Genomic DNA, 57,671 nt, shown 5'->3' with positions numbered 1-57,671 from the left:
ATCAAACGGTCGAAGATAAGGGGATAAAGTTGGATGTGATGGTTGCTGTTAATGATTCACACAATGCCCTCGTCTATTTTTCGGTTCAAGATAAAACGGGCAAGAGAGTCGATGAATCAACCGATATTTATAATTATAGTTTAGAGGGACCTTTTGCTTTTAACTGCCAAATGCTTTCTTATGACGAGAAAAGTCATACCGCTGTATTTCAGCTAATGGGAACAGGCGGCGTAAATATGTCCAATAAAATGACCACGCTGGCAATCAGTTCTTTTTTAAGCAATAAAATAGAGCATGCTTGGTATGATACTCAGATTAATCTGGCCGATGCTGTCGATAGGAATGCAGCAAGTGAACCTGTTTCGAATTATTATTATAGCGGCGGTTCAGGAAAAGCGGAAGATTTATATGTGCTAACCCCCGATCAGATGCAAATTGCGTTAGGAGAGAGGATTGATTTTGTTACCGTCAGTAATATCGGATTTGTGGATGGAAAATTGCATATTCAAACAAAATGGAATGAAAGTGTGGATGACCATGGACAGCTTAAATTAGTGGATGCGAACGGAAATGAAGTGGAAGTAAATAACTACTATTTTAATACGGATTTGGATACCCAAAACGGCGATCGGCACTCAAAACATATTGAATATGTTTTTGACATAGCGGATATAGATCACTTGAAAAACTATCATCTATGGGCGTCTTTCACAGAAGATGGGGATTATACGCAGGGCAGCTGGAACGTAAATTTTAGACTTGCAGATTCTGAAAATGTGGTAATAGATTCGAAAAAGGAGATTGCCGATACCATAGAGATTTCAACCCTTGGCATTTACTTTACCGGATACAGGGTAAAAACGGAGGAGACCGCGGTGGTCGTTACCATGAAAGATGGAGAACAGTTGAGTTGCAGAGGTTGGAATACCTCTGTGGAGGAAGACGAATCCGGCTCCGTTCAGACTAATGCAGGAGCCCTGTTTGAACATCCGGTTGAACTGAAAGAGATTCAATCCATCTCATTAAATGGAACCCTTATATACAACCATCCAATTATTTGAAATACTCTTTAATAAATTGCTGAGATATGATACTATAATAGTAATAACCATATTTTGTAAATATAATTGGAGGAAAAGATATGGAATTTTACTTTAAAGCTATTGGATCAGATACACATCTTTTTCGTGAAGATGGTTTTTTTGATGAGGATCTAGGGAAATTAACGAAGACTTTTACAGGGAAATTACGTACCAATAAGTTGTTTGGGGAAACCTTTGAGTTGGAAGACATTTCAGGAGTATTTTCGAAAGGTGAACGCTATTCCATTAAAAGCAGTAAAGGGCTAAAAGGTGTTATGGAGAAAAAAGCATTTAGTGGCAGATATGTTTTTAAATAATATTCGCAGCGTTGATTTGCCTCTTGAAGAGTTATATAAATCAGAGTATAATTAATAATAGTAACAACTAAATATGGACAGGGGAGCTTGTGCGCAGGCTGAGAGGAAGTAATCCAACTTCGACCCTTTAACCTGATTTGGATAATGCCAACGTAGGGAGGAGCCGAAAGCTAAAGCGATTTGTTTTTAACGGGAAGTACCTATGGTATTTCCCGTTTTTTCATTACGCGGAAAAATCAAAAACCGATTAAGCATGATTTTTTAGTAATTAAGCCTCCTCCGAGAACAAAAGGAGAGAGAATGACGCATACCACACAAAGAGATGCCGCAAGGCGAGGAATCATCACAAAAGAATTAAAAACCGTTGCCGAATACGAGCAGATGCAGCCGGAGGAGCTGCTGGCTCTAGTGGCGAAAGGTCAGGTAGTCATACCGGCTAATAAGAACCACACCTGTTTGAAGCCTTATGGAATCGGCAATCAGCTGAAAACAAAAATTAATGTCAATCTAGGAACCTCAAAAGATTGTTTAGACATGGAAGTAGAACTTGCGAAAGTAATGGAGTCCGTCCGAATGGGAGCAGAATCTATTATGGATTTAAGTTCCTTTGGGGATACGAGAGCTTTTCGAAGAAAGCTGACGGCGGAGTGCCCGGCAATCATTGGAACCGTACCGATTTATGATGCCGTTGTGTATTACAATAAGGCCCTTCAGGAGATTACCGCGCAGGAATGGATTGATATCGTACGGATGCACGCAGAAGACGGGGTGGATTTTATGACCATCCATTGCGGAATCAATCAAATGACGGCAAGCCGGTTTAAAGCGGCGAAACGGCACACCAATATCGTATCTCGCGGCGGCTCTATTATTTTTGCGTGGATGGAGCTCACCGGAAATGAAAATCCGTTTTATGAACAGTACGATGAGATCTTAGAAATTTGCCAGCAGTATGATGTAACCTTAAGTTTGGGCGATGCGTGCCGGCCGGGAAGCTTGGAGGATGCAGGAGATATTCCGCAAATAGAGGAGCTTGTCACATTAGGGGAGCTGACGAAACGTGCTTGGGAAAAAAATGTACAGGTCATTATTGAGGGGCCGGGGCATATGCCGCTGAATCAAATTCAGGCCAATATGGAGATTCAGCAGACCATTTGTAAAGGGGCGCCTTTCTATGTTCTCGGGCCTTTGGTAACGGATGTGGCACCCGGTTATGACCATATTACGGCGGCCATCGGGGGAGCTGTTGCGGCGATGTATGGAGCCTCCTTTTTATGCTATGTAACGCCTGCGGAGCATTTAAGGCTGCCGACCCTTGAGGATGTAAAAGAAGGAATAATGGCTTCCAAGATCGCGGCTCATGCGGCAGATGTTGCAAAAGGAATCAAAGGTGCGAAGGATTGGGATTATAAAATGAGTGAAGCACGCCGTGAACTGGATTGGGAGAAGCAGTTCGAGCTGGCGATGGATGGAGAGAAAGCAAGAAGATACCGGGAAGAATCCTTGCCGGAGAAAGAAGATACTTGCACCATGTGCGGCAAAATGTGCGCCATGAGAAACGTCAATAAGATTCTTCGCGGCGAGTATGTCGACATCATGGATTAAACCGTTAAAGAGTTAGCAGATTTGATAAAATAAGGAGAAAGAGTATGTTTAGAAATATGATTGAAAATGTGAAGAATACAACCCCATTAGTGCACTGTATCACCAATTATGTAACGGTAAACGATTGTGCCAATATCTTATTGGCTTGCGGCGGCTCACCGATTATGGCGGATGAACCGGCGGAGGTGGAAGAAATCACGTCCATTTGCGGCGGACTTGCGATCAATATCGGCACGCTGAACCGACAGACTATTACATCCATGTTTATGGCTGGAAAGAAATCCAATGAAGTGGGACATCCGGTCATCCTTGATCCGGTGGGTGCGGGCGCTTCGGCCCTTCGAACCAATACAGCACTCGATCTAATGAAAGAAGTGAAATTCACGGTCCTGCGCGGAAATATCTCCGAAATAAAGACATTGGCTTACGGAAGCGGAACGACGAAAGGGGTAGATGCGGATGAATTGGATGCGGTCAGCGAGAAAAATCTAGAAATATCCGTTGAATTTGCCAAAAACTTTTCAAAAGAAACCGGAGCGGTTATAGCGATTACAGGGGCCATCGATATCGTGGCAGACAAGGAAAAGGCGTACGTGATCCGAAACGGACACCCGATGATGGCCAAAATCACAGGAAGCGGCTGTATGCTTACCGCTATGATCGGGGCATACTTAACGGCGAATCCGGATCATCCATTGGAAGCAACGGCTGCAGCTGTGACTGCCATGGGACTTTGCGGGGAAAAAGCGTATAACAAGCTGCAGGAAGCAAATTCAGGGAATTCCTCCTATAGAAATTATTTGATTGATGAAATCTTCAAATTAGATGGAGAGGAATTGAACAGAGGTGCGCGCTATGACATGTGGTAAAGAAGATGACATCAAAGGCGGTCATGAGTCAGGAACGCCTCTTGATGCAGCAGCTTTAAGAAAAGCATTGCTCGTTTATGCAGTGACCGACAGAGCCTGGCTTGGGGGCAAGAGCTTGTCCGAGCAAGTGGAGGATGCCTTAAAAGGAGGGGCATCCTTCATCCAATTGAGAGAGAAGGAACTGGATGAATCGGCCTTCCTAAAAGAGGCTTTCGAAATCAAGAAATTGGCGCAGCAATATAAGGTGCCTTTTGTAATCAACGACAATGTGGAAATTGCCATTCAATGCGGAGCAGACGGCGTTCATGTGGGACAGAGCGATATGCGGGCAGCGGCGGTACGAAAGCGCTTGGGGGAAAACAAAATTTTAGGCGTGTCGGTGAGCACGGTAGAAGAAGCCATTCAGGCAGTAAAGGATGGTGCCGATTATCTTGGCGTTGGAGCAGTGTTTTCTACGTTGACCAAATCGGATGCCGATCAGGTTTCCTATAATCAGTTGAAAGAAATCTGCAACGCCGTAACGATTCCTGTAGTTGCTATAGGCGGAATTACGAGAGAAAATATCGATCAGCTTTATGGCAGCGGCATACAAGGTGTGGCGTTGGTCTCTGCTATTTTTGGCGCAGAGAATATTCAACAGGCAACAAATCAATTGGTTGTTTTAGCAAAACAGTTGAGCGTATAAAGACGATGTGCGTAAAGGAGAAGAAAAAGAATGAAAACAGTACTGACAATAGCCGGTTCGGATTGCAGCGGCGGAGCCGGGATCCAAGCGGATATTAAAACTATTACAGCGCACAAAATGTATGCGATGAGTGCCGTTACGGCATTGACTGCGCAAAATACGCTGGGAGTTTACGGCGTGCAGGAAAGCACTCCTGACTTTTTAGCGTTACAATTAGATTGCATTTTCAGTGATATCAGGCCCGATGCGGTTAAAATAGGAATGGTTTCCAATGGAGAACTCATCACGGTAATTGCGGAAAAGTTGGTAGCATATCAAGCCGAAAATATTGTGGTAGATCCGGTGATGGTTTCGACAAGCGGAAGTAAGCTGCTAAGCGATGATGCGATCGATATTTTCACGAAAAAGTTGTTTCCGTTAGCAAGGATTATCACGCCCAATATTCCCGAGGCGGAAGCTCTTTGCGGATTTTGCATTCTACACCAAGAGGATATGCTGGCAGCAGCGGAAAAAATATCTGATGGTTTGAATCCTGAGTGCACGAGGAACCAAGCGGACGCAACCCCGAAAAATCAAGCGCGGCAGCCGGGGAATGCGGCCATATTCATAAAAGGCGGGCATTTGAAACAGACAGCGGATGATCTGCTGTACTGGAAAGAGCAGGGGCATTGGTTTCGAAGTGAACGAGTGGATAATCCCAACACACACGGCACCGGATGCAGTTTGTCTTCTGCTATTGCGTGCAATTTAGCGGCAGGCTGCGGGCTTGAAGAAAGTGTAAAACTCGCCAAGCACTACATCAAAGGGGCCTTGGCAGCCGGATTAAACTTAGGAAGCGGGAACGGTCCGCTAAATCATATGTATAATCTTCAAATCTGTGATACAATAAAATAAATAGCATAAAACGAAACAGGAGCAACAATGAATATTAAAGGAGCTATATTTGACATGGATGGAACGCTGTTGGAATCCATGCATATTTGGGAAACAGTAGGAAGCGATTATTTAAAAAACTGCGGAATCGAGCCGGCAGCAGATTTAAGAGAACAGATAAAGACCTTAAGTCTTCGTGACTGTGCGGAGTATTTTTACTTGCAATACGGGTTGGATGTACCGATTGAAGAAATCATGAGCGGGATAAATGAAACGATCGCAGACTTCTATGCAAAAGAGGTTTGGTTAAAGCCAGGGGCCTTGCAGTTGTTGGAAAAATTAGCACAGCGAGGAGTGGTCATGTGCATTGCTACCGCTACCGACCGTGAATTGGTTGAGGCGGCTTTGAAAACAACCAATATCCGTCACTTTTTTAAAGAAATCCTGACTTGTACAGAGGTTGGTGCAGGAAAGGAAAGCCCTGCAATATTTGAAAAAGCATTAACGGTTATGGGCGTACCCAAATCGGAAACCGTCGTTTTTGAGGATGCGCTTCATGCCATTCAGACAGCCAAAAAAGCAGGGTTTAAAGTCATCGCTGTAGGGGATCCCTTTTCAGAGCCAGATCGGGAAGAAATAATACAAATTGCAGATTATTATTACGATACGTTAGAAGAAATGCGATGCGAATCAATTTTATAAACAGGTAGGATATTTATCAGAATCCTTTAATTTTTATATTAAATATATAAAGGAATAGGCAAAATTCATATGGATAGGAAGAAAAAATACAGCAGACTAATTGTAACGGCAGGAGTGATTCTAGTAATTGTAGGAACAGTACCCTTTGCAATCAATGAATATATCCTAAAAACTACCCAGGCTGCTATTGTAAAAGAAATAGGTTCAGCCAAAGAAGTCAGCTTTGTTAAAGAGGAGTACGCCGATCTCAAAGAGTTGAATGCGGACTGTATTCTTGTGCTGGGGGCAGGCTTAAAAGCGGATGGCACACCGAATCATATGCTGGAAGACCGGCTTGAAGTAGGGCGGGCTTTATATGAAGCAGGATCGGCGCCTAAGTTGTTATTAACCGGAGATCATGGGCAAGAGGATTACGATGAAGTGAATGCGATGAAAACCTATATGCTGAATCATGGGGTACCGGAGGCGGATATCTTTTTAGATCATGCGGGCTTTTCCACGTACGATTCGATGTATCGGGCAAAGGATATTTTTGAAGTAAAGACAGTGATTGTGGTAACGCAGAAATATCATCAATACAGGGCGCTCTATTTAGCCGAAAAGTTAGGGTATAAAGCCTACGGCGTATGCTCTGACCAGCGAACGTATGCGGGACAGCAAATCAGGGATATTCGTGAAATAATAGCAAGAAATAAAGATTTTGTTAAGATCATGATAAAGCCGGACCCGACCTATTTAGGAGAGGCTATTCCGATCAGCGGAAATGCACTTGAAAGCTGGGATTAATTGCAGAAGGAAGGAACGTAAAGAGTGGCAGAATATGAAAGAATCATGCAGCCTTTTGAGCCTGTTTATAATAAAAATTCAAGGATATTGATTTTGGGTAGTTTGCCTTCCGTTAAATCGAGGGAAAACGGATTTTATTACGGACATCCGCAAAACCGGTTTTGGCGGATGCTGGCAGGTGTGTATGAGGCGGAAATTCCTCAAACAGTTTCACAGAAAAAAGAATTTTTGTATCAATGCAACATTGCACTTTGGGATGTGATTGAGAGCTGTGAGATAAAAGGGTCGAGTGACAGCAGTATTCGAGAGGTGGTTGTGGCAGATATCCATGCGGTTTTAGGGCAAGCTCCTATAGAAAGGATCTTCGCAAACGGTAAAACAGCACAGCGGCTTTACAATAAATATGCGAAAGAAAAGACCGGGCGCGAAATTATCGAATTGCCTTCGACCAGTCCGGCTAATGCGGCGTATTCGTTAGAAAAATTGATTCAAAAATGGGCGATTATTAGAGGATAAAGAAAAGATTAGTAGGGGAACTATATGGAGATTGTTTGGAAGAAAGAGGTCAGGGGAATTCTCTCAATTTTGATGATCGGTTGCCTGTTTATGGGTTTTGTGGATGCCTTCTGGCAGCCGGGGTATGCAATGAAATCGTTCTTTAAGATCATTGCATTTTTAATCTTGCCATTCTGTTATAGCTATGTCAATAAAAACGTTCCATTGAAATCATTGTTTGCGGTTAAACGGAAGGGTATGATTCATGCAGTACTAATGGCGGCTGGCGTATACGTTTTTATTCTTGCCTGCTATTTTACCATCGGAAATTTTTTTGATTTTTCACAAGTAACGGGGGCCTTAAATAAAAACGTTGGGGTAAATAAAGAAAATTTTGTATTCATTGCAATCTATATTTCCTTTGTTAATTCACTGCTGGAAGAGTTCTTCTTCAGAGGCTTTGTTTTCATGAATTTAAGGAAGTTGGCAAGCCGTAAATTTGCTTATCTGGTAAGTTCCCTTGCCTTTGCGATATACCATGTGGCGATGATGGCAGACTGGTTTTCCATAGGGCTTTTTTTATTGTTACTGGCGGCCCTTATTGCGGCCGGCTTCCTATTTAATCGGCTCAATGAGAAACAGGGAAATATCTATACGTCGTGGTTTGTACATATGTTTGCCAACTTTTCGATTAACACCGTGGGCTTTATCTTATTTGGTATCCTTTGATGTTACACTATTGGCAACGATAGCATACGAAAGCGGATACGGGATTGAAATCTGCGATAAAAGAGAGCATAATAAGAAGTATGTAGAAAAAAGGGGGATAAAATGATGAAAATTTTATGCAGAAAAGTAACCGGTATACGTTTAATCGGGATACTGTTCATAATGGTTATTACGGCGATGCCTGCATTTGCAGAAACGGCATACTCGGATGTACCGGCAGACAGCTGGGCGGTTCAATCGATAAAAGATGCGGGTACATATGGGTTAATGCAGGGACAGGCACAGGACAGTTTTGGATATGGGAAGACGATTACAAAAGCTGAATTTGCAACCATTCTTTGCAACATGTTGAAATGGCAGGCTGTCAATCCGGAACAGGCATCCTTTTCGGATGTATCAAAGGATCAGTGGTATTACTCCTATGTAGAGACCGCATTAGCAAATAATGCAATGGATAAAACCGGCAGCTTTTTACCGGATTCACCTATTACAAGAGAAGAAATGGCGGTCATGTTTGTAAAGGCTTTAGGGCTTTCTGATGCGGCGAAAACGGCAGAGTCTTCTGCTGTACCGTTTACGGATGTAACCACAAACAAAGGGTATATAAGTATCGCTTATGATATAGGAATGATTAATGGGATTTCCGACAATTCCTTTGCACCTGGCAATACAGCAAAACGCGAGGAGGCAGCAGCGATGCTGACGAGAGTGTATGCAAAGTATTATGGGAAAACAGATTTCTTGCATGGGTTTTATGCGATTTCTTCTTATTCCCAAAAGGACTTAACCAGCCAAATGGATGCGGTTACGTTCGGATGGAGTGCGATGGAAAATGATGATAAAGGCGTATGGCTGAATACAGGAAGCGACGGCGGCAATCAGTTTAAGATTCCGTCCGGTTACGAGGATATTCTTTCTTATGTATCGGGAAATGGCACGAAAGCACACTTAGGCGTATATATGGACACTTCCGCAGGAGTGAAAGAGTTGCTTTTAAGTGCAGATAAACGCAAGGTCGCGGTAGATGCAATAATGGCAGAACTTACAAAAACGTATGATGCGGTTGGGAAAAATCCGTACAGCGGAGTGACGATCGATTTTGAAGGGCTAAAGGGGTCCGACGTAAAGCAGGGTTTTAACGCATTTTTGACGGAACTTTCAACACAGCTGAAGGCTCAGAACAAAACCCTTTATGTAACCGTGCAACCTGCTCTTTCCACAGGAGCGTATTATGACGGATTTGATTATAGAACCATCGGGCAGCTGGCAGATAAAGTGATCTTAATGGCCCATGATTATAACCCGACTTCTTTAGAGGGTTATACCGGAACAGAATGGTACAAAAACACGGCGGTTACGCCGATAGGAAGTGTATATTATTCGTTGAAAGCCATCACAGACAGTACGACAGGGGTGGCGGATAAAAATAAAATTGTGCTTGCGGTAAGCTTTGCAACCGTGGGCTGGGAACTTTCCGACGACGGTAAATTGCTTTCTGTTTCTCCGCTTCATGCCGATACGGAAGCGGTCTATAAGTGGATGAATACCGCAGGAGCGGAAAAGGGATTTTCAACCGTTTATAGAAATCCATATTTGAAATACACTACCCCAGAGGGTAGAAATGTATTTCTATGGTATGAAAATGAGCAGAGCATGTTTGAAAAAGCAGCGCTTGCCAGAATGTTTGGAATCAATGAGATTTCAATCTGGCGGTTAGGACTCATACCTGATTACAGCGGATATAATGCGATAGACAGTTTAAAATAGTCTAAAATGCCATGTATAGAAAAAATACAGATTCTATATATGGCATTTTTTTAATGTAAGGGGTAGTAAAGCTGAAACCGATTTTAGCGGATACGGCTTATTTGTTTCGTTTTTATTAAAAAATTATTTACTATTGATTTTAATAAAATTATAGTTTATATTTAATATTATTAAAGGAGGGACCTGTATGGCAATAGAAATTGTACCGGAATGGATGACAAATCTCGATGATGAAGACATTTCTTTTATTAAAAAGTTTGTAATGGCATCGGGATCATTAAAAGAGATCGCGAATCAATATGGAGTTACTTATCCTACTGTTCGGCTGCGGCTGGATAAACTCATTCAAAAAATACAGATTAATGAAAATGGGGTCAACGAACCCTATATCGCATTAATAAAACGTCTGGCGGTAAATGAAAAATTAGATTTCGATACGGCTAAGGTTTTAATCAGTGAATATAAGAAAGTTCAAAGGGGGGATACACATGTTTAGGACGACGATCGCTCTCATCGCTGTATTACTTATTATAGTAGGAATAGTTTTCTTGCAGATATTTCTTTCAAAAAAGAAGAATAAATGGCTTGGACTGATATTGCCGCTTCTTTGCTTGGGCTATTCTTTTTTGATGCTTCTGGGCATTATGGTGTATGATAGCATGGGTGCGGGAGAAATTTTGGCTTTATTTTCAGTAACCTTTATTACAGCAAATATTCCCACTATTGTTCTGCTGGCTATATATGCTGCATGCAGAGAAAAATTTAAAAAGGATAAAGAAATAGAAAAGATGAATATTCAAGATTTATAACCGCTTATGATAAATTGTAGGCTAGCGGTTATAAAGATATGAACTATAACGATACGAGTGTGATAGTGAGGGTTTATGATGAGTCAATCAAAACAGGATAGATTTTCTAACGAAAAATATTATCAAACGGTTACTTGCGGGGAAATGAAAGAAATAGAACGGAAAGCCGATGCATCGGGTCTCAGCTATTATAAAATGATGGAAAATGCAGGGAAAGCCGCTGTTCAGGTTATACTTGAGACACTAAGTAAAAAACTCGACATTCAGGGGCCTCCATATCCAGCAGATGCCGTGATCTTTTGCGGCAAAGGGAACAACGGGGGAGACGGGTACGTGGCGGCAAGAGAATTGGCAGCAGCAGGGGTGAATGTAACGGTTGTCATGGCCGATGGCGAGCCAAGGACGGAAGATGCCATAAAAAATGCAAACATTGTTCTGAGACGAGGGACGCCGGTCATTGATGCAAGGGCATACTTTGACGCGATTCCTGAAATCGTGGAAGCGGCGGATTTTATAGTGGATGCGATCTATGGCACAGGTTTTCATGGTCAGTTATCCGAAACAGTGCGGGCATGCACTGCGTTGATAAATGAAAAAAGCCGAAAAAATAGTCCGGACCGTAAAAAGCTGGTGTTTGCGCTGGATATCCCCACAGGATTAAATGGGGATGCCGGAGAGCCGGACCCAGACACGATTACGGCGGACTATACTATTGTTTTTCATCGGACAAAGCCAGTACATGAATTGGATGAAGTGGCCCCTTACTGCGGTGAAATTGTTGCAGTCGGAATCGGCATCGATTAAAAGTTCTCCTTATTGAAATCCATGCCACCGTTTGGCGGCGTCATTTGCCCCCTACCGGGGGCACCTTGCCCGCCGCCTTTGCCGCCTCCCTGACCTCCCAGTGCGGAAAGTGTGATACCAGAAGCATCCATTAAGCCGGAATTATCGGCAGCTTGACCATCGGCAGTAGATGGAATGGTTCCGTTAAGCTGGCCTTGTATACTTTCTGCCCTCAATGTCAGCAGCTTGTAAAACATCGGCGTTGCAGTTTGGAATTCTTCGTAAGTGCAGAAAGCGGTTGCATCTTTTTCTACATATGGACTGATTGCTTCTACGATATGGTCATATTTATTTTCAAATTCATTGCTGTTGACGTAATCAACGAGATCTTGCAAGTATTCATGGTATTTCACAAGATAGTCTTTATTAGACAGTAGGGCATTAACCAGTGGCCGGTCTTCCATGGATACGCCGCTGACCGGTGTATCGATAGGGAAATTGACTGTTGAAGATGCGGTCCCTCCAAAACCGCCGAAAGCCAGATTGTAATCCCAAGGGAGGACTGAAACAACCCCGTCCTTTTCGCTCAAGAAGTAATTCTGCTTCATATCTGAAATATAGCTGTCTAGATTCACGGTAAAGGTATGAGCAGCCAGATATCGAATGAGCTGATCCACATCCCAATAGGTTTCCATATCCGTTCCTTCATTAAGCGCCTTAATCGACGCGATAACGTTGGAATAATCTTCTTCATCGGTTTTCTTAAAGACTGCATTGCTGAATATAGCGGTATAGCTTTCCCAATTGTCATCCGAGTAAACTAAATCTCCGCCTGTGCTGCCACCTCCACCGCCATGCATCCCCATCGCGCCACCAGAGGTATTGTTTCTGTGCATGCCCATCCCACCGCCAGAGGTATTATTGTTCCTTGGCATGCTCATCGCACCCTCAGAAGCTGCATCTGCTCCTTCCGGCCGCTCGTTGCCGGGAGGACCCATCATGGAAACGTCGGGAGGTATACCCATTGCACCTTTAGAGGTATTTATTGATTCTTGCCCTTTACCTCCGTTGCGATCCATACTTTTTACACTGTATAGATTGTTATCTTGTGTCCCGTATACCCTTGAAACAAAACTGTCACTATATGTTTCCACTGCAACATATAGGCCCCACGGTTTTCCGTTTACAGTGATATTGGCAAAGGTTGTTAAAGGCGCATGGACATCTGCAGTGCGCATTAGATCGTAAGCAATATAATCCTTCAAATACGTATAGTCTGCCTGGAGATTATTCACTGCCAGACTGTCAAGACCGTAGCAGGTTTGATCGACATATTTATCAAACTTAATCTTGAAACTAAAGCGGTCACTGTCGCTGGAAGCTACTTGTGTCAAACTGGAGTTTCCTTTGGGACGTATTCCGACTTGGGATAAGCTTTTTCCGGCAATCGTCATGTCGCAGGATATGAATTCTTCGGCAGTGGCATTATCGAGCATATTCTGCCACTCATCCTCATCTGCGGTAATATCAATAGAAATAACATCTTGATCGAAAATTTTTGAAACATATTCCGGTTCCGCAGCAGAGACAGAGAGTTTCCCTGTATGGACTAGCCATGTCCCGATCCCGGCAGCTGCCACAAGAGCCGTAATGAGAAGCCACGCGATAAAGGGGGTATATTTACTTGTAATCATAATCGTTTCTCCTATACACTTTTAAACGCGTTTTGGCTAGCTAGGACATATATTCGCCGTTATAACTTACCAAGGTTGTTCGGGCTACCCCTTCAATCTGGTTAATTTCATTTACAAAATTGGATTCGGACTCTTTTAATCGCACTTCAATGGATAGTTCACTTGCGTGTTCATAAACCGTTTTAGACTTCAACATACTTTTCTTTGTTCCTTGCTTTACAATTTTCAATATTTCACTTTCTGCTTCTTCGCCGGCACAATGTACGAGCAGCATGTAAGGCTTGTCATTCACCTTTTTGTTGGCGAAGATGAAAAGGATAACGCCGATGATTGCAGAGCCAATGATAGCCAGCGGAATGAGGCCTGCGCCCACGACGATCCCGACAGCGATCGCCCAAAACAGGAATGCGATGTCCAGCGGGTCTTTTACAGCGGTACGAAAACGAACGATGGATAAAGCGCCGACCATACCTAACGAAAGGACGATATTGGTCGTGATGGCTAATATAACAAGGGTTGTAATAAGAGACATCGCTATTAGCGAAACACCAAAAGCAGAGCTGTACATGACGCCGGAAAAGGTTTTCTTATAGATTGCAAAGATAAATAAACCGATCAGAAAGGCAGTAATCATTGCAATGATTGTATTGACGGCAGAAAAAGAAGTTGCGCTTTCTAAGAAACTATTTTTAAAAATATCGTTAAATGTCATAATTTTATCTCCTTTTTACATTTCGTTGATGTGCTTTTTATGATGAAACATTATCATTAGTACAATCTTGAAAATGCATACTTTGAAAATGAAGAGGCTTGCCTGTTTTTAATTCGTACGAGATCGTGAAGATAGGACGGCAAGAAAGAATCATATTTGACTTCCAGTACTCTGCCGACCGGCAGGGGATAAGCTGCTGTATTCGGTTCTAAGAAATCATGGACGAAAGAGCCGCGCCGAAGATTACTGTCAATCGTTATCCGAACATTGCCGACCGGATGAACGAAAGCTTCCCTCCTGTAAATGACGATACTTTTAGGGCGCAGCAGCTGCGTAGACATCTTGATGTACAATTCAAGCAGCAGCGGGTGGTCGGTATCTTTCAGCCAATCCCAATCACCGTTCAATATAGACTGGCATTGTTCTTTCGTTATGTTGGCATTTTCTTTGTGACAAAGATGGTTATTTTTACATTTCTTCTCCAAACGCATAAAACTGGTATTGTTATTGTAGTACCGGATTCTGAATTTGCTCCGGTGCTGCACTCCGTCTAATTTCTCTTGAAGAGCAATATTATTTAATGTGTCAAAATATAGACTTTTGACCGTATATCCCCCTTTCTCGTCTGCAAAAGAGTCAAGGGCCGTAACTAATAAAAGCCGTTGCTTGAGCTCTTCACTGTCAATGATATTAATTGGATGCTTTAACTCATGCCGATAAAACGTTTTCACTGTAATTCCCTTCCTTATTAAAATGTTGTCTGATAAAACTCTCATTGACCCTATGATTTCTCATGAAGTGAAAGAAACCGAAAGGATTTCACGATTTTCTTAGTATAACAACCAAACGTGGATATTGTGAGATAGAAATATGAAAAAATGGTGAAGATAGAATAGGAACTTTTTTGTTTAGAAATGAAAAAAGAGGTTATATATAAAAGTATTCTTTTGCTGTGCAAGTTTGAATTATGGTTTATTTTATGATAATATAGTCATAGGAGAATTCTACAAATCCAAGATTTGTGAATTCTTCTTGTAAGTCTGCTTACAATTTGCTTTATAAATTGGGCAGGCTATTGTCTGTAAAGATCAAGAGAAAGTCGAGGAAATAAATGAACATTTTAATTTCAAATGATGATGGGATACATGCAAGAGGCATTATGGAGCTTACAAGGTCCTTATCACAGGCAGCAAATGTGTATGTATGCGCACCCCATGTAGAAAGAAGCGCAGCAGGCCACAGCATTACGGTGAGGGCAGGACTGGAAGTGAATAAGGTACCCTATGAGTATGCAAAGCTTGCTTATGAGATAAATGGAACCCCGGCAGATTGTGTGAAATTAGGGATTCTCCTTTTAAAGGACAAAGGCATTCCTGTAGATATGGTTTTTTCAGGTATTAACCACGGAGGAAATATGGGAACCGATACGCACTATTCAGGAACCGTGTCTGCAGCGATTGAGGGCTGTATTTGCGGAATTCCTTCGGTAGCTGTCTCTGTAAACCATCACAAACCTCAGTATTTTGAAACTGCTGGTGAAATTGCCATAAGGGCATTACAGAAAGCGACAGGTAAATTGGATGCCAAGACTGTACTGAATATTAACGTTCCGGATATACCGAAGCAACATCTGAAGGGAATACGGATCACCAGACTCGGACCGAGAGAATATGATGGCTGGTTTCGCAAAGAATCGGTTCAAGGAGAAGAGCGAAGTGTTACTCAATACTGGTACAGCGGTAAACCGGTCATATACAATGATTTGCCGGAAGACTATGATGTGATTGCCGTTCAGGATGGCTATGCATCTATTACACCGCTTCAATTTGATTTTACCAATCATCAATTGATTGAAGAAGTAAAGAAATGGGGGATATTATAATGAACGTTTTAAGAATAAGAAAAGAAGATTCCGTTTTAGTGGCTATTGATTTCCAGGAAAAATTGATGCCGGTCATGCATGATGCCAAAAAACTGGAACAGACGATGGGCAAACTGATTAAAGGCTGCCGCCATATAGGTGTACCGGTTCTTGTGACGCAGCAATATACCAAAGGCTTAGGTGCTACGATTGAAAAATTATCCGATGCATTAACCCAAGCACTGGATGAAAACAGCGAAAAAGCTGTTTTTGAACCAATTGAAAAGACAAGCTTTAGCGCAATGGGTGAGCCTGAATTTGTAAAAGCCTTAGAAGCGAGCGGGAAAAAGACGGTTATTATGACCGGGATAGAAGCTCATATTTGTGTACAGCAGACTACATTGGATTTGCTGGAAGCAGGGTATCAGGTATTTTTAGTGGAAGATGCAGTGGAGTCAAGAAGCAAAGCAGACAAGAAGACGGCACTCCGAAGAATGGCTCAGTCCGGTGCAATCGAAACGACTTATGAGGCGGTGCTTTTTGAGTTGGTCGGAGGCGCAAAACAGCCTGGATTTAAGCAGATTTCAGCGATCGTGAAATAAATAGGAGCGAATAATCAAGTACATTTTACACAGGATAAAGATACCCGCCAACATGCAAAAGACGGAATAAAAAAGATGAAGAAAGAGAATTGCAATGGGCATATTTAAAAATGAAATAAGCATAGAAAACAGAGACATTTTAAATGAATATTTAACGTCATTTGAATATAGGACTTCGGGTTTATCCTTTTCTTCCTTATATATGTGGAGAAATGAAAATGAATTTACGTGGGAGATTTTCGGTGATTACATGGTTGTATCGGGGATCAGTCATCTGGAACTGGATACACCTGAATATTTTATATTTCCGCCTCTTACAAGAAACGGAACGTATGAGCCGGCAGGGGTGAAAGAGGCTATCGATGCGGCAAGAAAACGGTTTCAAGAAAAAAATCAGAAGTTTAGCTTGCGGTTGATTCCTGCACACATGCTGAACATATTGGAGACCGCTTTTCCGAATGACTTGGAATTTACCGCAGACAGACCCAACTATGATTATCTCTATCTAAAAAAGGATCTGGCTGAATTAAAGGGAAGGGCCTACCACAGCAAGAAGAATCACTTAAATTACTTTTTAAACCACTATCAGTATGAGTATGTAGCGCTCACACCCGATATGCTTGGCATTGTCAGTGCTTTCCTGAAAGAATTCAATGCGCGTAAAAATGTCTCGGAGCATGAAAAACATTGGCTCAAGATGGAAGAGTCTGCGATGCATGATGTGGTTCGAAACATAGATAAGCTGGACTATCTCGCAGGGGCGATTATCATCGATGGCAAAGTGGAAGCATTTACAATCGGGGGGAGATCAGGGCAGCATACGGTGACTGTTCACGTGGAAAAGGCGAATAGCAATATCAGAGGACTCTATCAAGCCATCAACAATGAATTCTGCAAGTACTTGGATGACTCCGTGGAGTATGTAAACCGTGAAGAAGACATGGGCATCGAAAACCTTCGGAAGGCAAAATTGTCGTACAAGCCTATTGAAGTCGTGGAAAAGTATATCGCCGTGTTTAAATAATACGGCAAGGATGGTTCATAGGAAAGATGCTCCCTTATTAACAATTAAAACAGGCAGTACAACATTTTTGATCTAATTTGTGAAAACAATCACATTAAATCATAAAAAATATACTATATTTAAAGTCAAATTGATATTAATGGTAAAAAATTGTGAAAAAAATCACAATTGATAAAGATTTTCTATTGCAATTCAAAAAATGTGTGCTATTATTATAATGTTGGTACCGTATAGCTTGGGCAACTTGCCGAACTTATTAGGGAGGATCGGCATTGACAGTATATGGTACATCTTTACATCTTATTGAGATGAAGATATTTGCAAGTGGTTTTAAGGAGGACAAATTACATGAGAGAAGTAGTAATAGTAAGTGCAGCTAGAACACCGTTAGGAAACTTTGGCGGTTCATTAAAGGACATCAAGACATCAACTTTAGGTGCTATCGCAGTGAAGGAAGCTGTTAAGAGAGCTGGAATCGATGCAGCACAGATCGATGAAGTAATCATGGGTTGTGTATTACAGGGCGGACTAGGACAGAACATCGCTAGACAGATTTCCGTTGAAGCGGGTATTCCTATTGAAGTACCTTCCATGACAATCAACAAAGTTTGCGGTTCAGGGCTTAGAGCAGTTGCTTTAGCAGCACAGATGATCAAGGCTGGAGATGCTGACATCATCGTTGCTGGTGGTGCTGAAAATATGTCCAAGACAGCTTATGCAGTTCCTTCCGCTAGATGGGGAGCTAGAATGGGCAACGCTAGCATGGTCGACATGATGGTATATGATGGTCTTACTGATGCATTTAACAACTACCACATGGGTATCACAGCAGAAAACATCTGTGATCAATGGGGTCTTACAAGAGAAGAATTAGATGCATTTGCAGCAGCTTCACAGCAGAAGGCAGAAGCAGCTATCAAAGCTGGTAAATTCAAGGATGAAATCATTGCTGTAGAAATTCCTCAGAGAAAGGGTGATCCTATCGTATTCGATACAGATGAATTCCCTAAGTTCGGAACTACTGCAGAAGGTCTTGCTAAGTTAAAGCCTGCATTCAAGAAAGACGGTATGGTAACAGCTGCTAACGCTTCCGGTATCAATGATGCTGGTGCTGCTGTAATCGTTATGTCCAAGGAAAAGGCTGATGAACTAGGAATTAAGCCTCTTTGCACAATTAAGTCTTATGCGTCCGCTGGTGTAGATCCTACAATCATGGGTATCGGACCGGTTCCTTCATCAAAGAAGGCGCTTGAAAAGGCTGGATTAACAATTGATCAAATCGATTTAATCGAAGCAAACGAAGCTTTCGCAGCACAGTCTGTAGCTGTAGGCAAGGATCTTGGAATCGACCCTGCAAAGCTTAACGTAAACGGTGGAGCTATCGCGATCGGACATCCAATCGGAGCTTCCGGAACAAGAATTCTTATCTCTTTAATCCACGAAATGATTAAGAGAGATGCGAAGACTGGTCTTGCTACACTTTGTATCGGTGGCGGACAGGGTACGGCATTAATCGTAGAAAGATAATAATCGCGTATAGCGTTTCTAAAAAAGCAGTCATGCATATGACTGCTTTTTTTACTGCACGGATTACATGGGAAGTGTCCCGTTTTGCATAAATATAAATAGCTTTTTATTACGGAAAGTTTTCTGACATCGTAGCGGAGCTAATTCCGGGCAAGGTGTTGACATTTAAAATAATCCATGCTATCATATATTTTCAGTACTTTAATTTGATAAAGTGGAAAACGGAAACAGGGATAAAACGATAACATGATGGAGGGAAACAAAGATGAAAAAATTAGTAGCTATTTTACTGGTAGTATGTAGCGTATTTGTTATTTCGGGTTGTGGATCGGCAGAGAAAACGGATAAAAACGCGAACGATTTGACTGGTTGGGACTACATACAGGACAAAGGTGAACTGGTTGTGGGACTGGATGATACCTTTGCACCAATGGGCTTCCGTGACGAATCCAATCAGCTTGTAGGATTTGACATAGATCTGGCGAATGCGGTTGGCGAAAAGCTTGGAGTCAAAATTGCTTTCCAGCCGATTGACTGGGATGCCAAGGAAATGGAGTTAACTTCAAAGAGAATCGACTGTATATGGAACGGAATGTCCGCTACTGAAGAGAGACAGAAAAATATGGCGCTTACCAAGAAGTATTTAAATAATAGAATTGTTATATTTGCGAAAGATGACAGTGTGAAGATCAATTCCGTAGAAGATTTAGCAAAATATAATATCGGAACACAGGCTGATTCCTCCGCTTTGGAAGTGATGCAAGCAAATGAAGCTTATGACAGCTTTGCTGATAAAGTATCCGAATACAAAACTTATGATGAAGCGATTATGGACATGAATGCAGGAAGAATCGACTGCATCGTAGTGGATGAAGTGTTAGGCGAATACAAAAATTCAAAGATGGATAAAAAAATGGTACTTAGCGATTACACCTTCGGCGATGACTATTATGCAATTGGATGCAGACAAGGTGAAAACGATGTAGCAGATAAAATTAACGAAGCGATCGAACAGCTGATCGAGGACGGAACCGCTACTGAAATCAGCAATAAGTGGTTTGGACGTGACATCGTTATTTTGGAAGGCTATGATAACAATTAAGGAGCATTAAGTGAGTAATTTTATTTCACAAATGGCAGAAACCTTAGACTATGTGGGCGTGCTGATGCCGTCTTTATTGCAAGGAGCTTTGATTACGGTCAAGCTCTTTGTTTTTACGTTAATCTTTGCTCTGCCGTTAGGACTGCCTTTTGCATTGGGCAGCAACTGTAAGATTCCGCCTTTAAGGTGGATATCGAGAATATACATATGGATTTTCAGAGGAACGCCTCTGATGCTCCAGTTGTTCTTCTTTTATTTTTATATCCCGATAGCCTTAGATATAAGGCTAGATGCGTTTACAACGGCTGCCATTACTTTTGTACTGAATTATGCAGCTTATCTGGCGGAAATTTACCGTGGAGGGATTGAAAGTATTGACAGGGGCCAATATGAGGCAGCACAATCACTGGGTTTAGGCAAAGGACAGACCATGTTCGGCATTATTCTGCCTCAAACTATTAAAAGAGTGTTGCCGGCGGTTTCCAATGAAGCGATTACCCTGATTAAAGATACCGCGTTGGTATCGGTGCTGGCAGTAGGAGAACTTCTAAAAGCAGCCAGAGGCGCCGTTAACAGAGATCAGGATACGTTGGCGTATGCTTTAGCGGCAGCAATCTATCTGCTCTTTACATTCTTATTAACGATGCTGTCCAACTATTTGGAAAGACGTTATTCAAAGTATGAGGCGAAGGAGTAGCAAAATGGAAACTATTTTAGAAATGAAAGAAATTGTAAAGCAATTTGCAACTTGCTTGGCGTTGGATCACGTGAACTTTTCCATAAAAAAAGGAGAGACTGTAGCTATTATAGGGGCTTCCGGCTCCGGTAAAAGTACGCTGCTTCGCTGCATTAATTGCTTGGAACGGATTACAAGCGGGAGCATTACACTGAATGGAGAGACTTTTGTCAGCAGTAAGAATGGCGTGGCGCAATACTTGCCGGATTCAAAGTTAAGAAATATTTGTGCTGAAACAGGAATGGTTTTTCAACATTTTAATTTATTTCCTCACATGACTTGTATGGAAAACATCTGTTATGCACCAATAAAGGTAAAAAAGAAAAGCCGTGGAGAGGCAGAAGAAAAAGCAAAAAAATTATTAGACCTAGTGGGACTTGGGTACAAAGCGGATGATTACCCGACCCAGTTGTCCGGCGGTCAGAAGCAGCGAATTGCCATTGCAAGAGGCTTGGCCATGGAGCCGAAAGTAATGTTGTTTGACGAACCGACCAGTGCGCTCGACCCGGAAATCACAGGGGAAGTACTAAACGTTATGCGTAAACTGTCTGAAGATCATGTGACGATGGTTATCGTCACCCATGAAATGAATTTTGCCAAGGAAGTGGCAGATCGGATTATCTATATGGATAAGGGAATCATCGTGGAAGAAGGAACTGCCGAAGACATTTTCCAAAATCCGCAGACGGATCGATTGAAGGAATTCCTAAGCGCTATTTTAGGATAGGTGAATCAAGAAATGATAAAGGCTATCTCAGAAGTTTATTATTTGGATAGCCAGTACCTCCGGATTGGTTTGCAAAATGAGTCTTTTCAGAAATTTATCTCACAGCTTTCAGATAGAAAAGCAAACTCGCTGCGCTCAAACAGTGCTTTTCTTCGTACTTCATACTCACTGAAAGCTTTGCTTGCTAAATTTGAAAAGGCAGTCATTTTGCAAAATATCCATCGATACTGGCCACCCAAATATATCCAAACTTTTCTGAGATAGCCTTTTATTTATTTATTCCTATTGCCCCAATGTCATCAAATGATTGATGACCTCATTGGCGGTATCAAATTTGGACATCATTGGGAGCTCCTTTGTTCCATTCTTGGTAATGAGGGTAACGATATTTGTTTCAACGCCGAAGCCTGCGCCTGCAACCTTCAAATTGTTGGCGACAATCATATCTACCTTTTTCTTTTCCAACTTGGCCGTTGAATTTTCAAGCATATTTTCCGTTTCCATCGAGAAACCGCATACCAGCTGATGGGAACGTTTGATAGAACCTACATGCTGTAGTATATCCTCGGTTCGTTTCAAGGGAATCGCCATGTCGCCTTCTTTTTTCTTTACCTTGTTGTCGTGGGTAACACTGGGGGTATAATCCGCTACGGCGGCCGCCTTAAAGATCATATCTGCAGACTCACAGTTTGCACTCACCGCATCAAACATTTCCTTAGCAGATCTGATTGGAATGACATGGACGAACATCGGCGGTACGATGGAGGTTTGTCCGGATACAAGGGTTACCTCCGCTCCTCGCAGCATGCATGCCTTTGCCAGTGCATAGCCCATTTTACCGGTGGAATGGTTGGTAATATATCGTACCGGGTCAATGGCTTCTTGGGTAGGACCTGCGGTAACAATTACTTTTTTTCCAAGTAAATCCTTTTCCATCGCAATATGTTTTAACACATATTCAAAAAGAACCTCCGGTTCCGGCATTTTTCCTTCTCCAACATCATTGCAGGCTAAAAGACCTGTAGCCGGTTGAATGACTTCAAATCCGTAGCCTTCCAGTTTTTTTAGATTATCCTGCGTGATTGGATTTTGGTACATATTCGTATTCATCGCAGGGGAAACCAGCTTGACAGCTTTGGAAGCCAGTACGGTGGTGGTCAACATATCATCTGCGATACCGTTTGCCATCTTGGCAATGACATTGGCGCTGGCAGGAGCCACCAAAATCAAATCGGCTTTCTTTGCAATCGATATATGGGTCACGTCAAATTGAAAATCTCTATCAAATGTATCCACGAGGCATTTATTACCTGTAAGGGTTTCAAAGGTTAACGGCGCAATGAACTCCGTTGCATTTTTCGTCATGATTACATGAACGTCACAGTTCTGTTTTTTTAATGCACTTGCCAAATACGCAATTTTATAGGCAGCAATGCTGCCGGTTACGCCTAATACGACGCATTTACCTGATAACATAATCGGGTCACCTTTCTGAAAAGATATATAATATATAACATTTTAAAGATTTATGATGTTAAAAGCAAGGATTTCGCTAAATTTAAGCGGTAATTATCTGCGCTTGAAGAGATAATATTTCAAAAAAGTAGCTTTATGGTAATAAACCTCCCATTTTATGTTAAACATAAATGAAGGCAGGGTTTATTGAAACATCAAAGCTGTAAAAGATAAACTTTTATTAAAGGTAGCTTTGTGTTATAATAGTTGCTATAATTTGTGCGTATATGCAAATTATACTAGGGGAGATATCAAATTTTAGGAGGAAGAATAATGGCTGATATGGATAAGAATATTCAATCTGAAGCAATAGAAACGCAGGCTGCTTCCAATTTTATTCATAATATAATAGAAAAGGATTTAGAAAATCAACGATATGGGGACAAGGTGTATACCAGATTTCCGCCGGAACCGAACGGCTATCTGCACATCGGACATGCAAAATCGATTTGCCTGAACTTTTCCACTGCTGAAAAATATGGCGGGCAGTGCAATCTAAGATACGATGATACGAATCCTGTAAAGGAAGACGTAGAATACGTAGATTCCATCGAAGAAGATGTAAAATGGCTCGGTTGGACCTGGAGCAAACGGTTATTTGCATCCGATTATTTTGATAAAATGTATGACTGTGCAGTGACCTTGATCAAAAAAGGAAAGGCGTACGTTTGTGATCTAAATGCGGAGCAGATGAAGGAATATCGAGGCACGCTAAAAGAGCCGGGAAAAGAAAGTCCATATAGAAATAGAACCATAGAAGAGAATTTGCAGCTTTTTGAAGAGATGAAAGCCGGAAAATATGCAGACGGTGAAAAAGTACTCCGAGCAAAAATCGATATGGCTTCTCCGAATATCAATATGAGAGATCCTGTTATTTATAGAACTGCACATACATCTCATCACAATACAGGGGATGCATGGTGCATTTATCCGATGTATGATTATGCACATCCGATTGAAGATGCGATTGAAGGAATCACCCACTCCATCTGTACCCTTGAATTTGAAGATCATCGACCTTTATATGATTGGGTATTGAGTGAATTAGATTGGCCGACGCCTCCGCAGCAAATAGAGTTTGCCAGACTAAACCTGACGAATACTGTGATGAGCAAACGTTATTTGAAGGCGCTTGTTGACAATGGAGAGGTGGAAAGCTGGGACGATCCAAGAATGCCAACCATCGCAGGATTACGCAGAAGAGGCTATACGCCTGAAGCGATCCGGGATTTTTGTGACCGCATCGGCGTATCAAAGGCGAACAGTCTGGTGGACATTGCTTTATTGGAGCATTGTATTCGTGAAGACTTGAAAAGCAAGGTTCAAAGCCGGAATGTTGTAGAAAACCCTATTAAAATTGTGATTACAAATTATCCGGAAGAGCAGACCGAAGAAGTAGAGGTCGAAAACAATAAAGAAGTTCCGGAGATGGGCAATCGAATGATTCCTTTCTCCAATGAGCTGTATGTCGATGGGGAAGACTTCATGGAAGTTCCTGAAAAGAAGTATTTCAGACTGTTCCCGGGCAACGAGGTTCGATTTAAAGGCGCATACTTTATTAAGTGTGATGAAGTGATTAAAAATGAAGACGGCACGATTAAGGAGCTGCATTGCACCTACGATCCTGAGACAAGAAGCGGAAGCGGCTTTGAAGGGCGTAAAGTAAAGGGAACCATTCATTGGGTTGACGCAAAGACAGCAGTAAAAATAAAGATTCGTCAATATGGCTATCTGATGATAGAGGATGAAAACGGTGAGAACATTATGAACCCAGAGTCTTTAGTGGAAATAGAAGCCTATGCAGAACCTGCCCTCGCAGAAGCAAAGCCGGGCGAACGTTTCCAGTTCTTCCGACATGGATACTATATAGCAGATACGAAGCTGACAACGGATAGGTCAAAGGTATTTAATCGAATCGTAGACTTAAAGAGTTCTTGGAAAAAATAAATGGTAGCTTGGTTTTCTTTACAGGGAACCAAGCTTTTCAACATCATCGATTAAAAGGAGTACAAAATGGATTATTACAAGGCATCGCTTGAGATGCATGAAAAAAATAAAGGAAAGCTGGAAGTAAGAAGCAAAGTGGGCGTTACCAACCGGGATGAACTTTCGACGGCTTATACACCTGGAGTTGCGGAGCCTTGCCGGCAAATCTATAAAAATCCGGAGGATGTATACAAATATACCATAAAAGGCAATACGGTTGCAGTTGTCAGTGACGGTTCCGCCGTGCTGGGGCTGGGCAATATCGGTGCAAAGGCTGCGATTCCTGTCATGGAGGGAAAATCGGTTCTTTTCAAAGAATTTGCGGGCATCGATGCGATTCCGATTTGTCTCGACACACAGGACACCGACGAAATCATCCAGATTATCAAGAATATCGCACCGATCTTCGGCGGAATTAATCTAGAGGATATTTCTGCACCGAGGTGCTTTGAGATCGAAAGAAGAGTGCAAGAATTAGTGGACATCCCTGTATTCCACGATGACCAACACGGAACCGCTATTGTGGTTTCCGCAGCGGCTATTAATGCGATAAAGGTCGTAGGCAAGAAGTTGGAAGACGTGAAAGTAGTCATTAACGGAGCCGGTTCTGCGGGAACAGCCATTGCAAAGATGCTATTGAATATCGGTATAAAAGATATTGTAGTATGTGATAAATTCGGAGCACTATGCAGAGAAGACAGCAACCTATCTCCTGCTATGATGGAGCTGGCACAACTCACCAATCAGCGATTGGCTGTTGGTTCGCTTCAAGATGTGATTGTCGGCGCAGACTTGTTTGTAGGGGTCTCTGCCCCTAAAATTCTTACAGAAGAAATGATTGACTCTATGGCAAAAGATCCGATCGTATTTCCTATGGCTAATCCGGAACCTGAAATTATGCCTGACCTGGCGAAAAAGGCTGGAGCGAGGGTAGTCGGAACAGGACGTTCGGATTTCCCTAATCAGATTAACAATGTGCTGGCGTTCCCTGGGGTATTTAAAGGGGCTCTTACTGCAAGAGCGAGCCGTATTACAGAAGAGATGAAAGCAGCAGCAGCCTTTGCTTTATCCGGTTTAGTTTCCGACCATGAATTGGAGGAAGACTATATTATACCGCTTGCTTTCCACGAAGGCGTTGCGGATGTTATTGCAGAAGCGGTGGCGAAGGCATGGGAAGAAAATAAATAGAGAATCATAAGACAAGCAGGTCAACCGCCAATTGGATTGGACGGCTGACCTGCTTTTGATGGTGGAAGTTTTAATGAATATTCGTCGCTCTGCAAATACCCTTCAGATGATCGGTAAAGGTGGGAAGAAGAATAGAGACCCGATCGGGGTGATCCATGATCGTAGCTTCCAGTTCGGCGGCCACTTTGTAGAGAGGAACCAATCCCAATGTCCCGGCAAGTCCTTTAACGGAATGGGCAATTCGGCGTGCTTCCGTAAAATTATTATCCAAAATAAGCTCTTGTATATCCCTATCTACGTTTTCAAAGGATTTCTTAAATTTCAGCAGATGCTTTTCATATTGCTTTTCCGAGCAGCCTAAATTTTGAGCCGCTCTCGCAATGCTAAACTCAAATGTCTCATCGTCAGCGGTGACATAGCTAATGGCAGGAATTATCTGGCTCTTCATCGGAGGAATAGGCTTCCATTTAATATCATTGATATCTCCGAAGTAAGGAAGCAGAGCCCTGTACAAATCATGGTAGCGGAACGGTTTGCTGATAAAGCCATCCATGATGTTTTCATGCTCCTTCTTCGTGTCGGAATCGATATTGGTAGCCGTCAGTGCGAGAATAGGACTTGTAACGCCTATTTCTGTTTTCAAAATTTCTGCGGCAGTGTAACCGTCTATGTTTGGCATATGGATGTCCATTAATATGACAGAGTAATAATCCGGAGGCAACGCAATACACATATCAATCGCTTGCTGCCCGTCACAGGCATGGTCACAAATAATTTGTGATTCTGACAACAGGTTTTCCGTGACCTCATAATTTAACTCGGTATCTTCTACCACAAGAATTTTTTTGCCTGCTCCGTTCAATAATGGTACGGAAGTAGCCGCTGCATTTAAATCTTCGCAAGTGGCAGCATCGGATTTATGCGCCCAAATGGTAAAGTTAAAACAGCTTCCTTGTCCCTTTACACTTTCTACCCAAATATCGCCGCCCATGGCATTGATAACGTGCTTACATATCGCTAAACCAAGGCCTGTCCCCTGATGCTGCTTGGTAAGATGGTTCTCAAGCTGTTCAAATTCTTGAAACACTTTGGATAAATCATCTTCATTGATTCCCAAACCAGTATCCTCCACAGAAAATTTCATGAGAACTAAATTGCCGTGTTCGGATAATCTGCCAACAGAAAGCTTGATATGACCGCTTGAGGTAAACTTGCAGGCGTTGTTAACGAGATTTAAAAGCACTTGAGCAAGTCTCGTACGGTCGATATTGAGGCACAAATCTTTATTAAAATCATAATTCTTTTCAAATTTTAGGTTCTTACTGCTGATAATAGGCGTAAAAATTTCTTCGGATTCTTGCAACATATTTAATAGGTTAAAATCAGTAGGATATAACACGAAAGAAGACTTTTGGATTTTAGAAATATCGAGTACATCATTAATTATATTTAATAGTAATTCAGAAGAAATATTAATTTTACTCAAGATATCACTTTGCTTTTCGGTCAAATCTGTATTCTTTAAAATATGTACCATTCCGATAATGACATTTAACGGAGTTTTAATCTCGTGTGAAACATTGGCAATAAACGAGGATTTTGCATTGGCGTAATATTCAATATCCTTGAGCTGCTTCATCATCTCATTGTCTTTCTTCTTACTTTCTGTACAGTCTTGAACGAGTGTCACAAATTTTGGCTCACCTTTTTCATCAAATATGGCAAAACAACTGTAGTTAATATATTTCACTTCACCGTTCAGCGTATAGGTTAGAATAATATTCTTCCGGTTTTCAGAAAGTGAATGCGCAGGAAGTGAAGTAGCAATCTCGTCAGGCAGTACGGAAAAGGATGTAAATCCTAAAGGGTTTGAAACTTGAATATTAAATATACGCTTGTACATCGCGTTCATATATTCATATTTATAATGCCGATCCACAATAGCCAGCCCTACGTCTGCATTTTCGATTGCCTTGCTATAAAGCTGATTGAAATATAAGTTTCTTTTGTTGCTTTTAAAATATAAAGAGGCAGCTCTTAAGGTACAACATATAAGTGTTACGGTAAGGAGCCCGGCTAAAATAGCGAGTATCTTGCAATAGGCAGTGACTTTCAGCTTTTTTTCTTCGATTCGATTTAAAAAATGCTCCGTATAGTTGGACGAAAGAGCCTCTTTGGAGGAATAAAGCTCTAAGAAGCGGGCACCCTGTAATTTAGTGGAATCTCCTTCATTCACTGCTGAAATGGTAAGATGAATAAGATTATTATATGCTTCTAAATAAGATAAATAATATTTTTGCTCCTTTTGATCGAAAGAAAAATCAGAGGTAGAGAAGCTTGGGTTCGTTGTAGAGTTCGTAAGCATTTCAAAGCCGGTTAATTCCCTATTATCAGAAAAGCGGATATAATTAATATTAGATAAGTTGCAGCTGATAAAGTTATTGGCATCTTCGGTGAAACTGTATTTAAGTGTCGGGTCATCGGTGGTGATGCAGGCGACCGCATCATTCGTCAACTGACCAAAAGTTTGATCGTAGATATTATTAAAGGTAAGTAAACTGCTCCCCATTTTTTCAAATTCCAAAAGATTGTTATTTTGATATGCGTAGCTGGCTAGGCAAGCGATTAACATGACTAACATAGTTATCATAGAAACTAAAAGATAGTTTAATTTGTTTAGCATACACACTCCCCCTTCTGTCAAATATACTGTTAAAAGCATTGTAATCTGTCGAAAAATAAATGTAAATAGGTTCGACAAAAGCAGACAATTAAATACTATAAATAATTATTTTATGCGAAATTTGGAATAAAAATGACAAATGGCGTATACGTACTTGTAAAAATTGCTGGAATATATATAATAAAGTAGGTTTACTATGCGATAAAAAAGGCGTTTTTTGAGACGTTTCTCATAAAAGAAGAAAGGAAATATAATGATTACAAGCAAACAAAGAAGTTACTTAAGGAGTCTGGCTCATAACCTGGACCCTATCGTTTTTTTAGGAAAGGGAGGGCTCACGGAAAACATTATAAAGGAAGTAGAAGTGAATTTAGAAGCAAGAGAATTAGTGAAAGTAAAAATTCAGGAAGGCTGTACGTTGAATCCGAAGGATGTTGCAAATCAGATTGCAGAAGCCCTAGGCGCTGAATTTGTACAGGCTATTGGCAGAAAGTTTACGCTCTACAGAGAGTCTAAGGACAATAAGCAAATTGAACTTCCGAAAGCGAGGAAATAATAGGTTGCAATGATGAGAAATATTTTGCTGACGATTGAATACGACGGTACCAATTTTTGCGGATGGCAGCGGCAGCCCGATAAGCGGAGCGTACAGGGTGAGATCGAGAAGGCCTTAAGTATTGTCTGCGGAGCCCCTGTTTCTATTAATGGGACGAGCCGTACCGATGCAGGAGTTCACGCGTTAGGACAGCGGGCAAACTTTCGCGGAGAATTCGGCATTCCAACCGATCGAATCGGGATTGCTGTCAACAACATCTTGGCAGGAGGGTTGAACTCAATTGGCTCAGTCGGAGATGTACAAATTGTGAAAGTAGAGGAAAAAAAAGAGGATTTTCATGCGAGATTTGATGCAAAAGGTAAAAAATATGTCTATAAGATATTAAATAGTCAAGAAAAAGATATTTTTGGCAGAAATTATTATTATCAGATCAATAAGCCCCTTGATGTAGAGGCTATGAAGGATGCCGCAAAATATATCATAGGAACACATGATTTCAAATGTTTTCAGGCTGCAGGGGGAGAAGAAAAGGCGACTACGGTTCGAACAATTTTCGACTTAAAGATTTTCAATCAGTTAGCGGATAATAGGAAGCAAGAAATTGAGCTGCAAATAAAAGGCGATGGATTCCTATATAATATGGTAAGAATTATTACCGGAACTTTAGTGGATGTGGGGCTTGGTAAAAGAACGCCTCTCAGTGTGAAAGCCGCGATTGATTCCAAAGACAGGCAGAAGTCAGGCCATACTGCGCCTCCCCAGGGATTATATTTGTATGAAGTATACTACGACCTTGAAGAATTAAACAAATTTTGATATACTAAACTTTAACATAGGATGTAACTTATTGTAATAATATAGCTTTTACAGGGGAGTAACAAATGAAAAGACCGAGCTGGAATGAATATTTTATGGAGCTGGCAGCGTTGACGGCACAGCGGTCAACCTGTTTAAGAAGGCAAGTCGGCGCAGTGATTGTCAAAGACCGGCATATTATAGCTACCGGCTACAACGGTGCACCGAGAGGCCTCAAGCATTGTGAAGACAGAGGCGGATGCCTGCGGCAGAAATTGAACATACCTTCCGGAGAACGTCATGAATTGTGCATGGCCTTGCATGCAGAGCAAAACGCGATCATTCAGGCGGCTAATTTGGGACAAAGTGTGGAAGGCGCAACCATATACATCACTCATCAACCCTGCATCATTTGTGCGAAGATGATTATCAATGCAGGCGTGAAAGAGATTTTTGTACGGGAAGGATATCCGGATCAATTATCAAAAGACATATTAGAAGAAGCAGGAATTAAAATTGTAATGTTAGGGGATTAGACATGACACTTTGGATAGCGTTTATGACAGCTTTTGTGCTGTCACTGATTTTTACGCCTGTTGCGATTAAAATCGCACCCAAAATCGGTGCGGTAGATATTCCAAAGGATAACCGGCGTATGCATACGAAGCCGATGCCTCGATTCGGAGGAATGGCTATTTTTATTGGAACGACTGCGGCCATCGCAGTGACTCTCGGAACCAACCATGAGTTTCAAGGGATCCTGATAGGAGGAATTCTCATTTACCTCTTGGGGATCGTCGATGATTTGAAAACGTTGTCGGCAAAAGTAAAGCTGCTGGGGCAAATCGCTTGTGCCTCCGTGGTGTACGGTTTTGGAGTCCGAATTTTATTTATTACGAACCATTTTGGGGATGGAGGACACAATTATTTTGGCGGTTTAACCGGTTATATCATAACTATTCTTTGGATCGTTGGCATCACCAATACGGTCAATCTGATTGATGGCTTGGATGGTTTGGCAACCGGTGTATCAGCCATTGCCTCCTTAAGTATTGCTTATGCCGCTTATATTCATGGGGCCTATCCGGCCACCATTGCGATGCTCGCCGTCGCTGGCGGAGCGATAGGTTTCTTGCCTTTCAATTTCCATCCGGCTAAAATCTTTATGGGAGACGGCGGATCTTTATTTCTAGGCTTTATGCTTGCCTCACTATCTATCGTGGGACCGGTCAAAGGAGCCACTATTATGGCGGTCATTATTCCCGTATTGGTTCTTGGCGTTCCTATTTTCGACACTGCCTTTGCGATTTTACGCAGACTGGTGAATCACAGACCGATTATGGAGCCCGATAAGGGTCATTTGCATCATCGGTTAATGGCATCAGGGATGGGACAGCGAAGAACCGTCATGACTCTTTACGGAATCAGCGGTGTGATGGGTGTGGCTGCGGTTCTGTTCAGCAGGGATTTATTTGTGGAAACAGCCGGACTGATCGGTATTGCTGCGATGTATATTTATATCTTTTTAACGGATGCAAACAATTGGAAACTCCGGATCAAAGCCGTCAATGTACAGCAAGAAGAAAAAAGGCAAGACAAGTTATCGAAAAAGCAGAAAAGCAAAAAACCATATCAGAAAGGCAGAAAACAATGTCAGAGAAGCAAAAAAAGATGAAGGTAATGACCGTTTTTGGGACCAGACCTGAAGCGATTAAGATGGCGCCATTGGTAAAAGCATTGAATGAAACGGAAGGTATTGAGTCGGTGCTTTGTGTGACTGCACAGCATCGAGAAATGCTCGATCAGGTATTGGAGCTCTTTCAGCTTGTGCCCGACTACGATTTAAATATTATGAAACCGAACCAAACGATCAGTCAGATTACTTCCAATGTATTAGTAGGACTGGAAGAAGTATTGAAAAAGGAGAAACCGGACGTTGTACTGGTTCATGGGGATACGACGACTACTTTTGCGGCAGGCCTTGCAAGCTTCTATCAGCAAATTAAAGTCGGCCATGTGGAAGCGGGACTTCGGACCTATGATAAATACTCGCCTTATCCGGAGGAAATGAACCGGGTACTTACCGGACACCTTGCGGATTTTCATTTTGCTCCGACCGAGCGAAATAAAAACAATCTTTTGAGAGAATCAATTAATGAAAATATCATATATATTACAGGGAATACCGTAATAGATGCTCTTTTAGAAGTAGTTGAAAAACCATATGAGTTTGAGGATGAGACCTTAAAAAAAATTAACTTTGAACAGAGAAGAGTGATAACGGTTACCTGTCACCGCCGTGAAAATTTAGGCGAAAATATGGAAAATATCTTTGGGGCGATCAGGCGGCTGGCCGAAGAATTCGACGATGTGGAAATTATTTATCCGATGCATATGAACCCGAAAGTAAGGGAAACAGCCAATAAAATTTTAAATGGTGTACCGCGGGTTCACTTGATCGATCCGCTTCAATATCAGCCATTTGTGAATCTTATGGCAAAGTCTTTCTTTATTATAACGGATTCCGGCGGCATGCAGGAGGAAGCCCCGGCTCTTGGGAAACCGGTGTTAGTGGTTCGAAAAGAAACCGAGAGACCGGAGGCTGTTGAGGCAGGGACTGCAAAATTAGCCGGGATTGATTTGGAAACGATTTATGCCATGTCAAAAGAGCTGCTGGTAAACCAGGCTGCTTACGATGAAATGGCACATGCGGTGAATCCATATGGAGACGGTCATGCCTGTGAAAGGATTGTAAAAGCGATAAAGGCCTATGGAGAAAAATCTACCAATTCAAATTGAAAGTAAAACTTTATATAAGACGTTAGCGACTGTTGCGCTTCCTATCGCCCTTCAAAGCCTGATTGCATCTTCTTTAAACTTGGTTGATGCGGTCATGGTTGGAAGTCTGGGGGAAGTGGAACTGGCCGCAGTCGGTCTTTCCAATCAACTATTCTTTGTACACTGGGGTGTGATGTTTGGCTTTGCCAGCGGTTCCTCTGCTTTTATGGCACAATTCTGGGGAAAAGGAGACCTGCAGAGCATTCGAAAAGTAACAGGATTTGCGGTGACCTTATGTGTCGGTGTCAGTATGTTTTTCTTCATCCCCGGTATGTTTTTCCCGGAGCATATTCTTCGATTATTTACTAATATTCCGCAAGCTGTTGATCTAGGAAAAGATTTTATACGAATTGCATCTGTTTGTTTTTTAACTATCAGCATTACAGTTCCCTTTACAGCGGCTCTTAGAGTGACCCATCAGACAAAAATTCCTTTAAAAATCAGTGCCATTGCGTTATCCACCAATACTTTTTTAAATTACCTTTTTATTTTTGGTAATTGGGGAGCGCCAGCGCTCGGCGTGGAAGGTGCAGCAATCGCTACGGCAATATCCAGACTGCTAGAATTATCTTTGGTACTGTATGTGGTTTTCATCCGGAAGAACATTCTGGCAGGAAAAGCACACGAATTTATCGGTTGGCACAAACCGTTGGTGTTCAAAGTTTTAATAACCGGTATTCCGGTCATGATTAATGAAACCATGTGGAGCTTAGGAATGGCTACGTACAATGCGGCTTACGGAAGAATGGGTGTCACGGAATTTGCCGCGATACAGGCCAGCAATACGATTAATACACTGTTTATTTATGCGATATTCAGCCTTGGAGATGCCTTAATTATATTGGTCGGACAACGATTGGGAAGAGGAGAGATGGAGTATGCCTTTGCTTTAGCCAAACGACTGTTGAAAATAGGTGTCTATATCGGCATCTTTTCAGGCGGTCTCTTGATTTTATCGTCTCATTGGATTTTGAAACTGTTTAATTTCACGCCTTTAGGACTGCATTATGCCATGCTGATTGTAGGCATTTACGGCATTTTTATGCCACTGAAGGTCTACAATGGGTTAAATATTGTAGGTACTTTCCGCTGCGGAGGAGACACGCATTTTGCGATGTGCGTAGAAGTTGGTGCAGTTTGGCTGATCGGAGTTCCGATGGTTTTTTTAGGGGCGCTGGTATTCCATTTACCTATTTATTTTGTTGTATTGATGGCGCAGAGTGAAGAACTCATCAAAAATGTGATCTGTGTAAAACGCTTCTGTTCTAGAAAATGGGTGAAGAATCTGGTTCATGACATTTAGAACAGCATCAAAATAACATAAGCAGCACAAATTAGTATTTTTTTCTAATCTCATAAAAAATATGAAAATCCCTTGAAATTTCAAGGGATTTCTTTAATTGCATGCAATGCTCCCAAATTTAACTTTGTTTTTTTATTAACGATGCTTTACATTTAAAAATTTAAGGCTATAATATTATTTAATTTGTAAAAAACAATAGGAAAAACCGATATTTTGTCGTAGAAGTAAGTATGTTAAATCTATGTTAACTTTTATTTATAAATATTAAAAGCAAAAATATTCATTCTAATATATATCGGCTATAAGCAAATACTATGTGTAGGGTCTTCATGATTGATAAAAAAATAACAACAATTGCCTGATTTATATTGACGCAAGAGATATGAATATAATAAAAGTGATCATCGGGGGATAAGCTAATTTGAATAAAGATACAAAAGAAATGTTAAAAAAAGTTACAGGGTATGATATAGTTATACTTATAGCAGCAGCCTTGATATCGATAATGAATTTTAAAGAATATACGGCAATAGTTATTATTGCGATAATTCTATCACTGGCGAACTTTCTATTAAATGCCTTCCTTGCGAATTACATGCTTCAGGCGAAAGCAAAAAAGGCGTTTTATGTCTTGGGGGCTGCAGGCAGAGTGATGGTTACGGTGGCTATTGCTGTTTTACTGTGCCGTAATGATACAATGAGTTATTTGGCATTTTTAATCGGTTATAGTCTTCACTATATGGCAGTTATTCTTTATGGAGTAACTAGAGTAATGCTAAGAAAGAAAGGAAGTAATTAAATGCACATGAATCCTGAAACGGTATTTAGTTTCAACATTTTTAACCATTCAATTGCTGTGACGACAAGTATAGTGACACAGTGGATTATAATGGCTGTTATCATCGTTTTGGTACTGCTTTTAACCAGAAATCTAGGCAAGGTGCCCAATAAAAAGCAGAACGTACTGGAAATGTTTGTTAACATGATCAATGGGTTAGTCAAGTCTAATATGGGCGATGAGTACAAGCGTTTTTTTGTACCCTATATCGGTGCAATGGCAGTTTTTATGGGATTATTAAACCTATCCGGCTTGGTTGGAATAGAACCGGCTACGAAAGACATCAATGTTGCAGCTACTTTTGCCCTTATGACCTTTGTACTGATTAATGCAAATGCGATCAGTAAGTGCGGAGTGGGCGGATATGCCGGAAGCTTTTTTAAGCCTTATGCAGCAATGCTGCCATTAAATTTACTTGAAAAGCTGACCATACCCCTATCTTTATCGCTTCGACTGTTTTGTAATATGCTGGTAGGTACTATCGTTCTGGGAATCGTGTATGAAGCAATGGGTAAGTTTGCTTTCATAGCACCGATTCCGTTACATGCGTTCTTTGACATATTTGATGGACTGATCCAAGTGTTTGTATTCATGATGTTGACGATGGTATATATCAAGATTGGTGCCGACCATGGAGCAGAACATCACTAAGATTGATAATAATTGATGCCGTAGAGTTTTGTGCGAGCATTAGATATTATATAAAAACATAAAAACACATAAAAAAGAGTAGACAATTAAGGAGGAAAAAAGATGAATATTGATTCTAACACTTTTCTAAACGGAATGCTAGCGGTTGGTGCCGGATTAGCGGCGATCGGATGCTTAGGCGGAGGAGTTGGTATCGGTACCGTTTCAGGAAAAGCCGTAGAAGCTATTGCAAGACAGCCTGAAGCGAAAGGTGATATCATGTCAACCATGATTTTAGGTATTGCGTTTGCTGAAGTAACTTCCCTATATGCATTGTTCATTTCAATCATGCTAATTTTTGTTAAATGGCAATAATTATACCAGTGGTTTTGTAAAGAATGAACTGGAAGGGAGGCTTCTGACAAAATGGAATTTAATTTATTTACGATTTTTGCGACGATGGTCAATTTCATTGTGCTCATCGCTATCTTGAAGCACTTTCTATTCAAAAAGGTTAGTGACGTCATTGAGACTAGAAACAATGAAATATTAGAAAACATCAATAGTGCAGAAACGAAGAATCTAGAAGCTGAAAAGTTGGTGAAATCCTATGAAAAACAATTGGCAGATCTTGAAGGTGTAGGTAGAGATATTGTGAAGGACGCGAAGGTGAAAGCGGACGCTCAGGCGAAAGAAATCCTAGATGAGTCCCAGGCAAGATCTGTTCAGCTTTTAAAGCAGACTGAGGTTGAAATAGAGAGACTTAAGAAAAAAGCTCTGGAGGATATGAAACAAGAAATTGGTGCGCTTGCTATTTTTGCTGCTGAGAAAATCTTGGAAAAGCAATTAGATCATCAGGAACAGCAAGACGTTATCGGAAAAATTATTGACGAGGCGGGGAACGCAACATGGCAGAGTTAACAGTAGAAAGCACCTATGGCAGAGCTTTATTTGAAGCTGCCAGAGATGAGAACAAGGTAGAAATTATACTGGATGAGGTGAAACAGATTCGGGACTTGTTTATAGCAGAGCCGGATTTTTATGAGTTTATCAATACGCCGGTTCTTTCTGGTGCAGAAAAAAAACATGCTGTTGAACAAATTTTTCAAGGAAAAATTAGCCCCGAAGTGCTGAATTTCTTATTTATATTAATTGATAAAAGAAGAACGAGAGCCTTTTCGGGAATCGTTAATCAATATCAAAGTATTTTAGATGAAATAGCGGGCATTTCAAAAGGTGTTATTTATTCTGTGGAACCGCTTACTGGAGAGCAACTAGAACAATTTGAACAAAAGACGGGCAAGCTCCTAAAAAAGAATGTTAAACTTGAGAACAAAATAGATACGACTATTTTGGGAGGCGTGAAGGTATTCATTGAAGGGAAGGTCCTTGATGCTACCATTAGAAAGCGTCTTGATGATCTTAAGGGAAATCTTAAGAGCGGCACATTATAATGCGACGCAGCTTGCATGTTATAGCACAATTTATGAAAAAAGAAGGTGATGCAAATGAATTTAAAGCCTGAAGAAATAAGTGCGGTAATCAGAGAGCAGATTAAAAGATATAAGAACGAGCTTGAAATGTCAGATTTTGGGACAGTAATACAGGTTGGTGACGGTATCGCCAGAATCTACGGTCTTGATAAATGCATGGCAGGTGAATTACTTGAATTCCCTGGTGAAACTTATGGTATGGCGTTAAACCTTGAAGAAGATAATGTAGGTACAGTAATACTAGGTTCTGACAAGGAAATAAAAGAAGGCGACATTGTAAAGCCTACGGGAAAAGTTGTAGAAGTGCCTGTAGGAAAAGATCTTATCGGACGTGTAGTAAACGCGTTGGGACACCCGATTGACGGGAAAGGTCCTATTGGAGCCGAAGCGTATAGACCAATTGAATTCCCGGCTCCCGGCGTACTGCAGAGAAAATCCGTAAATCAGCCGTTACAGACGGGAATTAAGGCGATTGACTCCATGATCCCTATTGGTAAGGGACAGAGAGAATTGATTATCGGAGATAGACAGACCGGTAAAACGGCGATTGCTATCGACACGATTATCAATCAAAAATCAGAAGATGTAATTTGTATTTATGTTGCGATCGGACAGAAAAAATCCACCGTAGCGCAGCTGGTACAAACATTAGAAAATAAAGGGGCGATGGATTATACCATTATCGTATCCGCAACGGCAAGTGACGTAGCACCATTACAATATATTGCGCCATATGCAGGTTGTGCCATGGGAGAGCATTTTATGTATCAGGGCAAAGATGTCTTGATCATTTATGATGACCTTTCCAAGCATGCGGTAGCTTATCGTGCAATGTCCCTACTTCTTAGAAGACCACCAGGAAGAGAAGCATATCCTGGAGACGTATTCTATCTGCATAGCAGACTTCTGGAAAGAGCTGCAAAGCTTTCCGATGAACTAGGCGGAGGTTCGATTACTGCACTTCCTCTTATAGAAACACAGGCAGGAGACGTTTCGGCATATATCCCTACAAACGTAATTTCCATTACAGACGGACAGATCTTCCTTGAATCCGAATTGTTCTTCACAGGACAGAGACCGGCTGTAAATGCAGGTATCTCCGTATCTCGTGTAGGAGGAAATGCTCAGATTAAGGCAATGAAGAAGGTAGCAAGTAAGATTAAGCTGGAGTTGGCTCAGTATAGAGAATTAGCAAGCTTCTCCCAGTTCGGATCGGACGTAGATAAGGATACAAAAGCGCGATTGGATCACGGTTTGATTCTGATGGAAATCCTAAAACAAGGTCAGTACAAGCCAGTTGATGTAACGCATCAGGTTATGATTATTTATGCAGCCATCAATCACTATCTTGCAGATGTACCTGTTGAAAAGATAAAAGCGTTTGAAGCTCATTTCTATAATTTCATGGATACGCACTATCCACAGGTTGGAAAGAATATCAAAGCAAGCGGGAATCTTGATGAAGCCTCTGAGGAACTTTTAAAAGAAGCAATTCTTAAGTTTAAAGAAATCAAGGAATATGAATAGATTGCGTTAGCTTAGCAAGAAGAGGAGGAAAATATGGCTTCAAGTAATATGCAGGACATTAAGCGCCGTATGAAGAGCGTAACCAGCATTGAGCACGTTACCAATGCAATGAAGCTGGTTTCTGCGGCAAAGCTTAGGAAAGCAAAGGCCACCTTCGAGAAAACTACTGAATATTTTCATTATATAACGGATTCGATTGATGAGATCTTTAATAACACAAAATCGGTTCCAAAGCAGTATTTGAGAGGAAGCAGAGAAATCAAAAAGACTTGTTATATCATTATAACAAGCTGCAGAGGATTTTGCGGAGGCTTCAACTCCAATATTATCAAGCGTTCAGAAGCGGAAATGGGCGGTGACCGTGAAAAAGCGGTGATCGTTGCTATAGGATCTAGAGGAAACGAATATTTCGGAAAAAGAGGATACAATATTCTGAGTGAATATTGTGCACCACCGGAGGATATTTCCTTTTTAGAAACGAGAGAGATCAGTGATTCTATCATCGATTTGTATAACGCCGGAGAAATCGACGAAGTGGTATTGATTTATACTACTTTTATCAATTCGCTGCAGCAAGAAGCGAAAACGGTTACCTTGCTGCCGATTGACCCTCGAGAAGACCGGGAAATAATGAAAAATAGCAAGCAAGTTGAATACGAACCGTCAGTAGAAGAAGTATTCAATTATTTAATCCCTAAATATGTGGAAATCATGGTTTACGGTGCAATAGTTGAATCAGCTACCTGTGAACATGCGGCAAGACGTATGGCTATGGAAAATGCTACTGATAACGCAAGGGATATGCTTGGTAAGCTGTCCTTGTACTATAACAGGGCAAGACAGTCGGCAATTACCAATGAAATTATTGAAATTGTGGCAGGGTCTGAAGCCCAGCAGTAATAGGAGGTGGAATGGTTGAATAAAGGTAAAATACACCAGATTATTGGACCAGTAATAGATATAAAGTTTATGCCCGAGCAAATGCCAGAGCTTTTAAACGAAATTATTATCGAGCTTGAAGGCAGAAAAATCGTAGCAGAAGTAGCACAGCACACCGGTGATGACATTGTTAGATGTGTTGCATTATCTTCTACAGATGGTTTAACTCGTGGGATGGAAGCAGCAGATACAGGCTCTCCAATTCAGGTACCGGTTGGAAAAGAAGTACTTGGAAGACTGTTTAATGTAATTGGAGAAACCATTGATGAAAAAGGTCCTGTTAATACAGAATTAAGAAGTTCGATTCATAGGGAGGCTCCTCCTTTTGAAGAACAGGATACCAACTCAACGATATTTGAAACAGGTATCAAGGTTATAGACCTTATTGCCCCATATACAAGAGGTGGTAAGGTAGGACTTTTCGGTGGAGCCGGCGTAGGCAAAACCGTTCTTATTCAGGAACTTATCAGTAATATCGCCAGAGAACACGGGGGTATCTCCGTATTTGCAGGCGTAGGTGAACGTACAAGAGAAGGAAATGACCTTTACTATGAAATGATCGAATCCGGCGTTATCGAGAAGACTGCCATGGTATTCGGTCAGATGAACGAACCTCCCGGAGCTAGAATGAGAGTAGCTCTAACCGGTTTGACAATGGCAGAATACTTTAGAGATCAAGAAGGACAGGATGTACTTCTGTTCATCGATAATATCTTTAGATTTACACAAGCAGGGTCTGAAGTATCTGCGCTGTTAGGTCGTGTACCGTCAGCGGTAGGTTATCAGCCTACACTTGCTACAGAAATGGGTGCACTTCAGGAAAGAATTACTTCTACAAAGAAGGGTTCCATTACATCGGTTCAGGCGATTTATGTACCTGCCGATGACTTGACTGACCCAGCTCCGGCTACTGCCTTTGCGCATTTGGATGCGACAACGGTATTATCTCGTGCAATTACAGAATTAGGTATTTATCCGGCGGTTGACCCGCTTGAATCGACTTCAAGAGTTATGGATCCAAATATTGTTGGAGAAGAGCACTATGAAACAGCAAGAGGAGTACAGGAAGTTCTTCAGAGATATAAGGATTTACAAGATATCATCGCTATCCTTGGTATGGATGAATTGTCTGACTCCGATAAACTTCTTGTTGCAAGAGCAAGAAAAATACAGCGGTTCTTATCGCAGCCATTTAGCGTAGCAGAACAGTTCACTGGCATGGAAGGTAAATATTTGCCATTAAAAGAAACCGTAAGAAGTTTCAAAGAAATACTGGAAGGAAAGCATGATGAAATTCCAGAGCATATGTTCTTGATGGCAGGCGGCATCGATGAAGTTGTAGAAAGGTTTAAGAAAAATGGCTAAGAGTGTGCAACTTGAGGTTATAACACCTTCAGAACTGTTTTATAAAAATGATGTTGAAATGGTTATCGTTCGAACCTTGGGCGGAGACGAAGGCTTTATGGCCGATCACGCTTGGTGTTGTAAGCTCTTAGGGGTCGGTGAGCTATGGATTCAGGAAGCAGGATCAAAGGATTTCAGAGTTGCTGCTATTTGCGGAGGGTATATTGACGTTAAAGATAAATTTGTCGTTTATACAGATGCCGCGGAATGGCCTGAAGAGATAGATAAAGACCGAGCTCAAAGAAGAAAGGCAACGGTAGAGGATTGGCTGATTCATCACGATTTAACAAATACTTCTCCGGATGAGATTACTAGAGCGAAAATCAGCATTGCAAAGCAGATTACCAGAATGAACGTGGCAGAAGGCGGAGCAAGGCGAAAGCGATAAAAATAAAGTCAGACATAAATCGATATGAAACAGCTTTTCCGATAGGAAAGCTGTTTTTTATCATGTATGTATAAGGATTAAATGGGGGAACGCTCATGACTGAAATGAAGCAAGCATTGGAAAATATAATGGATCATTTATCCAAGGGATTGGTTTATGTCGATTCAAACGGCCGTATACAGGCTTGCAATCAAAAGGCGAAGACGATTACCGGTATCATATTTGAACAGCCGGCCACTCATGAGTCAGGGCAGCTGAAAGAAGGAGATATTATCATCATCGCCGATAATAAACTCGGTGAAGATGACGGAGAACTTGACCCGGCGGATTTATCATGGCTTAATATCCATGATAAAAATATAAAAAAGGGAGATATGCTGATCGGGATTGGTGTATATAAGAATAGCGAAATAGAACCGATCTATAAGTATCTGAGAGAGCATCAGCTTCGGAACCCATTTAAATTAGATGTAAATTATCTGGGTTTTCATATCAGCGCTATGATTGACACGGCTAACCATGAGATAAGCATTTCTATTAATGGATTTGAATTTACGCTGCCTTATTTCTCTTCTATAGGGCATATGGTGGCGATTGATGGCTCACGCGGTCATATTAAGTTCTTTCAAGCAAAAGGATATAGTGTTCGTAAAGAGACCATTGGGAACTTATTGCGTGGAGGTTCCTTTATGCCGAAGCTCCCTCAATCAGGAGGCATGGATCAACTGTCTGTAATTGGAGTGCAATTTCTTGATTTATTTGAGGAATCCGATTTATCCCGTAAAATCTTTCGCATTTTAGAGGGGAAAGAGCAGCCTGTTCAAAATGTACTGTATGAAATTAATAAAAGACTGGTAGTATGTACGATTTTTCCTTCTGTCAGCAGCACGGATGAACGGGAAACAGAAGGTGTTTATCTATTGATTGAAGATGCGTCTGCACTGGAAGAGCTTCTCGAAGACCGTAACAGCCTTATAGAAGAAATTGAAAAGAAACACAAACAGCATCTTGAGCATCAAAAGGAATTCCCCGAAGAGGTATTTCAAAACTTCGTGGGAGCCAGTTCAAAGACGAGAGAAACGAAGTATCTGGCCTATAAAGCAGCCCATACCAAATTCAATGTGTTAATAACGGGTGAAAGCGGCACCGGAAAATCTAAATTGGCTAGAGAAATTCATGATATCAAGAATCCCAAAGCACCTTTTGTAGAGGTGAACTGCAACGCTATTGCACCTACTCTTTTTGAAAGTGAACTCTTTGGTTATGTAGGCGGAGCCTTCACTGGGGCCAGCAGTTCCGGTAAGGCCGGATTCTTTGAGGCTGCTGACGGAGGAACTTTATTTTTAGATGAAATCGGAGACTTGCCGTTAGAAATACAAGTAAAACTGCTTCATGTTTTGCAGAATAAAATGATCTATCGGGTAGGTTCTTCAAAACCTGTTCAGGTAGATGTACGAATTATCGCCGCAACGAATAAAAACCTTCAAGAGGAAGTTCGAAAGGGAGGATTCCGGCAGGACTTATTCTATCGCATTAACGTATTCCCTATAGAAATACCCCCGCTCCGAGAACGAAAGGGAGATTTATATTTGCTAATCAATCAAATTATGCGCAATGTATGTGCATACTACGGAATGGATATTAAACAGTTTTCAGGAGAAGCATTAAGAAAAATGCTTTCCTATCATTGGCCCGGCAATGTTCGAGAGCTAGAAAATGTAATCGAAAGAGCAATTACTTTATGCGAAACAAATCTGATTTATCCGGAACATATCAGCATTTCTCAGGAGGTGCATCCCAAAACCTTAAAAGAGCTAGTGGAACGGGAAGAGGCACGAATTTTAGAAAATGCTCTTTTCGCTTTCAATGGGGATAAGCGGGTAATGATGCAAGAATTGGATATCTCCAAAACAGCATTTTATGAAAAGATAAAGAAGTATGGACTGAAATTTTCTCGTTAGACTATGACGCGGACAAAATAGATTGTGAAGAGGATATCGGAAAATGATTTATGTAAGATCATTTTCCGATATCCTTTTTGTTTTAGATAAAAAGACGAGGCAATTACGTAAAAACGATAGGTCGTTTGTATCATTAATGAGAATTAAATCTAAGAAATGATACAAATAGTAGCGTGGAATTGTCTGAAAATTATAGAAAAGGTGCTGGCATCATTAAATTTAAATAAAAAAATTAATCATGGGAAAGGGTTGAAATCCAAGGAAGCTTTACGGGATCAGAAACATTGCGGAAGAGAATAATTTTTAGAGTTGGCATGCAACTTGTATATTATGTAGACGTAATAGAAAAAAATATTTCTGCTGTGAAATTCGGCAGGGCAATTTCGGAGGTAATTGTTATGATAAGCAATAACAAAGCAAAGGCTTTAGAAGAAGCGAAACGAATCGTTAGCTATATTGAAAGTTCAGAGCTGACCAAGGAAGAAAAAGACACAATTGTAAAGGAATCCATTTTAAATTTCAATGAACACGTAAATCCTGGCTGGCTGGAATACAGAAAATCTGTATCCAACGATGCTGCTATTGTGGAATGGTCGGACTCAGAGGAGCACTTCTATGATCTGTATGGTACAGAATTCATTGATTGTTTAGGTGGATTTGGCATATATACTTGCGGTCACAGAAATCCTGAAATTTTAAAAACTGTAAAGGCACAGCTGGATAAATATGCATTGCATAGTCAAGAGTTGCTGGATCCTTTAAGGGGGTACTTAGCCCGTTTGATGGCGATGATTACGCCGGGAGACTTATGCTATTCCTTTTTTACCAACGGGGGAGCCGAAGCTGTGGAAATGGCATTAAAACTGGCTCGTCTGGCTACCGGCGGGCGATGGTATATTTCGACGGTTGGCGCATTCCACGGCAAATCACTTGGCGCAATTTCGATGGGAGGAAAAGGCACGTATCGAGAAGACTATCTCCCCATGATTCAACAGGTACAACACGTGAAATACGGAGATGCCGCAGCGATGGAAACGGCTATCGTCAATCTGAAAGCGGTGGGGGAAAAAGTTGCTGCGGTAATCATTGAGCCGATTCAGGGAGAAGCGGGTGTCCAAATTCCGCCAAAAGGATATTTGAAAGAAGTAAGAGAAATTTGTGATCGACATCATGTCGCTATGATTGTGGATGAAATCCAAACCGGAATGGGCCGGACTGGAACCCTGTGGCGATGCGAAGTGGAAAATATCTGCCCGGACATCATGACCTATGGAAAGGCGTTTGGCGGCGGGATTATGCCGATTACAGGTATTATTGCAAGACCCAACATGTGGGTGCAGAAACTGAGAGATAATCCGTGGCTGCTCGGCTCGCCGACTTTTGGAGGCAATCCCCTAGCTTGTGCAGCGGCGATTTCCACTATAAAATATATGCTTGAGCACGATATCCCTTCCATGTCAAAGGAAAAAGGGGAATACTATATGAAAAAGTTGAACGAATTACAGAGCAAGTATCCAACGGTTTTAAAAGAAGTAAGAGGAGCAGGTTTACTGATATGTTTGGAATTTCCTAAGGCTGAAGTGGGATATGAAGTAACAAAAGAACTGTTTTCGAGAAGAGTCATGACAGCAGGAACCCTTGTGAATGCTAAAACAGTGAGGATTGAACCACCTGCAGTGCAGACTTATGAAACAATTGATACGGTTATTGCGAAGCTGGATGAATCCTTGGCAGCGGTACAAAAAAAGTTTACCGTTGAAGATGAAACAATGGCGTCGTAAAAATGCAATAAAAAACCGCATGGTGAATGCGGTTTTTTTATGTCACAAATCTTCACAACTATCTATAAAAGTGAAAAAATGAGATAAATATGTACTAATTTGTTGCCAAATAAGCGTAATGGAGGCATTATTATGCAGTGAAATTTGATCTAATTTTTATCATATTTTTAGGTAAAAATGTAATAATATTACTTGAATAAAAAGTAAACAATGACCAAAAAATGGAAAGCATATTAATCATTTTTACAGCAAAACCCAATGAAAAATTAGAAAACATATAAGCTGAAAGCGTTGAAAAATAAAGAAGTTAGCTAAAGGTTCCGCAAGTTACAATTTTCTGAATATGAGCAAAAAGGTATACTTTTTGGAAAACCATGTTATAATAATAAAGTCTTAGCGAATAAGACATAGAGAAAGAGAGGATAAACGAGGTATGGCAAAGAAGCTTATATCTGTGTGGCTTTCATTGACCATTGTGCTATTCTCATCAATTTCTATATATGCTGAAGAAAACGTTCAAGGAGATTTTTTTAACAAGGAAGTCGTTATAAATGGGAGTCAGGTTGTAAACTACAACCTACAGTATCCGTTCTTCCTTTATAAAGACACGACTTACATTCCATTGACCCCAGAGATGGGAAAGATCTGTGGATTTGACGCAGAAATGGACTGGGAAAGCCGCACATTAAAACTTCTAAAGACGGAGGAGACTCAGACTGGTCTCAGCAAGAATTGGGCTAAAAATAATGGCTACGATTTTAACTTAGAGATTCTTTCGGGAGTCAGCGTAACAGCTTACGAAGAACTTTTGGATGATAAAGACGCAGTAACTTTAAATGAAACGACAACAACGGGCGCATTAGAATCGGAAACGATAGAAGCCCCTGACATGCTAGTCGAAGAAGTTGATTTAGGAGGGTTGCCTGTACTGGCAATCGGTAAGTATGTATTCATTCCCCTAAAAGCTATGAAAGACAGTAAAGTCTTTAAGTGGGATACGTATTTTGATGCATATTATGGATTGTGTATTAGTACCAATGCAGGTGTACCCGCAAAGAATTTCTGGAGTGAAGCAACATCCAGATACAACAAAGGGTTAGTAAACTATATTTTAAATTATAATGGTAGCATTTCTACCAGCTATGCGCAAGAACTCGTATTTATGTTCAAACGGGCTGCCACAGTAAATCGTGTGGATGAAAAATTACTCATGGCCATTGCGCAAAAGGAAAGCACCTTTAACCCTTTAGCCGTCTCCACAGGCGGAGCTAGAGGCTTGATGCAGATTATGCCGGCTACCGGTGCAAATTTCGGCTTAAATGCCGATCAATTGCTGGATGCACGCTCTAACATCGCGGTTGGGGCTTATATGATCAGCAACGGTCTTACTAACTACGGAGGAGACACCACAAGGGCCTTATCCGCATATAATCAAGGCTCGGCAAGAGTTAGCCGAGGCACTTACTCTACAGCTTATGCAACGAGAATTATGTCTGCATATTCTGGAGTACAAAATTTTCTTTCTGCAAACGGATATGTGAATTAGTTCGAGTTTAATCAAGCAGAGAGAGAAATAAAAAAATCACGACCACAAAAAAGCATATAAAATAGAAAAATAAAAATCCGAAGACTTCAGTTCTTCGGATTTTTATTTTGCAAGCATTTATGATATAATGAAGGCAAATATTGAAACGGCATTGCCTTTTTACCCCAAGCTTGCTTGGCTAGGCAAAACGGACAGCAGGGAGCGGAGCGAGTCGGAGCCGAAAGCGTTGCCGCAGGGAAGCCTTCATTGAATCATACGGCGACGTAGCTTGTATGATATAATGAACACAATTGTTTGAATCCGGCATCCTCTAAGGAAGCATTCAAAGAAAGCAAATGAATAGGGGGGCGTATGGCATTATTTATAGCACCGATAAAATATGAAAATGGGCGGTTATATCTTCTTGATCAGACCTTGCTGCCCGGTCAAGAGACCTATCAGGAAATTACAACAAAAGAAGATTTGTGGGATTCCATCTACAAGCTGAAGGTAAGGGGAGCACCTGCCATTGGGGTGGCTGCTGCATATGGGATGGCCGTATGCAGCCGAGCAATTCAAGCAAATGATTTAGGTGAATTTGCAGAAAAATTTTATGAATTGAAAGAACATATTGCCAGTTCAAGACCTACGGCGGTTAATCTGTTCTGGGCATTGAACAGGATGGAGAGCCGGCTGCTGTCTCTGGAAGCTCAGATTGCCGGCATTTCTTCGTGGAAAGAGCAGTTCGCATTCATCCAGCTAATGTTATTGGATGAAGCGGAACAAATTCGAAAAGAAGATGAAGAGGCTTGCTATGCGATGGGCGAGCATGGACTTTCTCTTCTGAAAAAAGGAATGGGCATTTTAACACATTGCAATGCAGGAACCATTGCCACGGCGAAATACGGAACGTGCCTGGCGCCGCTTTACTTGGGTCAGGAAAGGAACTTTGATTTCAGGGTTTTTGCAGATGAAACAAGACCGCTGCTTCAGGGTGCGAGATTGACGGCATGGGAACTTCATAAAGCCGGGATTGATGTGACCTTGATATGTGATAACATGGCTTCTATCGTGATGAAAAACGGTTGGGTAGATGCGGTGGTGGTGGGCTGTGACCGAATGGCAGCCAATGGAGACGGAGCCAACAAAATAGGGACCTCAGGTTTGGCTATTCTTGCGAAGGAATACGGAATTCCCTTTTATATGTTCGTACCCACGTCTACCATTGACTTAAATACCTCAACAGGAAAAGACATTCATATCGAGGAAAGAAAGGGCGAAGAAATTTATAAGATGTGGTATGAGAAACCGATGGCACCGGAAGGAATAAAGACCTATAACCCCGCTTTCGATGTAACTGATGCGAAGTATATCACCGCTGTAGTAACCGAAAAAGGGGTGGTATATCCACCGTATGATCTTAATTTGCCGAAGTTGTTTTCGCATTCGTTATAAAGGAGGACTGCCTGTAAGATGCTGAGTTATAGGTGGTATATTTGATTTAGGGGAAAGACAAATGAATATTTTTCAAAGAAATGTGAACAAAGTGGTAGTGATGGCGGTCATAGCGGCCTCATTTTCCTCCATTTTTGTCCGATTGACGGAGGCACCGCCTATAGCGATTGGGTTTTATAGGCTGACTTTTGCGTGGCCTATTTTTGCCATCATCACTTTCGGATGGCATCGAGCGGAGCTGACCGGGCTGAGCCGAAAGAAAGTGGCAGGCTGTGCGTTGGCAGGTATTTTTCTCGCGGGGCATTTTTTTTCATGGTTTACAGGAGTAGGACATACGAGTGTAGCCAGTGCGACGGTATTGGCGATGATGCATCCGTTGATTATTTTGATTCTATCCGTATTACTGTGGAGAGAGAGAACGAATAAAAAAGCCATTTTTGGTGTGGTGATTGCCTTCGTTGGCGGTGTGATTGTGTCCGGCGGAGATTACAGCATTTCGTTATCCGCTTTGTTTGGAGATCTGATGAGCTTCCTGGCGGCCTTTTTTATGGCACTTTACTTGATTACGGGAAATAAGTTCAGGACGGGCATTTCGGCAGCGGTGTATGTGTTTTTAGTGTTTTCCTTTTGCTGGGTAGCTTTTGGTGCGGGTATGTTGATTACGTCGACTCCTTTTACGGGCTATAGTTTCCAAGATATTTTCTGGATTTTTATGATGTCTATGGTATGCCAGATTGGTGCACATGCTGTGTTTAATTGGTGTCTGGGGTATACGACTGCCTTATATGTGGCGACTTGCGAAAACTTAGAGACCTTTATCGCTACTGCGATGGCGGCTTTGTTGTTTGTCGAGATTCCGACGGTTAGCCAGGCCATAGGCGGTCTGATTATTGTGGCAGGGGTGATGTATTATACAAGGCATGAGCAAATTAACGCAAACGTTGACGAATCATGAAGTGCGGCAGTAGCTTGTTACAGAGGACAAACTATGTTAAAATACTCCATATTACATAAAAGGAGAAACAAAATGTATGTCCTATAAGGTTAAAATAGATATATTTGAGGGCCCGTTTGATTTGCTGGTCTACCTCATTGAAAATGCGGAAATGAATATCTATGATATTCAGGTATCCGAAATTACAAAACAATATTTAGAGTATGTGGAGCGGATGAGAGATACGGATGTAGGCATTGCAACCGAATTTATGGTGCTTGCTGCAGCGTTGATCGAGATCAAATCCAAAATGCTTCTTCCGAGGACCACGAACATGGAAGATGGTGTGGTGGAAGAGGATCCAAGAACCGAACTGGTGGAAAAGATTCTGGAATACAAGAAATTCAAGGCGGCGGCGGAAGCACTGGAACAGAAAGAAGAACTCAGAATGCAGTGTTTTGAAAAACCGAAAGAAGACTTGACGCCATATACCAACGAGACAGACGAATTCTTATGTCTTGATATCAAACAGTTTGTCGCTTCTTTTAATTTATTTCTAAGGAAGAAACAGCGAATTGAAGAAGTTCGAAAACACTATACCAGAGTGGAAAGACAGAAATTGAGCATCGAGACGAAAATCGAACATATTGTAGGTTTCTTTCGAAACCGCGGCTTGAAAAGGATGCTCTTTAAGGAGCTGCTAACAAAAGAAAGTGATACATACGATGTAGTGATTACCTTTGCCTCCATGCTGGAGATGATCCGGCAGCGGCTGATTAAAGTAGAGCAGAAGGCTGCTTTTGATGAGATAGAAATTGAGATGGGAGAAGCTGCAAATGACCACTAAAAAGACCATAAAATCTGCCTTTGAATCCATGATGTTTGTTTGGGGCGAACCATTGGATGTGAAAACAGCAGCAGAGGTTTTTAATATAAACTGGAAAGAGGCTTATGATTACTTTCTGGAGCTTAAGGAAGAGTATGAGCAAGAAGGACGAGGGATTCGAGTTGTTGAAGTAAATAAAAGCTTTCAATTTGTTACGGATGCAGAGAATGCCATTTATATCGAACGGCTATGTACACCGATAAAAGAAAAGAGACTTTCTCAGTCGGCTCTTGAAGTACTTGCGATTATTGCCTACAAACAACCGATTACAAAGGGTGAGATTGACTCTATTCGCGGAATCAAGAGTGATCGCGTGATTGAGGGCTTGATGAAAAAGGATCTGATTCAAGAAGGCGGAAGATCGACTGCTATCGGACGTCCGATATTATATAAAACGACGGATGCTTTTTTGAAGCATTTTGGCTTTGAAACGCTAAAGGATTTGCCGGATATTGAAAATATTGAAAGTGCAGTGGTGGCAGAGGAGCTGGAAGACGAAGTAGATGCACAGCAAATTGCCATTGATTTTTCAGCCCCCCAAGAAGAACAGGAATAAAAAAACAGTCATATCTCTTTAGAAACACAGTAAACTTGTTTCTGAGGGGATTTTTTCATGCCCAAATTGCCTAAAGGTTCCATGAAAATTCCGATCAAAATAGAGTCAAATGGGAGCAATGCCTCCCGGAATAGGATTTTATGATGGGCAAAAAAAACTTAAAGATTCCGCTGTCGATATGGGATATTGTATGCGGAATTTTAATCATTGCGGCAGTTTCCATGCTTGTTCTAACGGTAGCGGAGGTGCCGGGGAAGATCGCGGCGACAATGAATAGAACAGTACCGTCGATCTCCGCAAATCAGGCGGTTCTAATGGATGGAACATCCGGAGAAATACTTTACGAAAAGAATGCCGAAACAAAAGCTTACCCGGCCAGCACGACAAAAATTATGACGGCACTGCTTACAATAGAGCGTGTAGAAGAACTTCACAGTGACTTGACACAGAAGGTAAAAATCCCAGCAGATGCAGTTGGAGTAGAAGGTTCTTCTATATACTTAGCACCGGGAGAAGCTGTCAGCATAGAAGATTTGTTATACGGTTTGATGCTTCGATCCGGTAATGATGCTGCAGTCGCTTTGGCGGATATCATCGGAGGAAATCAGGAGCATTTTGCGGAAATGATGAACGAGAGAGCCCAAGAACTGGGCTGCAAAGGTACAAATTTCCTCAATCCAAATGGGCTGTATGATGATAACCATTATACGACAGCCTATGATATGGCTTTAATTGCAAAAGAAGCGATGAAGAACGAGACATTTAGACGTATCTCTGCCGCTGAAAGCTGGGAAGCAAGCAGAGAACCGGATAAATACAACTATTTCTATAATAAAAATAAAGTAGTACATCAATATGAAGGCGGTAATGGTGTCAAAATTGGGTATACAAAAGCCTCTGGGCGCACCCTGGTGGCCTCTGCAGAGAGGGATGGCCGTCTGATGATCTGTGTAGTCATGGGAGCTCCGGACTGGTTTAATGATGCGTACGCGCTCATGAATTACGGATTTGAGGCAGATGAAAGTTTTTAATTGCGAAAGAAGTAGAGAACCTTTCTCCTTGTACGAAAATATAATGAGTAATCAGGGAATAACGCAATCCCATCAATTTGATATACAGGAAAATGAAACAGATTGAAGGCGGTAGCGCTCTAAATAAATGGGGGGAAGGCCATGAACTATAGTAATATTGATTGTGTTGACAGCGGCACCGAGAATTGCCCTTGCTATTTGGCAGAAACGGGTGATTGTCTGGTGTGCAGCAGGCTTCAGGGAAAGGAATATTGCGACTGCCTGTGGAAAGGTGTTTGCATTTATAATGAATACATCCAAAGCGGCAAGCGGGTGAATAATCCAAGAAAGGATTTCACCGCTCGCATTGTATTAAAAAAACAGTACTTAGAGGATTTATATGTAATCGGGCTGGATGTAGGACGAGGATTTGCCTTGAAAGCAGCTAAACCGGGTACTTTTGTGTTCGTAAAATCGGTGGGAGATGAGCTCTATTACGATGCACCTATATCGGTAATGAAAGCGGATACAGACAGAGGCGTTATTTATTTATTAGTTAAATCCATTTCAATAAAGACAAAGTTGATTGCAGGGGAAGACGAAAAGCTGGTCGTGAGGGGAGTCTATAGGAGCGGACTTGAAGGATTATCAAAAATTATCGGCAAGTTCGGTAGAATTCAAGACCATCAAAAGATTCTGGTTTTAGCTAAAGGGGTAGGGTTCGCACCTGCAGTTAACCTCTTGGAATGGGCCGGACAAGAGACTCGGATTGACTTTATGATTGATGTAGATAAAATCTGCAAAGAGATTGTTTGGGATTATATCAAGTCTGATCTGAATGGAGAGGTTCACTTTATTGAGTTTCCAAGTCTTTATGCGAACCAAGAAGGTGGAATCCAGCGGTTGGTTGAAGAGAGCGGATACAGCGTAGTGGTACTGTTGGGCTCCGATTACTATATAGAAGAAGCAAAGAAGTTAGAATGGGGAGATACGGTTCTTGTCCATAGCAACAATAGTCATATCTGCTGCGGAGAAGGAATCTGCGGTGCGTGTACGCGCGTTGATGAAAACGGTAAGGTATATAAGATGTGCAAGTGCAACTTGGCACAGCGGTAAGAACGTATTTTAAGGTTGAATTTTATTCCTGTGTGTGATATCATATTTTGGTACATTTAAATGTTTTATTTTGAAAGAGGTTACGATATGAAAAGAATACAGACTATTGAAACAAGAAATCTCGCTGATTCTGCTAAAAAGGGCGGATGTGGTGAATGCCAGACTTCTTGCCAGTCAGCAAGCAAAACATCATGCAGCGTTGCAAATCAGCAATGTGAGCAGATAAAGAAGAATTAATTTGAAATCGCTGCAAGATTGATTTTGCAGCGATTTTTATATAAAGGAAATTAAAAAGAGAGGTCTTATGAAAGATGGTTCATACATATAAAAGCAATGGATACAACATCGTTTTAGATGTAAACAGCGGAGCGGTTCATGTGGTAGATGAGGTCGCTTATGACGTGATCGAAATGCTTGAAGCCGGAATAGATAAAAAATCAATTGTTTTGGATGTTTTAGAAAAGTATAAAGATAACTCAGAAGTTACGAAAGAAGAAATTGCTGAAATTTTTGACGATATAAAGAAACTGGAGAAACAAGGGAAACTTTTTTCGGAGGATATTTTTGGACAGGTATCCCTTGATTTTAAAAACCGCCAATCGGTGGTGAAGGCACTGTGCCTCCATGTAGCACACGATTGCAACTTAAGCTGCAAATACTGTTTCGCTGAAGAGGGCGGTTATCAAGGGAAACGAGGACTGATGAGCCTGGAAGTAGGTAAAAGAGCACTTGATTTTCTGGTAGCGAACTCACAGGGAAGAAAAAATTTAGAAGTGGATTTTTTTGGCGGGGAACCGTTAATGAATTTTGAAGTGGTGAAGCAGTTGACGGCCTATGGACGTGAACTGGAAAAAGAACATAATAAGAATTTCCGATTTACCCTTACAACAAATGGGGTCTTACTTGACGAGGAAGTTATTGAGTTTGCCAACCGTGAAATGAGCAATGTGGTGCTGAGTTTGGATGGACGAAAAGAGGTTCACGACCGGCTTCGCGTAACCTGTGACGGATGCGGCAGTTATGATGCGGTTTTGCCGATGTTCAAAAAGCTGGCGGAAAGCAGAAATCATGAAAATTATTATATCCGAGGAACGTATACACATTATAATACGGACTTCACCAAAGACCTTCTTCATATGGCTGATCTGGGATTTAAAGAGCTTTCGATTGAACCTGTAGTGGCACCAAAAGACATGCCGTATGCTTTAACGGAGGAAGATTTGCCGAAACTGTTTGAGGAATATGACAAGCTGGCGGATGAAATGTTAAGACGGAACCGAGAAGGAAACGGCTTTAAATTCTATCACTATACCATTGATTTAACCGGCGGGCCATGTGTGGTGAAACGCATATCCGGCTGTGGAGTCGGAACGGAATACTTGGCAGTAACACCGGAAGGGGACTTATATCCCTGTCATCAGTTTGTCGGCGATGAGAACTATCTGCTGGGGGATGTATTTGGTGGAATTGCTAACAAGGCGGCATGTGACGAGTTTAAGAAATGCAACATTTACTCTCATGCGGAATGTACGGATTGCTTTGCCCGAATGTATTGCAGCGGCGGCTGCGCGGCGAATGCATATCATGAGACGGGAAGCATTGAGGGAACATATGCTTTCGGATGTGAACTTCACCGTAAGCGTGTGGAATGCGCGATTATGCTGCAAGTAGCCCAACTGATGCCAGCTCAATAGAAATTTAGACCCGGAGACTTCCGGGTCTTTTTTAGATTCGAATGAAATGAAAGCAGAAATTCAAACAACAAATTTTCAAATATTTTGTTGACAATAACAAAAATAATCCATATAATAAGTTTAAAATCACAAAATAATAGAACGAAACCGATGATTAAGAATAGTAAGCCTTGAAACGAATTCACAGAGAGCCGCCGATGGTGAGAGTGCGGTAAGGAGAACAAGACTGAATGGACTTAGGAGGGTAGGACGAAAGGCAGGAAACCATATATGGAAGGTTTGCGCCGAGTAGCACCTAACGGGAGCTCCGCCTGTGACAAAGGGAGTGGGTATCAAGCTGTACTCAATAATTGGAGCTTGCTTTTGGCAACGCTCGGGTGGCATAGCAAAGACGTAGGTTTTTGTCCCAATTTAGCGGGATAAAAACCTTTTTTTATGGCATAGAAAATGTCAATGCAGTTATGCTCCATCATCGTCTGGTTTTAATTGTTATCAGGGAAAGTGGCTAATCTTTGGCCTGAATGTATTTGTAAAGGAGAAATCAAATGAGTACGAAAAAGATTCCGCACAGATTATATTTAACAGAGGAACAAATGCCGAAGCAATGGTACAACTTGCGAGCTGATATGAAAGAGCAGCCGGATCCGATCATTAATCCGGCTACGGGAAAACCGGCGGCAGTGGAAGATTTGTATCCGGTATTTTGTGAAGAGCTGGCTAAACAGGAAATGGATGACACAACGAGATATATTGATATTCCGGAAGAAGTTCAGGAAATGTACAAAATCTACCGGCCATCTCCGCTATGCAGAGCATACAATCTTGAAAAAGCATTGGGAACGCCGGCAAAGATTTATTATAAATTTGAAGGAAATAACACCTCCGGGAGTCATAAGCTGAATTCTGCCATTGCGCAGGCTTATTATGCAAAACAGCAAGGAATCACGAACTTGACGACTGAAACAGGAGCTGGCCAGTGGGGAACGGCTTTGTCTGAGGCGTGCTCTTACTTCGGGATCAATCTGGATATCTTTATGGTCAAGGTATCGTATAACCAAAAACCTTTCAGAAAAGCGATCATGGAGACCTTTGGCGGCAAAGTCATTGCCAGCCCAAGTGATACGACCAATGCTGGGAGAGCCATTCTTGCAGAAGACCCTGACAACAGCGGCAGTCTTGGCTGTGCGATCTCAGAAGCCGTTGAAAAAGCAGTGACGACGGAAAATTGCAAGTATGTGTTGGGGTCCGTGTTGAATCAAGTCCTTTTGCATCAATCCATCATCGGGCTTGAAGCAAAACAGGCGATGGAACAGCTTGGCGAATATCCGGATGTGGTGATCGGCTGCGCAGGCGGAGGCTCCAATCTAGGAGGGCTCATTGCGCCGTTTATACAAGATAAATTGACGGGTAAAGCAAATCCGGTGATCCGTGCCATTGAGCCGGCATCTTGCCCATCTTTTACAAGGGGAAAATACGCGTACGATTTTTGTGATACCGGAAAAATCACGCCGATGGCTAAAATGTATACCCTTGGATGCACTTTCAAGCCGTCTGCAAGCCATGCAGGCGGATTACGATACCATGGAATGTCTCCGATTCTCTCCAAACTTTATCATGACGGGTATATGGAAGCTGAGGCTGTGGAGCAGACAAAAGTGTTTGAAGCAGCTACGATGTTTGCGAAGTTAGAAACCATTCTGCCAGCACCGGAATCGGCTCATGCGATTCGAGGAGCCATTGATGAAGCGCTCCGATGCAAGGAAACCGGAGAAGAAAAGACGATTCTATTCGGCTTAACCGGAACGGGCTATTTTGACATGACGGCTTATATGGCGTTTAACGAAGGAAAGATGGCGGACTATATTCCTACCGATGAGGATTTGGCCCCTGGTTTCGCAGCACTCCCTAAGATTCCCGGAATTCAAGAATAAGTAGAAGAATAAGTAACCCCTGTTTGGAAACGATTTCGTCCTCTCAGGGGTTTTTCAGTTGGTATCTATTGATAATTGTAAGGCATGAAGGGAATAATGAGGTGAGAATATAGAATGAAATAGGATCGTTATCAAAATAACGAACTTATATTAAAATATAAACTTGAATTGTTCGTATATTTTTTAAAACTTTCTTTGAAATTCTAGTCAAAACCTTGTGTTGCGTAAAAATATATGCTAACATGAACGCATACAAAAGAATGAAAGCTAAAAACACGAACAATTACCCGAAATAAATTGGTAATTATACGGAGAAAGGGACGCGTGATGGTAAAACGTATATATGTAGAGAAGAAGCAAGGGTTCAATATAGAGGCAAAAGGCTTATACGAGGATCTGAAGCAGAATCTTCATTTAGAAGGATTGACGAACGTTCGAGTTATTAATAGATATGACGTAGAAGGTGTGGATGAAACCACTTATGAAAACTCAAAATACACTGTTTTCGCAGAACCGGCGATCGATGTGGTGTATGAAGAAGAACTCCCAAACGGATTGGGAGAGAACCTGTTTGCGGTCGGATATCTGCCCGGACAATACGACCAACGAGCGGATTCTGCCGCGCAGTGCATCAAGATGATGAATGCAGAAGTCAACGCGGTGGTAAAGTTCACTCGAATCATTGCTCTTGAAGGGGAGGTAAGCACGGAGCAATTTGCGGCTGTTAAGCATTATTGCATCAATCCGGTGGACTCGCAGGAAACGAGCATGGAGAAACCTGAGAATTTAAAGTTGGAAAGCGTTGTACCTGACGATGTCACCCTTGTAAAAGGCTTTATCAATATGGCGGAAGAAAAGCTGGAAGCCTTCCGAAAAGAGATGGGCTTTGCGATGAGTGCAAAAGACATTTTGTTTATTCAGGAGTATTTTAAAAAAGAGGAAAAACGAGATCCAAGTATTACTGAACTCAGAGTGGTAGATACCTATTGGTCTGATCATTGCAGACATACGACGTTTATGACCAAGCTGACGGATATTCGATTTGAAGAAGGTGAGTATACACAGGTCATACAGGAGGCCTTTGAAGAATATTTGGAAATGCGTCAGGAAGTGTACGGAGAAAGAGCACAGAAATCTTCCGAAGAAGGCGGCAAGGATATCTGCCTGATGGATTTGGCTTGCATCGGCGCAAAGTATCTGAAGAAAAAAGGCTTGGTGGAAGACCTCGATGAATCGGAAGAAATCAACGCAT

56 protein-coding genes and 1 riboswitch (2 of these 57 cut by a window edge) are annotated in these 57,671 nt (G+C 41.6%); of the genes, 51 read left to right on the top strand and 5 right to left on the bottom strand.

Annotated features, from left to right (window positions below):
- The 14 genes from JYB65_RS07020 to JYB65_RS06955 all read left to right on the top strand — a co-directional run.
- A protein-coding gene (locus JYB65_RS07020) for a DUF4179 domain-containing protein (protein ID WP_206581944.1) crosses the window boundary here: on the top strand, positions 1 to 1,061 show its 3' portion. Its footprint begins 268 nt before the window's first position; only the last 1,061 of its 1,329 coding nucleotides appear in the window; its start codon lies beyond the left edge, outside the window; its stop codon occupies positions 1,059 to 1,061.
- Positions 1,062 to 1,141: 80 nt separating this feature from the next.
- Positions 1,142 to 1,399 (top strand): hypothetical protein, encoded by a 258-nt coding sequence (locus JYB65_RS07015; protein ID WP_206581943.1) that lies wholly within the window; start codon positions 1,142 to 1,144, stop codon positions 1,397 to 1,399.
- A 69-nt stretch (positions 1,400 to 1,468) separates the two neighbouring features.
- Positions 1,469 to 1,576, top strand: a riboswitch (TPP riboswitch).
- Between the two features lie 123 nt (positions 1,577 to 1,699).
- Positions 1,700 to 3,004 (top strand): phosphomethylpyrimidine synthase ThiC, encoded by a 1,305-nt coding sequence (thiC, locus tag JYB65_RS07010; RefSeq protein ID WP_206581942.1) that lies wholly within the window; start codon positions 1,700 to 1,702, stop codon positions 3,002 to 3,004.
- A gap of 44 nt (positions 3,005 to 3,048) precedes the next feature.
- Positions 3,049 to 3,873 carry a hydroxyethylthiazole kinase gene (gene thiM / locus JYB65_RS07005; RefSeq protein ID WP_206581941.1) on the top strand — a complete coding sequence of 275 codons (825 nt, stop codon included), beginning with the start codon at positions 3,049 to 3,051 and terminating at the stop codon, positions 3,871 to 3,873.
- Positions 3,860 to 4,558 carry a thiamine phosphate synthase gene (gene thiE / locus JYB65_RS07000; RefSeq protein ID WP_206581940.1) on the top strand — a complete coding sequence of 233 codons (699 nt, stop codon included), beginning with the start codon at positions 3,860 to 3,862 and terminating at the stop codon, positions 4,556 to 4,558. Before thiM ends, thiE begins: the two co-directional genes overlap by 14 nt.
- A 30-nt stretch (positions 4,559 to 4,588) precedes the next feature.
- Positions 4,589 to 5,452 carry a bifunctional hydroxymethylpyrimidine kinase/phosphomethylpyrimidine kinase gene (gene thiD / locus JYB65_RS06995; protein ID WP_206581939.1) on the top strand — a complete coding sequence of 288 codons (864 nt, stop codon included), beginning with the start codon at positions 4,589 to 4,591 and terminating at the stop codon, positions 5,450 to 5,452.
- A 27-nt stretch (positions 5,453 to 5,479) separates the two neighbouring features.
- Complete coding sequence (locus JYB65_RS06990) at positions 5,480 to 6,133, top strand: HAD family hydrolase (protein WP_206581938.1); 654 nt, start codon at positions 5,480 to 5,482, stop codon at positions 6,131 to 6,133.
- A 69-nt stretch (positions 6,134 to 6,202) separates the two neighbouring features.
- The gene (locus JYB65_RS06985) at positions 6,203 to 6,919 is read left to right on the top strand and encodes a SanA/YdcF family protein (protein ID WP_206581937.1); all 717 of its coding nucleotides are present in this window, start codon (positions 6,203 to 6,205) and stop codon (positions 6,917 to 6,919) included.
- Between the two features lie 24 nt (positions 6,920 to 6,943).
- Entirely contained in the window at positions 6,944 to 7,435 is a 492-nt protein-coding gene (locus JYB65_RS06980; RefSeq protein WP_342366635.1) for a DNA-deoxyinosine glycosylase, read from the top strand.
- Positions 7,436 to 7,459: 24 nt separating this feature from the next.
- Positions 7,460 to 8,143 (top strand): CPBP family intramembrane glutamic endopeptidase, encoded by a 684-nt coding sequence (locus JYB65_RS06975; protein WP_245156618.1) that lies wholly within the window; start codon positions 7,460 to 7,462, stop codon positions 8,141 to 8,143.
- Between the two features lie 102 nt (positions 8,144 to 8,245).
- Positions 8,246 to 9,910 (top strand): S-layer homology domain-containing protein, encoded by a 1,665-nt coding sequence (locus JYB65_RS06970; protein WP_206581936.1) that lies wholly within the window; start codon positions 8,246 to 8,248, stop codon positions 9,908 to 9,910.
- Positions 9,911 to 10,097: 187 nt separating this feature from the next.
- Positions 10,098 to 10,406, top strand: a complete 309-nt coding sequence (locus JYB65_RS06965) for a DUF2089 family protein (RefSeq protein WP_206581935.1) — start codon at positions 10,098 to 10,100, stop codon at positions 10,404 to 10,406.
- Complete coding sequence (locus JYB65_RS06960) at positions 10,399 to 10,719, top strand: hypothetical protein (protein WP_206581934.1); 321 nt, start codon at positions 10,399 to 10,401, stop codon at positions 10,717 to 10,719. Before JYB65_RS06965 ends, JYB65_RS06960 begins: the two co-directional genes overlap by 8 nt.
- A gap of 75 nt (positions 10,720 to 10,794) precedes the next feature.
- Positions 10,795 to 11,523: an NAD(P)H-hydrate epimerase gene (locus tag JYB65_RS06955; protein ID WP_206581933.1), complete on the top strand. Its 729-nt coding sequence runs from the start codon at positions 10,795 to 10,797 to the stop codon at positions 11,521 to 11,523.
- Here the strand turns inward: JYB65_RS06955 and JYB65_RS06950 are convergent.
- Genes JYB65_RS06950 through JYB65_RS06940 form a run of 3 tightly spaced genes read right to left on the bottom strand, consistent with a single transcriptional unit; the run spans position 11,520 to position 14,639 of the window.
- Positions 11,520 to 13,196 carry a CotH kinase family protein gene (locus tag JYB65_RS06950; RefSeq protein ID WP_206581932.1) on the bottom strand — a complete coding sequence of 559 codons (1,677 nt, stop codon included), beginning with the start codon at positions 13,194 to 13,196 and terminating at the stop codon, positions 11,520 to 11,522. The two genes, JYB65_RS06955 and JYB65_RS06950, sit on opposite strands and share 4 nt — an antisense overlap.
- 40 nt (positions 13,197 to 13,236) lie before the next feature.
- Positions 13,237 to 13,908: a DUF4956 domain-containing protein gene (locus tag JYB65_RS06945; protein WP_206581931.1), complete on the bottom strand. Its 672-nt coding sequence runs from the start codon at positions 13,906 to 13,908 to the stop codon at positions 13,237 to 13,239.
- 56 nt (positions 13,909 to 13,964) lie between these two features.
- Positions 13,965 to 14,639, bottom strand: a complete 675-nt coding sequence (locus JYB65_RS06940) for a polyphosphate polymerase domain-containing protein (RefSeq protein ID WP_342366634.1) — start codon at positions 14,637 to 14,639, stop codon at positions 13,965 to 13,967.
- Positions 14,640 to 15,019: 380 nt separating this feature from the next.
- On the opposite strand from JYB65_RS06940, the gene surE reads away from it, so the two are divergent.
- The 7 genes from surE (at position 15,020) to JYB65_RS06905 (ending at position 21,487) form a co-directional block, all read left to right on the top strand.
- Positions 15,020 to 15,790, top strand: coding sequence for a 5'/3'-nucleotidase SurE (surE, locus tag JYB65_RS06935; RefSeq protein WP_206581929.1), 771 nt, complete (start codon positions 15,020 to 15,022; stop codon positions 15,788 to 15,790).
- Entirely contained in the window at positions 15,790 to 16,371 is a 582-nt protein-coding gene (locus tag JYB65_RS06930; protein WP_245156617.1) for a hydrolase, read from the top strand. Before surE ends, JYB65_RS06930 begins: the two co-directional genes overlap by 1 nt.
- 94 nt (positions 16,372 to 16,465) lie before the next feature.
- Positions 16,466 to 17,395, top strand: coding sequence for a DUF2156 domain-containing protein (locus JYB65_RS06925; RefSeq protein WP_206581927.1), 930 nt, complete (start codon positions 16,466 to 16,468; stop codon positions 17,393 to 17,395).
- 348 nt (positions 17,396 to 17,743) lie between these two features.
- Positions 17,744 to 18,922 (top strand): acetyl-CoA C-acetyltransferase, encoded by a 1,179-nt coding sequence (locus tag JYB65_RS06920; RefSeq protein ID WP_206581926.1) that lies wholly within the window; start codon positions 17,744 to 17,746, stop codon positions 18,920 to 18,922.
- 265 nt (positions 18,923 to 19,187) lie between these two features.
- Entirely contained in the window at positions 19,188 to 20,024 is an 837-nt protein-coding gene (locus tag JYB65_RS06915) for an amino acid ABC transporter substrate-binding protein (protein ID WP_206581925.1), read from the top strand.
- A 31-nt stretch (positions 20,025 to 20,055) separates the two neighbouring features.
- The gene (locus tag JYB65_RS06910; protein ID WP_206582212.1) at positions 20,056 to 20,721 is read left to right on the top strand and encodes an amino acid ABC transporter permease; all 666 of its coding nucleotides are present in this window, start codon (positions 20,056 to 20,058) and stop codon (positions 20,719 to 20,721) included.
- Positions 20,722 to 20,725: 4 nt separating this feature from the next.
- Positions 20,726 to 21,487, top strand: coding sequence for an amino acid ABC transporter ATP-binding protein (locus tag JYB65_RS06905; RefSeq protein ID WP_209010500.1), 762 nt, complete (start codon positions 20,726 to 20,728; stop codon positions 21,485 to 21,487).
- Positions 21,488 to 21,769: 282 nt separating this feature from the next.
- On the opposite strand, the gene coaBC is transcribed toward JYB65_RS06905, so the two are convergent.
- Positions 21,770 to 22,963 (bottom strand): bifunctional phosphopantothenoylcysteine decarboxylase/phosphopantothenate--cysteine ligase CoaBC, encoded by a 1,194-nt coding sequence (gene coaBC, locus JYB65_RS06900; protein ID WP_206581924.1) that lies wholly within the window; start codon positions 22,961 to 22,963, stop codon positions 21,770 to 21,772.
- A 321-nt stretch (positions 22,964 to 23,284) separates the two neighbouring features.
- Here coaBC and JYB65_RS06895 point away from each other — a divergent pair, with 321 nt between their 5' ends.
- Together JYB65_RS06895 and JYB65_RS06890 are read left to right on the top strand one after the other, a co-directional pair.
- On the top strand, positions 23,285 to 24,949 hold the full coding sequence (locus JYB65_RS06895; protein ID WP_425331121.1) for a glutamine--tRNA ligase/YqeY domain fusion protein: 1,665 nt from the start codon (positions 23,285 to 23,287) through the stop codon (positions 24,947 to 24,949).
- A gap of 66 nt (positions 24,950 to 25,015) precedes the next feature.
- Positions 25,016 to 26,176, top strand: a complete 1,161-nt coding sequence (locus JYB65_RS06890) for an NAD(P)-dependent malic enzyme (protein WP_206581922.1) — start codon at positions 25,016 to 25,018, stop codon at positions 26,174 to 26,176.
- A 70-nt stretch (positions 26,177 to 26,246) separates the two neighbouring features.
- On the opposite strand, the gene JYB65_RS06885 is transcribed toward JYB65_RS06890, so the two are convergent.
- Positions 26,247 to 28,859, bottom strand: coding sequence for an ATP-binding protein (locus tag JYB65_RS06885; protein WP_206581921.1), 2,613 nt, complete (start codon positions 28,857 to 28,859; stop codon positions 26,247 to 26,249).
- 253 nt (positions 28,860 to 29,112) lie between these two features.
- Between JYB65_RS06885 and yhbY the strand changes: the two genes are divergently transcribed.
- The 28 genes from yhbY to JYB65_RS06745 form a co-directional block, all read left to right on the top strand.
- Positions 29,113 to 29,415 carry a ribosome assembly RNA-binding protein YhbY gene (gene yhbY, locus JYB65_RS06880; protein WP_206581920.1) on the top strand — a complete coding sequence of 101 codons (303 nt, stop codon included), beginning with the start codon at positions 29,113 to 29,115 and terminating at the stop codon, positions 29,413 to 29,415.
- A 12-nt stretch (positions 29,416 to 29,427) separates the two neighbouring features.
- Positions 29,428 to 30,231 carry a tRNA pseudouridine(38-40) synthase TruA gene (truA, locus tag JYB65_RS06875; protein ID WP_206582210.1) on the top strand — a complete coding sequence of 268 codons (804 nt, stop codon included), beginning with the start codon at positions 29,428 to 29,430 and terminating at the stop codon, positions 30,229 to 30,231.
- A 65-nt stretch (positions 30,232 to 30,296) separates the two neighbouring features.
- The gene (locus JYB65_RS06870; protein ID WP_206581919.1) at positions 30,297 to 30,746 is read left to right on the top strand and encodes a deoxycytidylate deaminase; all 450 of its coding nucleotides are present in this window, start codon (positions 30,297 to 30,299) and stop codon (positions 30,744 to 30,746) included.
- A gap of 2 nt (positions 30,747 to 30,748) precedes the next feature.
- On the top strand, positions 30,749 to 31,885 hold the full coding sequence (locus tag JYB65_RS06865) for a glycosyltransferase family 4 protein (protein WP_206581918.1): 1,137 nt from the start codon (positions 30,749 to 30,751) through the stop codon (positions 31,883 to 31,885).
- Positions 31,861 to 33,009 (top strand): non-hydrolyzing UDP-N-acetylglucosamine 2-epimerase, encoded by a 1,149-nt coding sequence (gene wecB / locus JYB65_RS06860; RefSeq protein WP_245156615.1) that lies wholly within the window; start codon positions 31,861 to 31,863, stop codon positions 33,007 to 33,009. Before JYB65_RS06865 ends, wecB begins: the two co-directional genes overlap by 25 nt.
- The gene (locus JYB65_RS06855; RefSeq protein ID WP_206581917.1) at positions 32,981 to 34,351 is read left to right on the top strand and encodes an MATE family efflux transporter; all 1,371 of its coding nucleotides are present in this window, start codon (positions 32,981 to 32,983) and stop codon (positions 34,349 to 34,351) included. Before wecB ends, JYB65_RS06855 begins: the two co-directional genes overlap by 29 nt.
- A 421-nt stretch (positions 34,352 to 34,772) precedes the next feature.
- A complete protein-coding gene (locus JYB65_RS06850; protein WP_206581916.1) occupies positions 34,773 to 35,150 on the top strand; it encodes an ATP synthase subunit I in 378 nt (125 codons plus the stop codon).
- Positions 35,151 to 35,840 carry a F0F1 ATP synthase subunit A gene (locus JYB65_RS06845; protein ID WP_206581915.1) on the top strand — a complete coding sequence of 230 codons (690 nt, stop codon included), beginning with the start codon at positions 35,151 to 35,153 and terminating at the stop codon, positions 35,838 to 35,840.
- A 102-nt stretch (positions 35,841 to 35,942) separates the two neighbouring features.
- Positions 35,943 to 36,194 carry an ATP synthase F0 subunit C gene (atpE, locus tag JYB65_RS06840; protein ID WP_206581914.1) on the top strand — a complete coding sequence of 84 codons (252 nt, stop codon included), beginning with the start codon at positions 35,943 to 35,945 and terminating at the stop codon, positions 36,192 to 36,194.
- A gap of 51 nt (positions 36,195 to 36,245) precedes the next feature.
- Entirely contained in the window at positions 36,246 to 36,740 is a 495-nt protein-coding gene (gene atpF, locus JYB65_RS06835) for a F0F1 ATP synthase subunit B (protein ID WP_206581913.1), read from the top strand.
- Positions 36,728 to 37,273, top strand: coding sequence for a F0F1 ATP synthase subunit delta (locus tag JYB65_RS06830; protein ID WP_206581912.1), 546 nt, complete (start codon positions 36,728 to 36,730; stop codon positions 37,271 to 37,273). The genes atpF and JYB65_RS06830 overlap by 13 nt, the downstream gene beginning before the upstream one ends.
- Positions 37,274 to 37,327: 54 nt before the next feature.
- A complete protein-coding gene (gene atpA / locus JYB65_RS06825) occupies positions 37,328 to 38,839 on the top strand; it encodes a F0F1 ATP synthase subunit alpha (protein WP_206581911.1) in 1,512 nt (503 codons plus the stop codon).
- Between the two features lie 33 nt (positions 38,840 to 38,872).
- Entirely contained in the window at positions 38,873 to 39,739 is an 867-nt protein-coding gene (gene atpG, locus JYB65_RS06820) for an ATP synthase F1 subunit gamma (RefSeq protein ID WP_206581910.1), read from the top strand.
- Between the two features lie 15 nt (positions 39,740 to 39,754).
- Complete coding sequence (gene atpD / locus JYB65_RS06815) at positions 39,755 to 41,143, top strand: F0F1 ATP synthase subunit beta (RefSeq protein WP_209010499.1); 1,389 nt, start codon at positions 39,755 to 39,757, stop codon at positions 41,141 to 41,143.
- The gene (locus JYB65_RS06810; protein WP_206581908.1) at positions 41,136 to 41,570 is read left to right on the top strand and encodes a F0F1 ATP synthase subunit delta/epsilon; all 435 of its coding nucleotides are present in this window, start codon (positions 41,136 to 41,138) and stop codon (positions 41,568 to 41,570) included. Before atpD ends, JYB65_RS06810 begins: the two co-directional genes overlap by 8 nt.
- A gap of 95 nt (positions 41,571 to 41,665) precedes the next feature.
- Positions 41,666 to 43,531 carry a sigma 54-interacting transcriptional regulator gene (locus JYB65_RS06805; protein ID WP_206581907.1) on the top strand — a complete coding sequence of 622 codons (1,866 nt, stop codon included), beginning with the start codon at positions 41,666 to 41,668 and terminating at the stop codon, positions 43,529 to 43,531.
- A 398-nt stretch (positions 43,532 to 43,929) separates the two neighbouring features.
- Positions 43,930 to 45,312 (top strand): putrescine aminotransferase, encoded by a 1,383-nt coding sequence (locus JYB65_RS06800; RefSeq protein ID WP_206581906.1) that lies wholly within the window; start codon positions 43,930 to 43,932, stop codon positions 45,310 to 45,312.
- Between the two features lie 433 nt (positions 45,313 to 45,745).
- Complete coding sequence (locus tag JYB65_RS06795; RefSeq protein WP_206581905.1) at positions 45,746 to 46,858, top strand: lytic transglycosylase domain-containing protein; 1,113 nt, start codon at positions 45,746 to 45,748, stop codon at positions 46,856 to 46,858.
- Between the two features lie 351 nt (positions 46,859 to 47,209).
- Positions 47,210 to 48,292, top strand: a complete 1,083-nt coding sequence (gene mtnA, locus JYB65_RS06790) for an S-methyl-5-thioribose-1-phosphate isomerase (protein WP_206581904.1) — start codon at positions 47,210 to 47,212, stop codon at positions 48,290 to 48,292.
- Between the two features lie 61 nt (positions 48,293 to 48,353).
- Positions 48,354 to 49,247 (top strand): DMT family transporter, encoded by an 894-nt coding sequence (locus tag JYB65_RS06785; protein WP_206581903.1) that lies wholly within the window; start codon positions 48,354 to 48,356, stop codon positions 49,245 to 49,247.
- A gap of 76 nt (positions 49,248 to 49,323) precedes the next feature.
- Positions 49,324 to 50,073 carry a segregation and condensation protein A gene (locus JYB65_RS06780; RefSeq protein WP_206581902.1) on the top strand — a complete coding sequence of 250 codons (750 nt, stop codon included), beginning with the start codon at positions 49,324 to 49,326 and terminating at the stop codon, positions 50,071 to 50,073.
- On the top strand, positions 50,063 to 50,668 hold the full coding sequence (scpB, locus tag JYB65_RS06775; RefSeq protein ID WP_206581901.1) for an SMC-Scp complex subunit ScpB: 606 nt from the start codon (positions 50,063 to 50,065) through the stop codon (positions 50,666 to 50,668). The genes JYB65_RS06780 and scpB overlap by 11 nt, the downstream gene beginning before the upstream one ends.
- 140 nt (positions 50,669 to 50,808) lie before the next feature.
- Complete coding sequence (locus JYB65_RS06770) at positions 50,809 to 51,699, top strand: D-alanyl-D-alanine carboxypeptidase family protein (RefSeq protein ID WP_206581900.1); 891 nt, start codon at positions 50,809 to 50,811, stop codon at positions 51,697 to 51,699.
- Positions 51,700 to 51,840: 141 nt separating this feature from the next.
- Complete coding sequence (locus JYB65_RS06765; RefSeq protein ID WP_206581899.1) at positions 51,841 to 52,794, top strand: hypothetical protein; 954 nt, start codon at positions 51,841 to 51,843, stop codon at positions 52,792 to 52,794.
- An 87-nt stretch (positions 52,795 to 52,881) separates the two neighbouring features.
- Positions 52,882 to 53,031: a six-cysteine ranthipeptide SCIFF gene (gene scfA / locus JYB65_RS06760; protein WP_206581898.1), complete on the top strand. Its 150-nt coding sequence runs from the start codon at positions 52,882 to 52,884 to the stop codon at positions 53,029 to 53,031.
- A gap of 74 nt (positions 53,032 to 53,105) precedes the next feature.
- Positions 53,106 to 54,488, top strand: a complete 1,383-nt coding sequence (gene scfB / locus JYB65_RS06755) for a thioether cross-link-forming SCIFF peptide maturase (RefSeq protein WP_206581897.1) — start codon at positions 53,106 to 53,108, stop codon at positions 54,486 to 54,488.
- A gap of 545 nt (positions 54,489 to 55,033) precedes the next feature.
- Complete coding sequence (locus JYB65_RS06750; protein WP_206581896.1) at positions 55,034 to 56,419, top strand: TrpB-like pyridoxal phosphate-dependent enzyme; 1,386 nt, start codon at positions 55,034 to 55,036, stop codon at positions 56,417 to 56,419.
- A 327-nt stretch (positions 56,420 to 56,746) separates the two neighbouring features.
- A protein-coding gene (locus tag JYB65_RS06745; RefSeq protein WP_206581895.1) for a phosphoribosylformylglycinamidine synthase crosses the window boundary here: on the top strand, positions 56,747 to 57,671 show its 5' portion. It continues 2,882 nt past the right edge of the window; 925 of the gene's 3,807 nt are visible here — the first part of the coding sequence; the start codon lies at positions 56,747 to 56,749; its stop codon lies beyond the right edge, outside the window.

The sequence above is a fragment of the Clostridium aminobutyricum genome (assembly GCF_017255415.1).
GTDB lineage: Bacteria > Bacillota > Clostridia > Peptostreptococcales > Anaerovoracaceae > Aminipila > Aminipila aminobutyrica.
The sequence above is the reverse complement of the archived record's forward strand: the minus strand, read 5'-3'. Positions and strand labels throughout refer to the sequence as shown.

What these genes read in the sequence shown, in the direction of transcription:
- JYB65_RS07015 (WP_206581943.1), top strand. Translation starts at nt 1,142, where the DNA reads ATGGAATTTTACTTTAAAGCTATTGGATCAGATACACATCTTTTTCGT.
- thiC (WP_206581942.1), top strand. Translation starts at nt 1,700, where the DNA reads ATGACGCATACCACACAAAGAGATGCCGCAAGGCGAGGAATCATCACA.
- thiM (WP_206581941.1), top strand. Translation starts at nt 3,049, where the DNA reads ATGTTTAGAAATATGATTGAAAATGTGAAGAATACAACCCCATTAGTG.
- thiE (WP_206581940.1), top strand. Translation starts at nt 3,860, where the DNA reads ATGACATGTGGTAAAGAAGATGACATCAAAGGCGGTCATGAGTCAGGA.
- thiD (WP_206581939.1), top strand. Translation starts at nt 4,589, where the DNA reads ATGAAAACAGTACTGACAATAGCCGGTTCGGATTGCAGCGGCGGAGCC.
- JYB65_RS06990 (WP_206581938.1), top strand. Translation starts at nt 5,480, where the DNA reads ATGAATATTAAAGGAGCTATATTTGACATGGATGGAACGCTGTTGGAA.
- JYB65_RS06985 (WP_206581937.1), top strand. Translation starts at nt 6,203, where the DNA reads ATGGATAGGAAGAAAAAATACAGCAGACTAATTGTAACGGCAGGAGTG.
- JYB65_RS06975 (WP_245156618.1), top strand. Translation starts at nt 7,460, where the DNA reads ATGGAGATTGTTTGGAAGAAAGAGGTCAGGGGAATTCTCTCAATTTTG.
- JYB65_RS06970 (WP_206581936.1), top strand. Translation starts at nt 8,246, where the DNA reads ATGATGAAAATTTTATGCAGAAAAGTAACCGGTATACGTTTAATCGGG.
- JYB65_RS06965 (WP_206581935.1), top strand. Translation starts at nt 10,098, where the DNA reads ATGGCAATAGAAATTGTACCGGAATGGATGACAAATCTCGATGATGAA.
- JYB65_RS06960 (WP_206581934.1), top strand. Translation starts at nt 10,399, where the DNA reads ATGTTTAGGACGACGATCGCTCTCATCGCTGTATTACTTATTATAGTA.
- JYB65_RS06955 (WP_206581933.1), top strand. Translation starts at nt 10,795, where the DNA reads ATGATGAGTCAATCAAAACAGGATAGATTTTCTAACGAAAAATATTAT.
- JYB65_RS06950 (WP_206581932.1), bottom strand. Translation starts at nt 13,196, where the DNA reads ATGATTACAAGTAAATATACCCCCTTTATCGCGTGGCTTCTCATTACG.
- JYB65_RS06945 (WP_206581931.1), bottom strand. Translation starts at nt 13,908, where the DNA reads ATGACATTTAACGATATTTTTAAAAATAGTTTCTTAGAAAGCGCAACT.
- surE (WP_206581929.1), top strand. Translation starts at nt 15,020, where the DNA reads ATGAACATTTTAATTTCAAATGATGATGGGATACATGCAAGAGGCATT.
- JYB65_RS06930 (WP_245156617.1), top strand. Translation starts at nt 15,790, where the DNA reads ATGAACGTTTTAAGAATAAGAAAAGAAGATTCCGTTTTAGTGGCTATT.
- JYB65_RS06925 (WP_206581927.1), top strand. Translation starts at nt 16,466, where the DNA reads ATGGGCATATTTAAAAATGAAATAAGCATAGAAAACAGAGACATTTTA.
- JYB65_RS06920 (WP_206581926.1), top strand. Translation starts at nt 17,744, where the DNA reads ATGAGAGAAGTAGTAATAGTAAGTGCAGCTAGAACACCGTTAGGAAAC.
- JYB65_RS06915 (WP_206581925.1), top strand. Translation starts at nt 19,188, where the DNA reads ATGAAAAAATTAGTAGCTATTTTACTGGTAGTATGTAGCGTATTTGTT.
- JYB65_RS06910 (WP_206582212.1), top strand. Translation starts at nt 20,056, where the DNA reads ATGGCAGAAACCTTAGACTATGTGGGCGTGCTGATGCCGTCTTTATTG.
- JYB65_RS06905 (WP_209010500.1), top strand. Translation starts at nt 20,726, where the DNA reads ATGGAAACTATTTTAGAAATGAAAGAAATTGTAAAGCAATTTGCAACT.
- coaBC (WP_206581924.1), bottom strand. Translation starts at nt 22,963, where the DNA reads ATGTTATCAGGTAAATGCGTCGTATTAGGCGTAACCGGCAGCATTGCT.
- JYB65_RS06895 (WP_425331121.1), top strand. Translation starts at nt 23,285, where the DNA reads ATGGATAAGAATATTCAATCTGAAGCAATAGAAACGCAGGCTGCTTCC.
- JYB65_RS06890 (WP_206581922.1), top strand. Translation starts at nt 25,016, where the DNA reads ATGGATTATTACAAGGCATCGCTTGAGATGCATGAAAAAAATAAAGGA.
- JYB65_RS06885 (WP_206581921.1), bottom strand. Translation starts at nt 28,859, where the DNA reads ATGCTAAACAAATTAAACTATCTTTTAGTTTCTATGATAACTATGTTA.
- yhbY (WP_206581920.1), top strand. Translation starts at nt 29,113, where the DNA reads ATGATTACAAGCAAACAAAGAAGTTACTTAAGGAGTCTGGCTCATAAC.
- truA (WP_206582210.1), top strand. Translation starts at nt 29,428, where the DNA reads ATGAGAAATATTTTGCTGACGATTGAATACGACGGTACCAATTTTTGC.
- JYB65_RS06870 (WP_206581919.1), top strand. Translation starts at nt 30,297, where the DNA reads ATGAAAAGACCGAGCTGGAATGAATATTTTATGGAGCTGGCAGCGTTG.
- JYB65_RS06865 (WP_206581918.1), top strand. Translation starts at nt 30,749, where the DNA reads ATGACACTTTGGATAGCGTTTATGACAGCTTTTGTGCTGTCACTGATT.
- wecB (WP_245156615.1), top strand. Translation starts at nt 31,861, where the DNA reads ATGTCAGAGAAGCAAAAAAAGATGAAGGTAATGACCGTTTTTGGGACC.
- JYB65_RS06855 (WP_206581917.1), top strand. Translation starts at nt 32,981, where the DNA reads ATGGAGAAAAATCTACCAATTCAAATTGAAAGTAAAACTTTATATAAG.
- JYB65_RS06845 (WP_206581915.1), top strand. Translation starts at nt 35,151, where the DNA reads ATGCACATGAATCCTGAAACGGTATTTAGTTTCAACATTTTTAACCAT.
- atpE (WP_206581914.1), top strand. Translation starts at nt 35,943, where the DNA reads ATGAATATTGATTCTAACACTTTTCTAAACGGAATGCTAGCGGTTGGT.
- atpF (WP_206581913.1), top strand. Translation starts at nt 36,246, where the DNA reads ATGGAATTTAATTTATTTACGATTTTTGCGACGATGGTCAATTTCATT.
- JYB65_RS06830 (WP_206581912.1), top strand. Translation starts at nt 36,728, where the DNA reads ATGGCAGAGTTAACAGTAGAAAGCACCTATGGCAGAGCTTTATTTGAA.
- atpA (WP_206581911.1), top strand. Translation starts at nt 37,328, where the DNA reads ATGAATTTAAAGCCTGAAGAAATAAGTGCGGTAATCAGAGAGCAGATT.
- atpG (WP_206581910.1), top strand. Translation starts at nt 38,873, where the DNA reads ATGGCTTCAAGTAATATGCAGGACATTAAGCGCCGTATGAAGAGCGTA.
- JYB65_RS06810 (WP_206581908.1), top strand. Translation starts at nt 41,136, where the DNA reads ATGGCTAAGAGTGTGCAACTTGAGGTTATAACACCTTCAGAACTGTTT.
- JYB65_RS06805 (WP_206581907.1), top strand. Translation starts at nt 41,666, where the DNA reads ATGACTGAAATGAAGCAAGCATTGGAAAATATAATGGATCATTTATCC.
- JYB65_RS06800 (WP_206581906.1), top strand. Translation starts at nt 43,930, where the DNA reads ATGATAAGCAATAACAAAGCAAAGGCTTTAGAAGAAGCGAAACGAATC.
- JYB65_RS06795 (WP_206581905.1), top strand. Translation starts at nt 45,746, where the DNA reads ATGGCAAAGAAGCTTATATCTGTGTGGCTTTCATTGACCATTGTGCTA.
- mtnA (WP_206581904.1), top strand. Translation starts at nt 47,210, where the DNA reads ATGGCATTATTTATAGCACCGATAAAATATGAAAATGGGCGGTTATAT.
- JYB65_RS06785 (WP_206581903.1), top strand. Translation starts at nt 48,354, where the DNA reads ATGAATATTTTTCAAAGAAATGTGAACAAAGTGGTAGTGATGGCGGTC.
- JYB65_RS06780 (WP_206581902.1), top strand. Translation starts at nt 49,324, where the DNA reads ATGTCCTATAAGGTTAAAATAGATATATTTGAGGGCCCGTTTGATTTG.
- scpB (WP_206581901.1), top strand. Translation starts at nt 50,063, where the DNA reads ATGACCACTAAAAAGACCATAAAATCTGCCTTTGAATCCATGATGTTT.
- JYB65_RS06770 (WP_206581900.1), top strand. Translation starts at nt 50,809, where the DNA reads ATGATGGGCAAAAAAAACTTAAAGATTCCGCTGTCGATATGGGATATT.
- JYB65_RS06765 (WP_206581899.1), top strand. Translation starts at nt 51,841, where the DNA reads ATGAACTATAGTAATATTGATTGTGTTGACAGCGGCACCGAGAATTGC.
- scfA (WP_206581898.1), top strand. Translation starts at nt 52,882, where the DNA reads ATGAAAAGAATACAGACTATTGAAACAAGAAATCTCGCTGATTCTGCT.
- scfB (WP_206581897.1), top strand. Translation starts at nt 53,106, where the DNA reads ATGGTTCATACATATAAAAGCAATGGATACAACATCGTTTTAGATGTA.
- JYB65_RS06750 (WP_206581896.1), top strand. Translation starts at nt 55,034, where the DNA reads ATGAGTACGAAAAAGATTCCGCACAGATTATATTTAACAGAGGAACAA.